The 45929-nt window shown below is 74.0% G+C and carries 43 protein-coding genes and 1 pseudogene; 15 read left to right on the forward strand and 29 right to left on the reverse strand.

Going from position 1 to position 45929, the window contains the following annotated elements:
* Window positions 1–14: 14 nt before the first annotated feature.
* From dxs to B5D80_RS25140, 4 genes are all read right to left on the reverse strand, one after another.
* Window positions 15–1970 (reverse strand): 1-deoxy-D-xylulose-5-phosphate synthase, encoded by a 1956-nt coding sequence (dxs, locus tag B5D80_RS25125; protein WP_088646416.1) that lies wholly within the window; start codon window positions 1968–1970, stop codon window positions 15–17.
* A 122-nt stretch (window positions 1971–2092) separates the two neighbouring features.
* The gene (locus B5D80_RS25130; protein WP_088646417.1) at window positions 2093–3283 is read right to left on the reverse strand and encodes an anhydro-N-acetylmuramic acid kinase; all 1191 of its coding nucleotides are present in this window, start codon (window positions 3281–3283) and stop codon (window positions 2093–2095) included.
* A 13-nt stretch (window positions 3284–3296) separates the two neighbouring features.
* Window positions 3297–4568 carry a class I SAM-dependent RNA methyltransferase gene (locus B5D80_RS25135; protein WP_088646447.1) on the reverse strand — a complete coding sequence of 424 codons (1272 nt, stop codon included), beginning with the start codon at window positions 4566–4568 and terminating at the stop codon, window positions 3297–3299.
* Window positions 4569–4687: 119 nt separating this feature from the next.
* A complete protein-coding gene (locus B5D80_RS25140) occupies window positions 4688–6757 on the reverse strand; it encodes an APC family permease (protein ID WP_088646418.1) in 2070 nt (689 codons plus the stop codon).
* Between the two features lie 161 nt (window positions 6758–6918).
* Between B5D80_RS25140 and B5D80_RS25145 the strand changes: the two genes are divergently transcribed.
* Window positions 6919–7584: a potassium channel family protein gene (locus B5D80_RS25145; RefSeq protein WP_088646419.1), complete on the forward strand. Its 666-nt coding sequence runs from the start codon at window positions 6919–6921 to the stop codon at window positions 7582–7584.
* A gap of 3 nt (window positions 7585–7587) precedes the next feature.
* Entirely contained in the window at window positions 7588–8277 is a 690-nt protein-coding gene (locus B5D80_RS25150; RefSeq protein WP_088646420.1) for a potassium channel family protein, read from the forward strand.
* A gap of 71 nt (window positions 8278–8348) precedes the next feature.
* Here B5D80_RS25150 and B5D80_RS25155 read toward each other — a convergent pair whose 3' ends face one another.
* The 4 genes from B5D80_RS25155 to dut all read right to left on the reverse strand — a co-directional run bounded on the left by B5D80_RS25155 (window position 8349) and on the right by dut (window position 10916).
* Window positions 8349–9032, reverse strand: a complete 684-nt coding sequence (locus tag B5D80_RS25155; protein ID WP_088646421.1) for a DUF3159 domain-containing protein — start codon at window positions 9030–9032, stop codon at window positions 8349–8351.
* Window positions 9029–9409: an OB-fold nucleic acid binding domain-containing protein gene (locus B5D80_RS25160; RefSeq protein ID WP_088646422.1), complete on the reverse strand. Its 381-nt coding sequence runs from the start codon at window positions 9407–9409 to the stop codon at window positions 9029–9031. The genes B5D80_RS25155 and B5D80_RS25160 overlap by 4 nt, the downstream gene beginning before the upstream one ends.
* Before the next feature lie 255 nt (window positions 9410–9664).
* Window positions 9665–10318, reverse strand: a complete 654-nt coding sequence (locus B5D80_RS25165; protein WP_088646423.1) for a DUF3710 domain-containing protein — start codon at window positions 10316–10318, stop codon at window positions 9665–9667.
* 25 nt (window positions 10319–10343) lie between these two features.
* Window positions 10344–10916: a dUTP diphosphatase gene (gene dut / locus B5D80_RS25170; protein ID WP_245854972.1), complete on the reverse strand. Its 573-nt coding sequence runs from the start codon at window positions 10914–10916 to the stop codon at window positions 10344–10346.
* A gap of 42 nt (window positions 10917–10958) precedes the next feature.
* Here dut and B5D80_RS25175 point away from each other — a divergent pair, with 42 nt between their 5' ends.
* Window positions 10959–11450 carry a DUF3093 domain-containing protein gene (locus B5D80_RS25175; RefSeq protein ID WP_425437255.1) on the forward strand — a complete coding sequence of 164 codons (492 nt, stop codon included), beginning with the start codon at window positions 10959–10961 and terminating at the stop codon, window positions 11448–11450.
* Between the two features lie 63 nt (window positions 11451–11513).
* Here the strand turns inward: B5D80_RS25175 and B5D80_RS25180 are convergent, their stop codons facing one another.
* Together B5D80_RS25180 and B5D80_RS25185 are read right to left on the reverse strand one after the other, a co-directional pair.
* Window positions 11514–12419, reverse strand: coding sequence for a hypothetical protein (locus B5D80_RS25180; protein WP_245854973.1), 906 nt, complete (start codon window positions 12417–12419; stop codon window positions 11514–11516).
* Window positions 12420–12554: 135 nt separating this feature from the next.
* Window positions 12555–12851: a DUF4193 domain-containing protein gene (locus B5D80_RS25185; protein ID WP_067315205.1), complete on the reverse strand. Its 297-nt coding sequence runs from the start codon at window positions 12849–12851 to the stop codon at window positions 12555–12557.
* 433 nt (window positions 12852–13284) lie between these two features.
* On the opposite strand from B5D80_RS25185, the gene B5D80_RS25190 reads away from it, so the two are divergent.
* Window positions 13285–13800, forward strand: a complete 516-nt coding sequence (locus B5D80_RS25190) for a LytR C-terminal domain-containing protein (protein ID WP_194821898.1) — start codon at window positions 13285–13287, stop codon at window positions 13798–13800.
* Window positions 13801–13921: 121 nt separating this feature from the next.
* Here B5D80_RS25190 and B5D80_RS25195 read toward each other — a convergent pair whose 3' ends face one another.
* A complete protein-coding gene (locus B5D80_RS25195) occupies window positions 13922–14734 on the reverse strand; it encodes an inositol monophosphatase family protein (RefSeq protein ID WP_088646425.1) in 813 nt (270 codons plus the stop codon).
* 437 nt (window positions 14735–15171) lie between these two features.
* Between B5D80_RS25195 and B5D80_RS25200 the strand changes: the two genes are divergently transcribed.
* The gene (locus B5D80_RS25200; RefSeq protein WP_088646426.1) at window positions 15172–16779 is read left to right on the forward strand and encodes an RNA polymerase sigma factor; all 1608 of its coding nucleotides are present in this window, start codon (window positions 15172–15174) and stop codon (window positions 16777–16779) included.
* A 248-nt stretch (window positions 16780–17027) separates the two neighbouring features.
* Window positions 17028–17261 (forward strand): DUF7455 domain-containing protein, encoded by a 234-nt coding sequence (locus tag B5D80_RS25205; RefSeq protein ID WP_088646450.1) that lies wholly within the window; start codon window positions 17028–17030, stop codon window positions 17259–17261.
* A 234-nt stretch (window positions 17262–17495) separates the two neighbouring features.
* Here the strand turns inward: B5D80_RS25205 and B5D80_RS25210 are convergent, their stop codons facing one another.
* The 3 genes from B5D80_RS25210 to B5D80_RS25220 all read right to left on the reverse strand — a co-directional run bounded on the left by B5D80_RS25210 (window position 17496) and on the right by B5D80_RS25220 (window position 20310).
* Window positions 17496–19229 (reverse strand): DEAD/DEAH box helicase, encoded by a 1734-nt coding sequence (locus B5D80_RS25210; protein ID WP_088646427.1) that lies wholly within the window; start codon window positions 19227–19229, stop codon window positions 17496–17498.
* Between the two features lie 164 nt (window positions 19230–19393).
* The gene (locus tag B5D80_RS25215; RefSeq protein WP_088646451.1) at window positions 19394–20044 is read right to left on the reverse strand and encodes a trimeric intracellular cation channel family protein; all 651 of its coding nucleotides are present in this window, start codon (window positions 20042–20044) and stop codon (window positions 19394–19396) included.
* 41 nt (window positions 20045–20085) lie between these two features.
* The gene (locus B5D80_RS25220; RefSeq protein ID WP_194821886.1) at window positions 20086–20310 is read right to left on the reverse strand and encodes a DUF3039 domain-containing protein; all 225 of its coding nucleotides are present in this window, start codon (window positions 20308–20310) and stop codon (window positions 20086–20088) included.
* A gap of 84 nt (window positions 20311–20394) precedes the next feature.
* Between B5D80_RS25220 and B5D80_RS25225 the strand changes: the two genes are divergently transcribed.
* Both B5D80_RS25225 and B5D80_RS25230 read left to right on the forward strand, forming a co-directional pair.
* The gene (locus tag B5D80_RS25225) at window positions 20395–21321 is read left to right on the forward strand and encodes a pseudouridine-5'-phosphate glycosidase (RefSeq protein ID WP_088646429.1); all 927 of its coding nucleotides are present in this window, start codon (window positions 20395–20397) and stop codon (window positions 21319–21321) included.
* Entirely contained in the window at window positions 21318–22226 is a 909-nt protein-coding gene (locus tag B5D80_RS25230) for a carbohydrate kinase family protein (protein ID WP_088646430.1), read from the forward strand. Before B5D80_RS25225 ends, B5D80_RS25230 begins: the two co-directional genes overlap by 4 nt.
* 33 nt (window positions 22227–22259) lie before the next feature.
* On the opposite strand, the gene B5D80_RS25235 is transcribed toward B5D80_RS25230, so the two are convergent.
* The gene (locus B5D80_RS25235) at window positions 22260–22619 is read right to left on the reverse strand and encodes a DUF3099 domain-containing protein (RefSeq protein ID WP_194821888.1); all 360 of its coding nucleotides are present in this window, start codon (window positions 22617–22619) and stop codon (window positions 22260–22262) included.
* Between the two features lie 103 nt (window positions 22620–22722).
* On the opposite strand from B5D80_RS25235, the gene B5D80_RS25240 reads away from it, so the two are divergent.
* Together B5D80_RS25240 and B5D80_RS25245 are read left to right on the forward strand one after the other, a co-directional pair.
* Window positions 22723–23010, forward strand: coding sequence for a hypothetical protein (locus tag B5D80_RS25240; protein ID WP_245854974.1), 288 nt, complete (start codon window positions 22723–22725; stop codon window positions 23008–23010).
* A gap of 14 nt (window positions 23011–23024) precedes the next feature.
* On the forward strand, window positions 23025–23336 hold the full coding sequence (locus tag B5D80_RS25245; RefSeq protein WP_088646432.1) for a hypothetical protein: 312 nt from the start codon (window positions 23025–23027) through the stop codon (window positions 23334–23336).
* Window positions 23337–23347: 11 nt separating this feature from the next.
* Here B5D80_RS25245 and B5D80_RS25250 read toward each other — a convergent pair whose 3' ends face one another.
* The 3 genes from B5D80_RS25250 to B5D80_RS25260 form a co-directional block, all read right to left on the reverse strand.
* Complete coding sequence (locus B5D80_RS25250; protein ID WP_088646433.1) at window positions 23348–24547, reverse strand: low temperature requirement protein A; 1200 nt, start codon at window positions 24545–24547, stop codon at window positions 23348–23350.
* Window positions 24548–24603: 56 nt separating this feature from the next.
* Window positions 24604–25179 carry an HhH-GPD-type base excision DNA repair protein gene (locus B5D80_RS25255; RefSeq protein WP_088646434.1) on the reverse strand — a complete coding sequence of 192 codons (576 nt, stop codon included), beginning with the start codon at window positions 25177–25179 and terminating at the stop codon, window positions 24604–24606.
* 156 nt (window positions 25180–25335) lie between these two features.
* Window positions 25336–26559 carry a S8 family peptidase gene (locus B5D80_RS25260; protein ID WP_088646435.1) on the reverse strand — a complete coding sequence of 408 codons (1224 nt, stop codon included), beginning with the start codon at window positions 26557–26559 and terminating at the stop codon, window positions 25336–25338.
* Between the two features lie 191 nt (window positions 26560–26750).
* Between B5D80_RS25260 and B5D80_RS25265 the strand changes: the two genes are divergently transcribed.
* Complete coding sequence (locus B5D80_RS25265) at window positions 26751–28235, forward strand: DUF7782 domain-containing protein (protein WP_211291644.1); 1485 nt, start codon at window positions 26751–26753, stop codon at window positions 28233–28235.
* The gene (dtd, locus tag B5D80_RS25270; RefSeq protein WP_088646436.1) at window positions 28235–28657 is read left to right on the forward strand and encodes a D-aminoacyl-tRNA deacylase; all 423 of its coding nucleotides are present in this window, start codon (window positions 28235–28237) and stop codon (window positions 28655–28657) included. The genes B5D80_RS25265 and dtd overlap by 1 nt, the downstream gene beginning before the upstream one ends.
* Window positions 28658–28834: 177 nt before the next feature.
* On the opposite strand, the gene B5D80_RS25275 is transcribed toward dtd, so the two are convergent.
* Window positions 28835–29623, reverse strand: a complete 789-nt coding sequence (locus tag B5D80_RS25275) for a sporulation protein (RefSeq protein ID WP_088646454.1) — start codon at window positions 29621–29623, stop codon at window positions 28835–28837.
* A gap of 222 nt (window positions 29624–29845) precedes the next feature.
* On the opposite strand from B5D80_RS25275, the gene sigB reads away from it, so the two are divergent.
* Window positions 29846–30862 (forward strand): RNA polymerase sigma factor SigB, encoded by a 1017-nt coding sequence (gene sigB / locus B5D80_RS25280; RefSeq protein ID WP_372444556.1) that lies wholly within the window; start codon window positions 29846–29848, stop codon window positions 30860–30862.
* 95 nt (window positions 30863–30957) lie between these two features.
* Here the strand turns inward: sigB and B5D80_RS25285 are convergent, their stop codons facing one another.
* The 3 genes from B5D80_RS25285 to B5D80_RS25295 are packed head-to-tail and all read right to left on the reverse strand — an operon-like array spanning window position 30958 to window position 35612.
* Window positions 30958–33501 (reverse strand): bifunctional acetate--CoA ligase family protein/GNAT family N-acetyltransferase, encoded by a 2544-nt coding sequence (locus B5D80_RS25285; protein WP_088646437.1) that lies wholly within the window; start codon window positions 33499–33501, stop codon window positions 30958–30960.
* Between the two features lie 23 nt (window positions 33502–33524).
* Window positions 33525–34706 (reverse strand): acetoin utilization protein AcuC, encoded by a 1182-nt coding sequence (locus B5D80_RS25290; protein WP_088646438.1) that lies wholly within the window; start codon window positions 34704–34706, stop codon window positions 33525–33527.
* Window positions 34707–34754: 48 nt separating this feature from the next.
* On the reverse strand, window positions 34755–35612 hold the full coding sequence (locus B5D80_RS25295; RefSeq protein ID WP_088646439.1) for a sulfurtransferase: 858 nt from the start codon (window positions 35610–35612) through the stop codon (window positions 34755–34757).
* Window positions 35613–35709: 97 nt separating this feature from the next.
* On the opposite strand from B5D80_RS25295, the gene B5D80_RS25300 reads away from it, so the two are divergent.
* A complete protein-coding gene (locus tag B5D80_RS25300) occupies window positions 35710–36396 on the forward strand; it encodes an iron-dependent transcriptional repressor DtxR (protein WP_088646456.1) in 687 nt (228 codons plus the stop codon).
* 38 nt (window positions 36397–36434) lie between these two features.
* Here the strand turns inward: B5D80_RS25300 and B5D80_RS25305 are convergent, their stop codons facing one another.
* The 6 genes from B5D80_RS25305 to nrdR form a co-directional block, all read right to left on the reverse strand.
* Window positions 36435–36986 carry a hypothetical protein gene (locus tag B5D80_RS25305; RefSeq protein ID WP_088646457.1) on the reverse strand — a complete coding sequence of 184 codons (552 nt, stop codon included), beginning with the start codon at window positions 36984–36986 and terminating at the stop codon, window positions 36435–36437.
* Window positions 36987–37132: 146 nt separating this feature from the next.
* Entirely contained in the window at window positions 37133–37375 is a 243-nt protein-coding gene (locus B5D80_RS25310) for a DUF5522 domain-containing protein (protein WP_088646440.1), read from the reverse strand.
* A gap of 71 nt (window positions 37376–37446) precedes the next feature.
* On the reverse strand, window positions 37447–38940 hold the full coding sequence (locus tag B5D80_RS25315) for an alpha/beta fold hydrolase (RefSeq protein ID WP_088646441.1): 1494 nt from the start codon (window positions 38938–38940) through the stop codon (window positions 37447–37449).
* Between the two features lie 142 nt (window positions 38941–39082).
* Complete coding sequence (locus B5D80_RS25320; protein ID WP_088646442.1) at window positions 39083–40018, reverse strand: DUF2332 domain-containing protein; 936 nt, start codon at window positions 40016–40018, stop codon at window positions 39083–39085.
* Between the two features lie 196 nt (window positions 40019–40214).
* Complete coding sequence (locus B5D80_RS25325; protein ID WP_088646443.1) at window positions 40215–43103, reverse strand: vitamin B12-dependent ribonucleotide reductase; 2889 nt, start codon at window positions 43101–43103, stop codon at window positions 40215–40217.
* A gap of 80 nt (window positions 43104–43183) precedes the next feature.
* Window positions 43184–43672, reverse strand: a complete 489-nt coding sequence (gene nrdR / locus B5D80_RS25330; RefSeq protein ID WP_088646444.1) for a transcriptional regulator NrdR — start codon at window positions 43670–43672, stop codon at window positions 43184–43186.
* A 582-nt stretch (window positions 43673–44254) separates the two neighbouring features.
* Between nrdR and lexA the strand changes: the two genes are divergently transcribed.
* Window positions 44255–45040, forward strand: a complete 786-nt coding sequence (lexA, locus tag B5D80_RS25335; protein WP_088646445.1) for a transcriptional repressor LexA — start codon at window positions 44255–44257, stop codon at window positions 45038–45040.
* Window positions 45041–45069: 29 nt separating this feature from the next.
* On the opposite strand, the pseudogene B5D80_RS25340 reads toward lexA, so the two are convergent.
* A pseudogene (locus tag B5D80_RS25340) lies at window positions 45070–45929 on the reverse strand (hypothetical protein); the annotation flags it as partial.

Raw genomic sequence — 45929 nt, forward strand, 5'->3', positions numbered from 1 at the left:
GGGGCCGGAGTGGATCAGTTGGGGGTGGTGTCGGGGGCCGGGAGGCGGACCGTCTCCACCGAGGGAGCGTCGCCGTCCAGGCCGGAGATCCAGCCGGTGACGTCCCGGGCCACGTCCTGCGCGGTCAGCCGCAGGTCGGCCAGGATCTGCGCCCGGGTGCCGTGCGGGTGCCAGTCGGCCGGTACGCCCAGGTCGCGCAGCGGCACCCGGACGTCGGCGTCGCGCATCGCCTGACCCAGCGCGTCACCGACACCGCCGGTGCGGACGCCGTCCTCGACGGTGACGACCAGGCGGTGCCCGGCGGCCAGCTCGACCAGTTCGGCCGGCACCGGACGCACCCAACGCGGGTCGACCACGGTGACGCCGTAGCCCTGCTCGGCCAGCCGGGACGCCACCTCCATCCCGAGCAGGCCGAAGGAGCCCACCGCCACCAGCAGCACGTCGGTACGGGCCGACTCGGCCAGCACGTCGACCGGGCCGACCCGGCGGATGGCCGGCAGATCGGCGGCGACGGTGCCGGTGGGGAACCGCACGATGGTGGGACCGTCGTCGACGGCGATCGCCTCGCGCAGCTCCTCCCGGAGGCTGGCGGAGTCGCGGGGAGCGGCGATCCGCAGCCCCGGCACCACCCCGAAGACCGACATGTCCCAGATGCCGTAGTGGCTCGGCCCGTCCGGCCCGGTGATGCCGGCCCGGTCCAGCACGAACGTCACCGGCAGCCGGTGCATCGCCACGTCCAGCAGGACCTGGTCGAAGGCGCGGTTGAGGAAGGTCGCGTAGACGGCCACCACCGGGTGCAGGCCGCCCATCGCCAGGCCGGCCGCGGAGGTGGCCGCGTGCTGCTCGGCGATGCCCACGTCGTACACCCGGTGGGGGTGCTTGCGGGCCAGGGTGGCGATGCCCGTGGGTTCGGCCATCGCAGCGGTGATGCCGACCACGTCGGGCCGCTCGTCGGCGATGGCGACCAGCTCGTCGGCGAAGACCTGGGTCCACTTCACCGACGGGGCGGCGAGCAGCTTGCCGGTCTCGACGTCGAACGCGCCCGGACCGTGCAGGCAGTCCGCCTCGTCCTCCTCGGCCGGGCGGTAGCCGTAGCCCTTGCGGGTCACCGCGTGCACGATCACCGGGCCGCCGAAGTTCTTGGCCGCGCGCAACGCCGACTCGACGGCGGCGACGTCGTGCCCGTCGACCGGGCCGACGTACTTGATGCCGAGGTCCTCGAACATGGCCTGCGGGGCGACCGCGTCCTTGATGCCCTTCTTGACCGCGTGCAGCACCTCGTACATCGGCTTGCCGACGAACGGGGTGTTGCCCAGGGCGTCCTTGACCGTGTCGAGGACCTTTTCGTAGCCGGGGTTGAGCCGCAGCGACGACAGGTGGTCGGCCAGACCGCCGATGGTGGGCGAGTAGGAGCGGCCGTTGTCGTTGACCACGATCACCAGCCGGTTGCCGGCGGTGGCGATGTTGTTCAGCGCCTCCCAGCACATGCCGCCGGTGAGCGCCCCGTCGCCGACCACGGCGACCACGCTGCGCTGCTCGCCGCGCAGGGCGTACGCCTTGGCCAGCCCGTCGGCGTAGGACAGGGCGGTGGAGGCGTGCGAGTTCTCGATCAGGTCGTGCTCGCTCTCGCCCTGGCTGGGGTAGCCGGAGAGGCCACCGCGCTGGCGGAGCTTGTCGAAGCCGTCCTGCCGGCCCGTGATGATCTTGTGTACGTACGACTGGTGGCCGGTGTCGAACAGGAGCCGGTCGCGCGGCGAGTCGAAGACCCGGTGCATGGCCAGGGTCAGCTCCACCACGCCCAGGTTGGGGCCGACGTGTCCACCGGTGCGGGACACCTTGGCGATCAGGAAGTCACGGATCTCGGCGGCGAGGATGTCCAGCTGTTCGCCGGTCATCCGCTTCACGTCCTGCGGACCACGGACGGTGCCCAGTAGCCGACCGTGGTTGGCCGTGTCCTCGTCAACACTCATGACGTGAGAGTCTATCGGCCGCCGCACACTCCGCAGCCCTGCCGTGGATCACCGCAGGTGGGGGCCCTGATCGGCGGCGCGAAGGCCGCCGCTGCCGGTGCGACGGCCGGGGACGGCCCGGGTCAGCGGAGCACGACCAGCCGGCGGGGCGGACGCGACGGGGCCACCCCGTACGGCGGCCCGGACGGCGTCCACGAACCCAGCACGGCGGCCCGCCGTGCGCCGGTCACCGACGGCAGCGCGCCCGGCAGTCCGTGCCAGGACAGCCACCCGAGCAGGGCGAACGCGTACGCCTCCCGGGCCTGGGCGGGCACCCCCAGCTCGTCGGTGGTGCGCAGCGTCCACCGGTCGCCGCCGAGGGCGGCCAGCCGACCCCACAGGGTCGGGTTGCGGACCCCGCCACCGGCGGCCACCAGCTCGGTGACCAGGTGCCGGGCGCAGGCGTCGGCGACCGTCCGGGCGGTCAGCTCGGTCAGCGTGGCGAACACGTCGTCGCGGGCGACCGGTTCCCCGAGCGCCGCCAGCCGGTCGTCGAGGTAGCCGGCGTGGAACAGCTCCTTGCCGGTGGACTTGGGCGGCGCCGCCGCGTAGTAGGGCTCGGCGAGCAGCAGCGCCAGCAGCCCGGGGTGCACCCGGCCGGCCGCCGCGCGTGCCCCGTCGACGTCGCAGGGCCGGTCGAGGAACCGGCGGGCCGCCGCGTCGAGCAGGGCGTTGGCCGGGCCCACGTCGTAGCCGAGCACGGGGGCGTCCGGCGCGACCACGGTGAGGTTGGCGATGCCGCCCAGGTTGAGCGCCGCCCGCACCCCGCCGCCGGGCCGCCCGCCCGGGTCGGCGTCGGCGGCCGGGGCGAGCAGCAGGGCGTCGAAGGCGGGGACCAGCGGCGCGCCCTGCCCGCCGGCGGCGACGTCCGCCGACCGCAGGTCCGACAGCACGGGTACGCCCACCCGGGCGGCGACCCGGGCCGGCGCACCGAGCTGGAGGGTGCCGTGCACGGTGCCGCCGTCGACCCAGTGGAAGACGGTCTGCCCGGGTGAGACGACCAGGTCGGCCCGCCCGCCGGCCAGCTCGACGCCGAGCGCGGCGGCGTCGGCGAACACCGCGCCGAGGGCGTTGTCGAGCCGGCAGACCGCCTCGACCGTGGTCGGCCGTGGCGGCAGCACCGCGCCGATCCGCTCCCGCAGCTCCGCGTCGTAGCCGCACTCCCGGTGCCCGAGCGGGCGCATCCGCAGGGTGTCCCCGGCGGTGCCGAACTCGGCGGCGACCACGTCCACCCCGTCGTACGAGGTGCCCGACATCAGCCCGACGATCTTCATCGGGCCAGGCTAGTCAGCGGGCCGGGGGCAGGAACAGGCCGACGAGTTCGACGTGCTGGGTCATCGGGAACAGGTCGTAGCCGCGCAGGGTGGCGAGCCGCCAGCCGGCCCGGCCGAAGGTGCGCACGTCCCGGGCGAAGGCGGCCGGGTCGCAGGCCACGTAGGCGATCGCCCGGGGGGTGGCGGCGATCATGTCCCGCACCACGGCCGCGCCGGCACCGGTGCGCGGCGGGTCGAGCACCACCAGGTCGACCGGGCCGGTGATCCGGCGGCGGGCCAGGGCGGTCTCCACCCGGGCGGCGACCACCTCGACCCGGGACAGGTCGGCGAGGTTGCGCCGGGCGGCGGCCACCCCCTCGGCGGCGGACTCGACCACGGTGACCCGGGCGTCCGGGCCGACCCGGGCGGCGAGCGCAGCGGCGAACAGACCGGCCCCGCCGTACAGGTCCCAGACGGATTCGCCGGGCCGCGGGTCGAGCAGATCGAGGACCGCGTCGACCAGGGTGTCGGCGGCGGCCGGGTGCACCTGCCAGAACCCGCCGGCCGGCAGCGTCCAGTTCCGACCGGCGGCGACCTCCCGTACCGTCGCCGGGGTGTCGCCGGCCGCCGGCCCGCCCGGGGCCCCGGAAAGGTCGGCCGTCGCCGGCCCGCCGGGGAGGTCGACCGGGGTGGGCGTCCCGTCGGCGAGGGCGGTGACCACGACGTCGCCGCCGGTGGAGGCGACAGTCGCCACCGCGTCGGCCGCCGGCCAGTTCCGCCCGAGCACCGGCAGCGCCTGGATCGCCGGGTGGGCGATCAGGCAGCGGTCGATCGGCACCACCTCGTGCGAGCGGTGCTTGAGCAGCCCGGCCCGGCCGGTGGCGTCGACCGCGTAGCGGACCCGGGACCGCCAGCCCAGCGGGCCGCCGGGCAGCGGCGCGACGGTGACCCGCAGCGCGTCGATCTCGGCGTCGGTGAGCCCGCCGAGCCGGCTGAGCTGCTCGCGGACCACGGCCGTCTTCCAGTCGAGCTGGGCGGCCGGGGCCACGTGTTGCAGGTCGCAGCCGCCGCAGCCGCCCGGCCGGGCGTACGGGCAGGGCGGGGCGACCCGGTCCGGCGACGCCTCGACGATCTCGACGGCGTCGGCGCGGGCGAACCCCCGGTGCAGCTCGGTCACCTCGGCGACCACCCGTTCGCCGGGCAGCGCGTGCCGGACGAAGACCACCTGGCCGTCGACCCGGGCCACGCAGTGCCCGCCGGGGGCGACCGCGTCGACGGTCAACTCGACCCGCTCGGCCTCCTCCAACCCGGACCGCTGGTCCTCACCGGGCCGCCGGTCCTCGCCGCCCGACCGGTCCGGCCGGGCGGTGCCGGCCGGCGCGGTGCGGTCGGTGGTCACGGAACGGGCGGGGCCGGGGTGGGCGGTCACTGGCGGTCTCCGGTCGACGGGCCGGGCTCGCCGGGCGGGGCGGTCACCGGCGGTACGGGCGGCGGCAGGGTGCTGCGCGGCGCGACCCGGGGCCCCCGGGCGGGGGTACGGCTCAGCGTCTCGTCCAGCCGGTCGAGGTTCTTGGTCGCGGTGGACGCCAACTGCCACGGCACACTGGTCACCATCACGCCCGGCTCGAAGAGCAGCCGCCCCTTGAGCCGCAGCGCGCTCTGGTTGTGCAGCAGGTTCTCCCACCAGTGGCCCACCACGTACTCGGGGATGAAGACGGTGACCACGTCGCGGGGCGACTCCCGGCGGGTGTTCGCCACGAAGTTCAGGATCGGCCTGGTGATCTCCCGGTACGGCGAGTCGACCACGGTCAGCGGCACCGGCAGTTCCCGCCGCTCCCACTCCTGCTGGAGCTGCCGGGTGTCCTTCTCGTCCACGTTGACGGTGACCGCGGTCAGCGTGTCCGGCCGGGTGGCGCGGGCGTAGGCGATGGCCCGCAGGGTGGGCTGGTGCAGCTTGCTGACCAGCACGATGGCGTGGTTGCGGGCGGGCAGCACGCCGCGTACCTCGGTCGGTTCCAGCTCGGCGGCGATCCGGTCGTAGTGCCGGCGGATGGCCAGCATCAGCACGTAGATCACCGCCATCGCGGCGATGGCGATCCACGCGCCGAGCAGGAACTTGGTGATCAGCACGATGACCAGGACGGTGCCGGTCATCGCCATGCCGAACGCGTTGATCGCGCGGGAGCGGAAGATCCGGCGGCGGGCCTCCGGGTCCCGTTCGTGGCGCAGGTGCCGGTTCCAGTGCCGGATCATGCCGGCCTGGGAGAGCGTGAACGAGACGAAGACGCCGACGATGTAGAGCTGGATCAGCCGGGTCACCTCGGCCTGGAAGCCGACGATCAGCACGATCGCGAAGACGGCGAGGAAGACGATGCCGTTGGAGAACGCCAGCCGGTCGCCCCGGGTGTGCAGTTGCCGGGGCAGGTAGCGGTCCTGGGCGAGGATCGAACCGAGCACCGGGAAGCCGTTGAACGCGGTGTTCGCGGCCAGGAAGAGGATCAGCGCGGTCATCCCGGCGACCACGTAGAGCAGCACCGACCCGCCGCCGAAGACGGTCTCGCCGAGCTGGGTGGTGACGGTCTTCTGCACGTACCCGTCGGGGCCGGAGAGGATCTGGGTGTTCGGGTCCTCGACGAACTGCAGGCCAGTCAGCCGGGCCAGCCAGATGATGCCGACCAGCATGGCCACCGAGATCGTGCCGAGCAGCAGCAGGGTGGTGGCCGCGTTGCGGCTCTTCGGGGCCTTGAACGCCGGCACCCCGTTGGAGATCGCCTCGACCCCGGTCAACGCGGCGCAGCCGGAGGAGAACGTCCGCAGCAGCAGGAACACCAGCGCGAAGCCGGTGACGCTGTGCTCGGCCTGGATCTCCAGCCCGGCGCTGGGGGCGCGCAGGTCGTCACCGAGGACGAAGTACCGGACCAGGCCGGTGAGGATCATCCCGCCGATGACGATCACGAAGCCGTAGGTGGGGATGGCGAACGCGGTGCCGGACTCGCGCAGCCCGCGCAGGTTCATCGCGGTCAGCACCACCACCGCGCTCACCGCGATCAGCACCTTGTGGGTGGCCACGAAGGGCACCACCGACCCGAGGTTGGCCACCCCGGAGGAGACCGACACGGCGACGGTCAGCACGTAGTCGACAAGCAGCGCGCTGGCCACCCCCAGCCCCGCCCGGGGACCGAGGTTGACGGTGGCCACCTCGTAGTCGCCGCCGCCGGAGGGGTACGCGTGCACGTTCTGCCGGTAGCTGGCCACCACGGTCAGCATGACCACGACCACCGCGAGGGCGATCCAGGGGGAGAACAGGAACGCCGACGCCCCGGCGATGGAGAGGGTCAGCAGGATCTCGTCCGGGGCGTACGCGACGCTGGACAGCGCGTCGGAGGCGAAGACCGGTAGGGCGATGCGCTTGGGGAGGAGGGTGTGCTGGAGCCGGTCCGACCGGAACGGTCGACCGACGAGGAGTCGCTTCAGCAGCGAGGTGGGACTGGCCACAAGCGCTAAGGGTACGACCACCGCATCGTGGTCGCCGGGGGGTGCCTGATCCCCTTCCCGGGCCCCGGCGCGGTACCGTTCGGTCCCCCGTGGTCGGGGTGGACGTGGCAGGCTCGCAGACGACAGTCGCCGGGAGGCGGGCACACCTTGGGAGGGACACCGTGCACGTCGTGATCATGGGCTGTGGGCGGGTCGGATCGACGCTGGCCCAGAGCCTGGAGTCCCGGGGGCACTCGGTGGCCGTGATCGACCAGGACGCCGACGCGTTCCGCCGCCTGGGCCCCGACTTCGCCGGGATCACCGTCACCGGTGCCGGCTTCGACGGCGAGGTGCTGCGCCAGGCGGGCATCGAGCGGGCGGACGCCTTCGCCGCCGTCTCCAGCGGCGACAACTCCAACATCATCTCGGCCCGGTTGGCCCGCGAGACGTTCGGCGTCTCCCGGGTCGCCGCCCGGATCTACGACCAGCGCCGGGCGCAGGTCTACGAGCGGCTCGGCATCCCCACCGTCGCCACCGTCCGCTGGACGGCCGACCGGATGCTGCGCCACCTGGTCCCCGAGGGCAACGTGGAGATCTTCCGGGACCCGACCAGCACCGTGTCGATCATCGAGGTACCGGTGCACAAGGACTGGATCGGCCGGCCGCTGCGCCAGTTGGAGGAGGCGGCCGGGACCCGGGTGGCGTACCTGACCCGCTTCGGCATCGGCATGCTGCCCACCGCGTCCAGCGTCGTACAGGAGGGTGACCAGCTCTACCTGCTGGTCACCGACGACATCGCCGCCCAGGTCACCGCGGTGGCCGCCACGCCGCCCGAAGGAGGGCACTGAGCCATGCGGATCGCCATCGCGGGCGCCGGCAACGTGGGCCGGTCGATCGCCCAGGAGCTGATCGACAACGGCCACCAGGTGATGCTGATCGAGCGGCAGCCCCGGATGCTGCGCCCGGACCGGGTGCCGACCGCCGACTGGGTGCTGGCCGACGCCTGCGAGCTGGCCAGCCTGGAGGAGGCGAACGTCGCGGGCTGCGACGTGGTGGTCGCCGCCACCGGCGACGACAAGGTCAACCTGGTGGTGTCCCTGCTGGCCAAGACCGAGTTCGCGGTGCCCCGGGTGGTGGCCCGGGTCAACCGGGCCGAGAACGAGTGGCTGTTCACCGAGCAGTGGGGCGTCGACGTGGCGGTCAGCAAGCCCCGGGTGATGGCCGCCCTGGTCGAGGAGGCCGTCACCGTCGGCGACCTGGTCCGGCTGATGACGTTCCGGCAGGGCGAGGCGAACCTGGTGGAGATCACCCTGCCGCCGACCGCGCCCTACGTCGGCCAGCCGATCCACGCCGTGCCGATCCCCCGGGACGCCGCGCTGGTGGCGATCCTGCGCGGCAAGCGGGTGCTGGTGCCCAGCCCCGACGACCCGATCGAGGCCGGCGACGAGCTGATCTTCGTGTGCACCGCCCAGGTGGAGGACGAGGTGCGCGGGGTGATCCTCGGCCCGGACAGTGTGGAACGGACGCGCGGCGCGGGCTGACCGTCCCGCCCCGACGGGTGCCGGACGGTCGCGTACCGGCCGTCCAGGCCCGGGTGCCGGCCCTGGAGAGGTCAGCCGCCGGGCAGCGGCTGCGGGGCGGACTCCCGGGTCACCCGGCGTACCACCCACACCGTGATCAGCAGCAGCAGCGCGTACGGCGGGTAGCCGAGGGCGAGCCGGGCCACCCCCAGCGCGGTGTCCTGGTGGGCCAGGTAGAGCCCGGCCTGCACCCCGACCTTGGCCAGCCACACCACCCCCCAGAGCACGGTGAGCTGGGTGAAGGTACGCACCAGCCGGGGGTCGTCGCGCCACTCGGAGCGCCCCTTGGCCACCAGCACCGACCAGATCCACCCGACCAGGGGCTGCCGGATCGCCGCGGAGAGCAGCAGGGCGATGCCATAGCCGATGCCGTAGAGGATGCCCGGGAGGTAGAAGTCCCGCTCGTCCCCGGTACGCCAGGCGATGGCCGCGCCGACCGCGATGCCGAACAGCCCGTTGACGGCGTGCCGGACCGGACGGCGCTGGATCAGCCGGACGACCGCGATCAGCACCGCCACCCCGACCGAGGCGATCACCGCCGGCCGCAGCTCGCCGACCACGTTGGCCAGCACGAAGACCACCACGGGGATGCTGGACTCGACCAGCCCGCGCCAGCCGCCGAGCTGGTCGGCCATCTGCTCGGCGAGGCTGGGCAGCGGCTCGTCGTCCGGCGGGGTGGTCTGCGGCTCGGTGGCCGGGGGCTGTCCCGTCGTCACTTCGGCGACTCCAGCTCGTAGTACGGGTTGTAGATGACCTTGCGGTCGTCCCGGACGGCGACCCGGCCCCGGGCGGTGAGGTGCCGGCCCGGCTCGATCCCGGCGATGTGCCGTCGACCCAGCCAGACCAGGGTGACCACGTCACTGCCGTCGTAGAGGTCCGCCTCCAGGGTGGGCAGGTTGGTCCGGGGCGTGTAGACCACCGTGCGCAGCCGCCCGGCGACCGAGACCACCTGCCCCCGCATGCACTGCCGGGCCAGCACGCCACCGGACTCGGCGCTCTCCCGGCGCAGCTCCTGCGCCTCGATCTCGGCCTCGCTGGCGGTGAACCGGCGCAGGATGCCCCGTAGCGACATCCGGCTCTCGTCGGTCGACATGACCTCCGCGTCACCCTCTCCACGCTGACCGGTCGGCGCCGGCGTCACCCCGGCCCCGGGTGGGACCGTGCCGCCAGCGTACGCCGATCCGGCCCCGAGGCGGTCGTCCGGTGCGTCCGCACCCGGTCGGCACCCCCCACCGGAACGCCACCGGCGGCTCGCGGCCGGGACGCGCCGCCGGCCTCGGCCGGGCGGACAGCGGTCCGGGCCGGACCCGGCCACCTCAGGCGGCGGGGCCCGGCCCGGACGGGTCGGTCACACCTCGCGCGGGGCGGGCGTCGCGGCGTCGCCGCCCTCGGCCTGGTCGGCCATCTCCCGGGGCAGCCGCAGCGGCAGCGGCTCGCGCACCGGCTTCGCCTCCTGCCCCCGGTCGACCACCAGGCCGTCCAGGCAGGTGGCGAGCGGGCCGGCCGCGGCCGGGTCGGTGGCGGCGGCACCCTGGTAGACGCCCCGGACCATCCAGCGCGGACCGTCGATGCCGACGAACCGCAGGTCGGTCGGGCCGTCCGGGGTACGCACCCGGGCGTGCAGCTCGACGCCGTACTCGCCCCGGGCCTCCTGGGCGGTGGCGCCGTCGGCGATCAGCGACTGCCGGATCTCGTCGCGCACCTCGTCCCAGATGCCCTCGGAGCGGGGGGCGGCGAAGACACCGAGCTGGAGGGCGTTGTCCCCGTGGACGAGCACCACCTGCTGGATGACGCCCTGCGGGTCGGCCTGCACCCGCACCTCGACCCCGGGCACCGCCGGGATGTGCAGGCTGCCCAGGTCGAGCCGCTGCACGTCGTCCGGCGCCTCGGCGACGTCGTACGGGCCGCGGGCCGGGCCCGCCGTCTCGTACGCGTCGGGGCCGTCGGCCCGCTCGTCACGGGCGTGCCGCCCGTTGTCGGCCCGCTTTCGGGAGAAGATCACTGCGCCCACCCTCCGCTGTTCGCACTCACCCTGCCACCTCTTCCGTCCGTTCGCCGACCCGGTCGGTGTCCGCCGCCCGGGTCGGGCCACCGGGCGGGGGCACGAGCCCGGCGTGGCCACCTGTCGACCCGTGTCCGCCAATCCCCCGTCGGGACCCGGGCAGCACCGCCACCGGCTGGAAATCGGCCCGCTCCACCCGCTGGACAACGAGTTGCGCGATGCGATCGCCACGGGAGATCTTCGCCGGTGCGTCCCGATCGTGGTTGATCAGGTTGACCAGGATCTCACCCCGGTAGCCGGCGTCGACCGTACCGGGCGCGTTGAGCACCGTCACGCCGAGCCTGGCGGCCAACCCGGAGCGTGGGTGGACCAGGCCGACGTAGCCCTCCGGCAGGGCCAGCGCCAGGCCGGTGGGGACCAGGGCCCGGCCGCCGGGGGGCAGCTCGACGTCCGCGGCGGCCACCAGGTCGGCACCGGCGTCGCCCGGGTGGGCGTACGCGGGCAGCGGCAGCTCCGGATCGAGCTGCCGGACGGGCACGGGTACGACGTGGGTCACGGGTATGCCTCTTCCGTCGGCGTTCACGGGGTGCCCTGCCATCCTGCCGGGTCGACCGCCCGTCGTGTTCCGTACCCTCGAGGTGTGAGCCTGTCGCCTTCCCCGTCGTCGCACGTCACGGCCGCCCCGGCGTACTCCGAGCGGCTGGGCCTGCCGTGGTGGTGCTGGGCGGCCGGGCTGGCCCTGGCCGGGTTGGCCGCCGTCGAGCTGTGGATGGGCGCCGGCGGGGTACGCGCCTGGCTGCCCTTCGTGCTGCTGCTGCCGGCCACCCTGGCCGGGTTGTGGTGGCTGGGCCGGGTCCGGGTCGCGGTCGCCGACGGTGAGCTGTGGGTCGACGACGCCCACCTGCCCGTCCGGTACGTCGCCGACGCGGTCCCGCTCGACGCCGGGGGCCGGCGCGAGGTGCTCGGGGTGGGCGCGGACCCGCTGGCCTTCGTGGTGCAGCGGCCCTGGATCGGCGGTGCGGTGCAGGTGGTGCTCGACGATCCGGACGACCCCACCCCGTTCTGGGTGGTGAGTTCCCGCCGGCCGACCGAGCTGGCCGCCGCCCTGCTGGCCGCCCGCGACGCGGCCTGAGCGGGGCGGGCGGGGTACGGCCCGACGCGCCTCCCGGGCCGGGCGGCCGGGGTCGGTTCGTGGTCAGGGCTGGCCGGGGGCCGGCAGGGCGGGTGGCCCGCCGGGCAGCTCCCGGCGCTGTTTGCGCAGGTCGCGGCGGAGCTGGTCGGCCAGGGAGCGGGTGGCCCGGCGGTTGAGGTAGCTGGCCACGGCCGCCCCGGTGAGGAACGGGCCCAGCGTGGTCAGGTTGCGGCCGAACCGCTTGAGCAGGGTGTCCCGCAGTTCCTTGCGGGCGGCGGTGCCGAGCACCGCGCTCACTCCGACGCCCGGCATCATCGGGTTGATCCCCCGCTGGCTGGCCCAGGACTGGACCAGGGCGATGGTCCGGGGGGTGCCGCCGGCGGGCAGCGGCGCGCCGTAGATCTCGTGCAGCTCGCCGATCAGCTTGAGTTCGATCGACACCACGGCCACCGTCTCGGCGGCGAGCAGCACCGGCGCGGACAGCAGGGTCGGGGCGACCGTCCACTCCACCGCGGCGACGCCGCCACCGGCCGCGCCCACCCCGGCGGTGGCCCGGGTGGCGTTGCGGACCAGCCGGTCGGCCAGCGCCTCGTCGTCCAGGCCGGGGAAGTGCCGCCGCAGCGTCGCCAGGTCCCGGACCGGGATGTGCGGCGCGACGTCGGCGACCGTGTCGGTCATCCAGCGCAGCGCCGCCCTCGGCTTGAACAGGTCGGCGATGCCCCGACCGCGGGCCTGCCCGACGAGCCGGGCGAGCAGTTGCCGACGCCGGGCGGGCGCGATGTCGTCGGCGGTCAGCGCCGCCACCGTGGCACCCAGCTCGTCCCCGGGCGGCGCGGCCGGACCGCTGCCGGCCGGACTGCTGCCGGGCGGCACGGCCGGATTGCCGGTGGACCGGTCCCCGGGAACGACGACGGGCGGGCCGGCGTCGGACTTCGGACCGTCCGGATCGGACCCGCCGTGCTCGTTCATCCGTCTGCCCCTCCCGTGATGTCCACCGCTCCGGTGGACGCGCCTACCACGAGTCAAGCAGCAACCCGCCGTACCCGCACGGCGGCTCGGGCAGCGGCGGCCCCGCGAGGAGGCCGCCGCTGGTGTGGTGGGTGCTCAGACGCACTCGCGGCAGATCAGGTCGCCGTTGCGCTCGACCGCCAACTGGCTGCGGTGGTGCACCAGGAAGCAGCGTCCGCACCGGAACTCGTCCTGCTGCATCGGGAGGACCTTCACGGTCAGCTCCTCGTCGGCCAGGTCGGCGCCGGGCAGCTCGAAGCTCTCGGCCACCTCGGCCTCGTCGACGTCCACGGCGCCCGACTGTGAGTCGACCCGCCGGGCCTTGAGCTCTTCCAGGCTGTCCTCGCCGAGGTCGACCTCGTCGCGACGCGGGGCGTCGTAGTCGGTGGCCATCGGTTTCACTCTCCCATATCGATGTTGTCGCTTCCGGTTGTAACGCCGGGCGACGCTGTTTCGGTTCCCACTGGCCGGCCACCAATGTGTGTCGGTCGCCCGACCCGACGGCCTCTGGATCAAGGTCGCCGGGGGCAGGACCCGACGAGCGCGGTACCTTACCCCCTACCGGGCGAGGCATGTATACCGCCCTCGCGGCAGACATGTACGCCCCAGCGGCCCAAGATGTTCCCAATGTGACTCAGGCGACACGAAGATAGGGGTAGTAGTACCCCGTTCCCGGTTGGCGCGCCGGCATGTCGGACTGTTTCCACGCGTCCGCCGGACAACCGTTAACCTCAGCGGCGTACTCGACGGCCGACGGCGCTGCCCGCCGCCGACGTCCGCCGCCACCACCCACTGTCCGGGGAGCACCCAGATGAGCTTTGCGCGAGTGCGAGCACTCGTTGTCGTCGGCCTGCTGGCGGTCGTCGCCCTGGTCATCGTCATCGTCGCCGTGGTCCGCGACACCCAGGGCAGCGGGGCCAACGCCAGGGGCTGCCCCGAGGGCTGGCCGCTGGCCGACCTGTCCCTGCGCACGTACAAGGATGTCAAGATCAACATCCTGAACGGCACCAACGAGCCGGGCCTGGCCAGCAGCGTGGGCGACGACTTCCGCAACCGGAAGTTCCAGGTCAAGAAGGAGGGCAACGCCGCGCACTTCGACGGCGTCGCGCTGCTGCGGTTCGGCCCCAAGGGGGTCGGCTCGGCACACCTGCTGCGCGCTTTCTTCCTCAACAACGCCGAACGCGACTACGACCCCAAGCGCCAGGACGACACGGTCGACGTGGTGCTGGGCGACAGCTTCCAGCAGCTCGCCACCACCACCGAGGTCAACCAGTCCCTCGGCGACCTGGGCGCGCCGGTCGCCCCGGAGGGCTCCTGCCCGATGCCGGTGGAGGACAAGTAACCGACCGCGTTCGCCGCCGTCCGGTCACCGGCACCCGACCGGCCCGCCGCCGGCCCTGGCCCCCGGTCCTGCCGGCTGCCGGACCCCGGTCCGGCAGCCGGATGGCGGCGGGCGGGGGTGTTCAGGGGCCGCCGGAGGCGTCCAGCGCGGCCAGCCGGGTGTGCAACGACGCGAAGAGCGCCGGTGGGGCCGCGATCACCAGGTCGGGGCCGGCCGGGCGACCGTCCAGCCCGGTGACCCGCAGCCCGGCCTCCGCGGCGACCAGCCCGCCCGCGGCCAGGTCCCAGGCGGCCAGCCCCTTCTCGTAGTAGGCATCCACCCGCCCCTCGGCGGCCAGGCAGAGGTCCAGCGCCGCCGCCCCCATCCGCCGGATGTCCCGCACGTCCCCGATCAGCTCGGCGACCACCCGGGCCTGGTGCCGGCGGCGGCCGGCGTCGTAGCCGAACCCGGTGGCGACCAACGCCTGCCCCAGCTCGGTCTCGGTGGAGCAGCGCAGCCGCCGGCCGTCGCGCCAGGCGCCGCCACCGGCGGTGGCGGTCCACTCCTCGCCGGTCGAGACGTTGCGCACCACCCCGGCGACCACCCGGCCGTCCACCTCGGCGGCGAGCGAGACCGCGCAGTACGGCAGCCCGTAGAGGTAGTTCACCGTGCCGTCGATCGGGTCGACGACCCAGCGCACGCCGCCCGTGCCGGCCTCGGCCCCGCCGTACTCCTCGCCGAGCACCACGTCGTCCGGCCGGACCGCGCGCAGGGCGGCGAGGACCTGCCGCTCCACCGCCCGGTCGGCGGCGGTGACCACGTCGGTGGCGGTGCTCTTGGTCGCCGCGACCGAGACCCCCTCGGCCCGCATCCGGGCCGCCGTGCCGGCCGCCTCCCGGGCCACCGCGACGGCGATCCCGAGCAGTTCCCGTGCGGTAGGCGTCGAACCGGTCATCGAACCCTGCCCCCTTCGCGGCCGCCGTGGGCACCGGTCGGGAGCCGCTGGCGTGCCGCCCCGCCGTCCGGCGCGGCGCGTGCCCCGCCGCGCGTCGTCGATCTCGTCCGGACAGCATAGGCAGGCGCCGTTGCGGCCGGGCGCACCCGGTGCGACGGGCGGTTTCCGGGTCGACCGACCGACCGTCCGGGCGGGTCGACAGGGTGGCCGCAAAGTCGACATCCGTGCCGAACCGGCGGTACAGACGGCCGGTTGCCGTGCGCCGCAGGATGATCGCGCCAACCGGGGTTACAATTCACCCTGCCCACGCGCCACGGACCACCGCCGCACAGCCGGCCCGGGACACGGGGGCCACTCAACGACGTCGACGGCACGGCACGCCACGCTGCGCCGGACGACTCCGGCCGTGCTCGCTCTTCGCCTCCGGAAGGTCATTCGTGACAGAACCCCGCCAGCCCGGCGCCGACGTTCGCTCGCTCACCGACACCCTGATCGCCCACGCCCAGAGCGCCGGTGGTCAGTTGACGTCGGCCCAGCTCGCGCGCACCGTCGAGTCCGCCGAGGTGACCCCGGCCCAGGCCAAGAAGATCCTGCGGGCGCTCTCCGAGGCGGGCGTGACCGTGGTGGTCGACGGCTCCGCCAGCACCCGTCCCCGCCGGGTGGCCGCCGCCCGGTCGGCCACACCGGCCTCGCGGGCCACCACCGCCAAGACCACCAAGAAGGCCGCCGCGCCGGCTCCGAAGCAGGCGCCCGCCGCCGAGGAGGCCACCGCGCCCGCTCCGCGCAAGGCGGCCCCGCGCAAGGCGACCACCACCGCGGGGGTGGCCGCGAAGGCCGCCACGCCGGCCGCCAAGGCGACGAAGTCCACCCGTGCCACCAAGGCGACGGTGGCCGCCGCCGGGGCCGGCAAGGCCGCCGCGAAGGCCAAGGGCGAGGGCGCCGAGGGCGAGATCGATCCCGAGCAGCTGGCCGCGGAGATCGAGGACGTGGTGGTGGAGGAGCCGGCCGAGCTGGCCCGGGCCGCCGAGACCGACGCCGCCGCCTCCGCGACCGACAACGACTTCGAGTGGGACGACGAGGAGTCCGAGGCGCTCAAGCAGGCCCGCCGGGACGCCGAGCTCACCGCCTCCGCCGACTCCGTCCGGGCGTACCTCAAGCAGATCGGCAAGGTTCCGCTGCTCAACGCCGAGCAGGAGGTCGAGCTGGCCAAGCGGATCGAGGCCGGGCTCTACGCCGCCGAGCGGCTGCGTGCCGCCGACGACGGCGAGGAGAAGCTGACCCGCGACATGCAGCGCGACCTGCTCTGGATCTCCCGGGACGGTGAGCGCGCCAAGAACCACCTGCTGGAGGCGAACCTCCGGCTGGTCGTCTCGCTGGCCAAGCGGTACACCGGGCGCGGGATGGCCTTCCTCGACCTCATCCAGGAGGGCAACCTCGGCCTGATCCGCGCGGTCGAGAAGTTCGACTACACCAAGGGCTACAAGTTCTCCACGTACGCCACCTGGTGGATCCGGCAGGCGATCACCCGGGCGATGGCCGACCAGGCCCGCACCATCCGCATCCCGGTGCACATGGTCGAGGTGATCAACAAGCTCGGTCGCATCCAACGCGAGCTGCTCCAGGACCTGGGCCGTGAGCCCACCCCGGAGGAGCTGGCCAAGGAGATGGACATCACACCCGAGAAGGTGCTGGAGATCCAGCAGTACGCCCGGGAGCCCATCTCGCTCGACCAGACCATCGGCGACGAGGGCGACAGCCAGCTCGGTGACTTCATCGAGGACTCGGAGGCCGTGGTCGCGGTCGACGCCGTCTCGTTCTCCCTGCTGCAGGACCAGCTCCAGCAGGTCCTGCAGACGCTCTCCGAGCGGGAGGCGGGGGTGGTCCGGTTGCGCTTCGGCCTGACCGACGGCCAGCCGCGCACCCTCGACGAGATCGGCCAGGTCTACGGGGTGACCCGGGAGCGGATCCGGCAGATCGAGTCCAAGACGATGTCCAAGCTCCGGCACCCGTCGCGCTCCCAGGTACTCCGGGACTACCTGGACTGAGCCGGTTACGTCAACCCGTCGTGTCGGTTTGATCACCAGGCGTAGAACATGCGATGGTGACCGGTCCAATACGTGTTTGTGATCGTTGACGTGGCACCCTGGGTGCACGGCACACTGTCCTTCCCGCCAGGTGTGACCTCGGTCCCCCGCGGGCACACTGGGAAGGCGGGGCCCGGTAAGGGTGTTGCACGATGAGTGAGCAACGACCGAAGAGAGTGTTCATCGGTGACGACCAGAGGAGGAAGGCGATGACCCCGACCCTCACGCCGCCGCCCGAAACGGTGGCTCCCCCAGCCGCCGATGAACGGTGCGACCGCTGCAATGCTGCCGGCAAGCTCCGTATCACTCTGGCGGGTGGGAGCGAGTTGGTGTTCTGTGGGCACCACGCGAACAAGTACGCCGAGGATCTCGTGAAGATCACGGTGAAGTTCGCGACGGACCCGGAGTTCAGCTGGCGAGGCGCCGATCTGATGGCGAACTGACCCGAAACCCCTACGACGACGCAGCCGGGCGGAGGCACCCTGTGGGTGCCTCCGCCCGGCTGTTCCCGGCTGGGCCCACTCCCCCACCCTCTCCGCCCCCGGGCTCCCCGTCACCGGCCCGGTGATCAAGAGGTTCGCGTCACCATCCCACCGATTTCTGACGCCAACCTCTTGATCACCGACGACGGCCGGGGCAGGGACGGGGCCGGACAGAACGGGAGAAAGCGGGGGCCGTCAGAGGGTCTGGACGGTGGCTATGCGTTCTTCGAGCTGTTCGATGGTGGCCTGGGCGCTGGGCGGGCCGCCGCAGAGCCGGCGCAGCTCCGCGTGGATCTTGCCGTGGGGCAGGCCGGTGCGGTGGTGCCGGGCGGCCACCAGAGCGTTCAGCTGACGCCGGAGCGCCACCCGACGCTGGGCGGCACTCAGAGGTACGGCGGGCGCGGCCGGGGCCGCAGCGGCCGGCTCAGCGGCCTGGACGGCCGTCCGACGCCGCTGCGCGGCGAGCTGGTCGGCCTGCCGCTTGGTCAACAGCAGCGACACCTGGTCGGCGGTGAGCAGACCGGGCAGCCCCAGGTACTCCTCCTCCTCCGGGGTGCCGGCCTGGGCGGCGGTGCCGAACGACGCCCCGTCGAAGATCACCTGGTCCAGTTCGGCGGTCGCGGACAACGCGGTGAACCGCTTCTCCAGCTCGCCGCTTGCCTGCTCGTCGCGTTGGGCCCGCTCCAGCAGGTCGTCGTCGAAACCCTCGCGGTCCTTGGGCTTGCCGAGCACGTGGTCCCGCTCGGCCTCCATCTCGCTGGCGAGGCCGAGCAGGTGCGGCACGCTCGGCACGAACACCGAGGCGGTCTCGCCGGGGCGGCGGGCCCGGACGAACCGGCCGATGGCCTGCGCGAAGTACAGCGGGGTGCTGGCGCTGGTGGCGTACACCCCGACCGCCAGCCGGGGGATGTCGACGCCCTCGGAGACCATCCGGACCGCCACCAGCCACCGCTGCTCGGACGCCGCGAACGTCGCGATCCGGGCGGACGCGCCCTGGTCGTCGGAGAGGACCACGGTGGCCTTCTCCCCGGTCACCTGTTCGATCAGCTTCGCGTACGAGCGGGCGTTCTGCTGGTCGCTGGCGATGATCAGGCCACCGGCGTCGGCCATCCCGGCGTTGCGCAGCACGGTCAGCCGGGCGTCGGCCGCCCGCAGCACCTGCGGCATCCAGTCCCCGGCCGGGTCCAGCGCGGTCCGCCAGGCCTGGGCGATCAGGTCCTGGGTCATCGGCTCGCCGAGCCGCGCCGCCAGCTCGTCCCCGGCGTTGGTGCGCCAGCGGGTCTCCCCCGAGTACGCCAGGAACAGCACCGGGCGTACGACGCCGTCGCGCAGCGCGTCGGAGTAGCCGTAGACCGAGTCGGCGCGGGAACGCAGCAGTCCGTCGCCGCCACGCTCGTAGGTGACAAACGGGATCGGGTTGTCGTCGGAGCGGAACGGCGTACCGGTGAGCATCAGCCGGCGTACCGCGGGTTCGAAGGCGTTCTTGACCCCGTCGCCCCAGGAACGGGAGTCCCCGGCGTGGTGGATCTCGTCGAGGATGACCAGGGTGCGGCGGGTCATGGTGCGCCGCCGGTGCACCTGCGGGGCCATCCCCACCTGGGCGTAGGTGACGACCGCGCCGTGGAAGTCGGCGGCGGAGTGCAGGTCGGCGTTGCGGAACGCGGAGTCGAGCTGGATGCCGACCCGGGCGGCGGCCTGCGCCCACTGGGTCTTCAGGTGCTCGGTCGGGGCGACCACGGTGACCGCCTCGACGGTGCCGTCCACCAGCAGCTCGGCGGCGATCCGCAGGGCGAAGGTGGTCTTGCCAGCGCCGGGGGTGGCGACCGCGGTGAAGTCTTCGGTACGACGGCGCAGGTACTCCACCATCGCCTTGCGCTGCCAGGCGCGCAGGGGCGGGAACGTCTCCAACGCCGGCAACCGGGGTGCCACCCGAGGCTCCTCTCCGACCGCACGAGGCGGATCCGGGCCGAGGGCCACGGTACCGCCGCCCATGAAAACGCCTCCGCGCAGAGCATGCCGCGAAGGCCGGCCCAGCATAACCAGCCGGGCCGGGCAACCCCAGCCGACACCACGCCGACCGGTCCCGCCGCCGGTCAGCCGGGTGGACGGCCGAGGCCGGTCTCCGGCGGACGCATCGTCGCCACGGGTGCCGACCAGCGTCGCCGCAGCGCCACCAGGCGCAGCACGAAGACCAGCAGCGCCGCCGCGGTCAGCCCGCCCGCCCCGGCGTACCCCAGCGCCGACAGCAGCACCACCATGATCGAGCCGGCGAGCGCGGCGACGGCGTAGATCTCGCGGCGCAGCACCACCGGGATCTCGGCGGTGAGCAGATCCCGGCCCAGCCCGCCGCCGATCGCGGTGAGCATGCCGATCACCACCGCGCCGACCGCCGGCACCCGCGCGTCGAGCGCCTTGAGCGTGCCGGTGACGGTGAACAGGCCGAGGCCGGCGGCGTCGAGCACCAGCACGGTGGTGCGCAGCCGGGCGAGCTGCGGGTGCAGCCAGAACACGGCGGTGGCGGTGACCGCGGCGGTGGCGGCGTAGCGCCAGTCGGCGAAGGCGAGCGGCGGGACCTCGTCGATGACCAGGTCCCGGAAGATCCCACCGCCCAGCGCGGCGACGAACCCGACGAAGACGACGCCGAACAGGTCGAGCCGCTTCGCCACCGCCGCCGAGGCGCCGGAGGCGGCGAAGACGGCCACCCCGGTCAGGTCGGCCAGGAGCAGGGCGGTGGAGGTGGTCACACCGCCGAAGGTTACGGGGGCGGTCCGGCGGACCGCCCGGATCACTCGCGGTACGAGTCGTAGATCTCCTTGCACTTCGGGCAGACCGGCGAGCCGGGCTTGGCGGCCTTGGTCACCGGGAACGTCTCGCCGCAGAGCGCCACCACGAGGGTGCCCATCACGGCACTCTCGGCGATCTTCTCTTTGCGTACGTAATGGAACATCTCGGGACCCGTGTCGGCGTCCTTCAACTCCGGACGCTCAAGAACCTCGGTACTCACAGTCACACCTCCAACTGCACAAGTTTGGCAGGTCGGCCGGGTCCGGTCCACCGCAGCCCACCCCGACGGCGGCCAGTTACGGTAGCTGACGTGACCACCTTTCACATCCGGCCCGGTACCGAGGTCGCCGAAGCCCTGCGTGACGGCCGTCCCGTCGTCGCCCTGGAGAGCACGATCGTCTCGCACGGTCTGCCCCGACCGGACAACCTGCGGGTCGCCCGGCAGATCGAGCAGACGGTACGCGACGCCGGGGCCGTCCCGGCCACCATCGGCATGGTCGGCGGCGAACTCGTCGTCGGCCTCGACGACGCCGAACTGACCAGGCTCGCCACCGTCGACCCGGTGGCGAAGCTCTCCGTCCGCGACCTCGCGGTGGCCGCCGCCACCGGCGCCGACGGGGCCACCACCGTGGCCGCCACCAGCGCGGTGGCCGCCGCCGTGGGAATCGGCGTCTTCGCCACCGGCGGCCTGGGCGGGGTGCACCGGGAGGCGGCGCAGACCTTCGACGAGTCGGCCGACCTGGTCACCCTGGCCCGTACCCCGATCACGGTGGTCTGCGCCGGGGTCAAGTCGATCCTCGACGTCGGGGCGACCCTGGAGCGGCTGGAGACCCTCGGCGTCGGGGTGGTCGGCTACCGCACCAGGCGTTTCCCCGGCTTCTACCTGACCGACTCCGGGTTCGACCTGGACTGGTCGGTGGACTCCCCCGAGCAGGTCGCCGCGGTGCTCGCCGCCCGCGAGCAGCACGGGGTGCACGGCGGCGGCCTGATCGTGGCCAACCCGCTCCCGGTCGACGAGCAGCTCGACCCGGCGCTGCACGACCGCACCCTCGCCGAGGGCCTGGCCCGGCTGGGCCGCGAGGGCGTCACCGGCAAGGCGGTCACCCCGTTCCTGCTGGCCCACTTCCACTCGGCCACCGAGGGCGCCAGCCTGGCGGTCAACGTCCAGATCATCCTGCGCAACGCCGACCTGGCCGCCCGGATCGCGGTCGCGGCCGCCCCGCGCGCCGCCGCATGACCGCTCCCGGTCGGATCGTGGTGGTCGGCGACCTGATCACCGACGTGGTCGCCGTGCTCGAAGGCGCGCTGGCCACCGGCTCGGACACCCCGGCGGCCATCAAGGTCACCGGCGGCGGGCAGGCCGCCAACACCGCCGCCTGGATCGCCGCCCAGCACGCGCCGGTGACGCTGGTCGGGGCGGTCGGCGACGACAGCGCCGGCCGGGACCGGGTGGCCGAGCTGGAACGGGCGGGGGTGGACTGCGCGGTCGAGGTGCACCCGCAGGCCACCACGGGGACGGTGATCGTGCTGGCCACCGCCGACGAGCGGACCATGGTCACCGAGCGGGGGGCGAACCTGCGGCTGACCGCCGACCACGTGGACCGGGCCCTGGCGGCGACGCCCGACGCCACCCACCTGCACCTGTCCGCGTACTGCCTGCTGGACGCCGGGTCGCGACCGGCCGGGCTGCGCGCGTTGGCCGCCGCCCGCGAGCGCGGGCTGACCACCAGCGTCGACGCCGCCTCCGCCGCGCCGCTGCGGCGCATCGGCGCGGCGGCCTTCCTGTCCTGGGTACGCGACGTCGACCTGCTGCTGGTCAACGCGGACGAGGCGGGGGTGCTGGCCGGCGGGCTGGACCCGGCGGCCCAGGCGCGGGCGTTGTCGGCGGCGGCCCGACGGGTGGTGGTCAAGCGCGGCGGCGCGGGTGCGATCTGGGTGGACCGGCGGGCCACCGTCGGGGTGACACCGTCGTTGCGGGTCGCCGTGGTGGACGTCACCGGGGCCGGTGACGCCTTCGCGGCCGGCCTGCTCACCGCCTGGACGACCGGCGCGACCCCGAGGGCCGCGCTGACCCGGGCCGCCGACCTGGGCGCCCTGGCGGTCTCGATGGTGGGTGCCCGGCCGGAGGCGACCGGCGGGTAGCGGTGCCGGCTACGCCCGCACCGGCCGGCCCCGTCAGGGTTCGGCGTCGATGATCCGGTGCGGGCGTTCCTCGGCGGTGAGGCTCATCGGCGGGGTCTCGTCGCGGTGCCGGGGCTGGAACCTGGTGGCCAGCCGGTGCTCCTCCTTGGGCGGCCGGTCGTTGGCGAGCAGCACCGCCAGCCAGGGGATGAGGATCATGCCCAGCGCCACCAGGGGCAGCCAGAGCCAGAGCAGCGGGGCCTTCGTGCCGACCAGGACCGCTCCGGCGATCACGCAGGCCACCCGGATGCCCATCATCAGCACGTACCGCTTCTGTCTGCTGGTGAGCTGGTCGTCCTGGCTGCGCGAGGCGTCGGTGATCAGAATCGGCTGGTACGCCTGACGCTTCACCATGGACCTCCTGAGGGGATTACCCACCATCCTGTCACCGCACCACCTTGATCAGCGAAAATCGACGCATACCGGCATCGTGTTACGTACGTGGTACGCTCCGCCGGTGGGCAGCCGGTTCAGCTTCACCGAGGAGGGGTTGGCCAACCTACGGGTCTACGCCGTCACCCCCGGGGAAGTCTGGGAGGCGCTGCACAGCACCCGCCGGGTGATCCGGCACCTCGGCGAGGACCTGACTGTCGTCTACGCGGCGAGCGGGCGCGGCCGGCGGTTGGCCGTCCTGCTCGCCGAGGCCGACGGCACCGACCACGACTGGGACGTCCTCTCCGCCCGCGACCTGAGCGACGTCGAGGCCAAGCGCTACGACGAGACCGTGCGGAGAACGCGCCGATAGAGGAGGCGACGGCGATGAACCGTGACGAGGCCATCAAACGATTCCACGGCGGCGACGACACGTTCGCCGAGCTGATCGACGACAGTCGGCCGGTGGAACTACCCGCCCCCGACACCGACGTGCCGATGGTCAGCCGTTCGGTGCGCCTGCCGGTGGACACCTACGAGCGGGTCCGGGCGGCAGCCGAGGCGCGGGGCATCGGCGTCACCACCCTGATGCGCCAGTGGATCGAGGCCGGCCTGGCCGACCTGGACGACTCGGCCACCGTCTCGCTCGCCGACGTACGCCGGGCGCTCGCCTCGCTGTCCCGCCCCACCGCCGCCTGACCACCCCCGGCTCACAGGGCCGGGTGGGGTCGCTCCGGCGGCCGCCCGTACGCCCGGCGGTAGTCGGTGACCGTGATCGCCGCCAGCACGGTGGCGGCCGCGGCGAGCGCCACCACGCTGACCGTCAGGGTCGCCAGGGGCGTCAGCACGGCCAGGGCGAGCACCCCGACGAGTCGGGACCGGGACACCCGCCCGAACACCTCGTGCTCGAACCGGGCGCGGGCGAGCAGGAAGACCGCCGGACCACCCGTCAGGAAGACCGCCCAGGCCAGCCGGGTGCGCTCGTACGGGTGCACGATCGCCAGCTCGTAGCCGACCGCCGTGGTCAGCACCCCGGCGACGATCACCAGGTGGGTCCAGCTCATCGACTCCCCCAGCCGGCCCGGCGAACGGGCCACCCGGATCGCCTCGGTGAGCAGGTGACCCGCCCGGTGGAAGTAGATCCGCCAGAGCAGCACGGTGGTGACGAAGGAGAGCAGGAACGCCCCGGAACTGGCCGCCGAGAAGCTGCGCCCGCTGAACGCCAACCCGATGACGAGGATGTTCTCGCCGAGGGCGATCAGGAAGAACTGCTGGTGCCGCTCGGCCAGGTGCTCCCCCAGCACCGCCCAGGTGGACGTGCGGGTCGCCCCGAGGCGGGGCACCGGCCAGCCGAACATCAGCCCGGCGTAGTCGACGACGACGGCCACCGACCAGCAGGCCAGCCGCCACGTCCCGGGCAGCACCGCCCCGAGCACCCAGGGCACGGCGCTGGCCACCGCCCAGGACGCGACCCGCACCGTGACCAGCCGGCGTGGGTGGCCGCGCAGCGCCAGGGTGAGGAAGATCGGCCGGCCCACCTGCACCGCCACGAACGCGAGGGCGAAGGCCACCGCGCGGGTGTCGAAGGCGCGCGGGGTGGCGACCGCCATCACCATGCAGCCCAGCATCGCGTAGACCACCACGAACTGGATCTGCGGCTGCTCCGGCTCGTACCGGCTGGTGACCCAGGCGGTGAAGGTCCAGACCGCCCAGAACGCCAGGAAGATCACCAGGGTCTGGGCGATCTCCACGGGCAGGTCCTCCCGGGCGGTGCCCAGGTCGTCGAGGATCCGCTGGGAGACCCGGGTCAGGGCGAAGACGAAGACCAGGTCGAAGAAGAGTTCGAGGAAGGTGGCCCGGGGGGAACTCACCCCGCCGCGCAGCAGCGCCGCCCCCCGCTCGTCCGCCATCGTCCACCCGTCGCCGCTGTCGCGGATCTCAACGAGCCGACCCGGCTCCGGTTGCGTCAGCCCCTGTCCGCCTTCGCCGCCGCCTTCGCCTGCTGCTTGTACTCGCGTACCCGGCGCAGCGACTCCGCGTCGGTGACGTCGGCGACCGACCGGTAGGTGTCCGGGTCGCCGTACCCGCCGGCGGCCTCCCGCCAGCCGTCGGGGCGCACGTCGTACCGCTTGCCGAGCAGGGCGACGAAGATCTGCGCCTTCTGCGTGCCGAAGCCGGGCAGGTCGGCGATCCGGCGCAGCAGTTCCCGCCCGTCGGTGACGTCCGCCCAGAGCCGCCCGGCGTCGCCGGCGTACCGGTCGACCAGGACCCGGCACAGCTCCTGCACCCGGCCGGCCATCGCCTTCGGGAACCGGTGCAGCGCGGGCGGCCGGGCGAAGACCTCGACCAGCTCCTGCGGGTCGTAGCCGGCCAACTCCCTGGCGTCCGGGTCGTGGCCCAGCCGCTGGGCCAGCACGTACGGCGAGGAGAACGCCTTCTCCATCGGCACCTGCTGGTCGAGGAGCATCCCGGTCAGCAGGGCCAGCGGGCTGCGCTCCAGCAGCCGGTTGGCCTCACCGTCGATGGGCAGCGAGAGCGTCATGCCCCCATCCTGCCCGCCCCGGCCGCCCGACCGGCCGACATCCCGTCCGGTCCGCCGCGCCGTGGTCGTCCGGACGCCCGGACGCGGAGCGCCCGGTGGACACAGCGCGGCCCGGTGGACACGGGGGTCCACCGGGCCGTTCGGTGCCGTGGGGCGTCAGTTCACGACGTAGAGCAGCCGGTTCGGCGAGCCCGAGCCGGGGCTGGTCACCACGCCGGTGGTGGCGCTGCCGGTCAGCGAGCTGGCGACCTGCGCCGGGGTGTACGAGGGGTTGGCCGACAGGACCAGGGCGGCGGCGCCGGCGACGTGCGGGGACGCCATCGAGGTGCCGCTGATCGTGTTGGTGGCGCTGTCGTTGGTGTTCCACGACGAGGTGATGTTCGTGCCCGGCGCGAACAGGTCGACGCAGGAGCCGTAGTTGGAGTAGGAGGCCCGCGCGTCGGTGTTGGTGGTGGCGCCGACCGTGATCGCCGAGGCGACCCGCGCCGGCGAGGAGTTGCAGGCGTTCGCGCTGGAGTTGCCGGCCGCCAGCGCGTACGTGACGCCGGAGCTGATCGAGTTGGCCACCGCGTTGTCGAGGGCGGTGCTGGCCCCGCCGCCGAGGCTCATGTTGGCCACCGCCGGCTTGACCGCGTTGGCGGTCACCCAGTTGACGCCGTTGACCACGCCGGTGGTGCTGCCGCTGCCCCGGCAGTTGAGCACCTTCACCGCGATCAGCCGTACGCCCTTGGCCACGCCGTACGACGTGCCGCCGACGGTACCGGCGACGTGCGTGCCGTGGCCGTTGCAGTCGGTGTTGTTGGAGTCGACCGTGTTGGTGCCCCAGGTGGCCCGGCCGCCGAAGTCGGCGTGGGTGGTCCGGATGCCGGTGTCGATGATGTACGCCCGCACGTTGGTGGCCGTGTTCGGGTAGGTGTAGCTGGAGTTCAGCGGCAGGTTGCGCTGGTCGATCCGGTCCAGGCCCCAGGAGGGCGGGTTGGTCTGGGTCGCCTGGACGGTCATCACCCGGTCCTGCTCGACGTAGGCCACCGACGGGTCGGCGGCGAGCCGGCGGGCCTGGCTGGCGCTCATCTTCGCGCTGAACCCGGTGAGCGCGGCGCTGTAGACGTCGGCGACGTTGCCGCCGTACCGCTTGGTGAGGCTGGCGGCCCGGTCCGGCACGGCGGTCCGGGCGGCGCGGCTGTTGGCGGCGCCGACGGCTTCACCCTTCAGCACGACCAGGTAGCTGCCGCTGATCGCGTCCGGGGAGGAGGCGTAGCGGATCTGGCCGGTGGGGGCGGCGAGGGCGGGTGCGCCCGCGGCGACGGAGAGGGCGGCAGCGGCGGCCGCGACGGCGACCGCGCGGATCGCGCGACGCCGGGGGACGGACACGTCGGACATCGTCTGAACTCCCAACCGGGTACGACCGGACAGACGGGGGCCGTCCGAACGTCCCATCGACGGATGTTGGAGGGAATGTTAACGAGACATCGACGTACGTAACAGAGATAACGGCCGGGGGATTGAGCTGGTGTTATGGAAGTCGACGGGTGCCCACCACCCCCCGCCCCCGGGGCAGGCAGGATGGCGAGGTGGACCGTTACGACATGCTGCTCTCCCCCGCCGGCGTCGACGCGCTGCGCACCGCGCTCACCGACGCCGACTTCACCGCCAACGGCATCGCCGGCCGGCTCGGGCCGCAGGCCACCGGCGGAGTGGCCCGCAACGACTTCCGGGCCGCGCTGCGCGCCACCGAGGAGCGGGACCCGCTGGCCACCCTGATCCGGGTGTTCGTCTGCGACCAGACCGAGCCCGAGTCGGCGGTCGCCGCCGCGCTCGCCCCCCTCGACCTCGCCGAGGCCGTCGCCGCCGGCCTGGTCGAGCCGTACGGCGACGGCCTGCGCGCCGGGGTCGACCTGGAGCCGTACGGGGACGCCTGGTGGGTGCTCGCCGACGTGCCGGCCAGCGCCCGCCCGGGTCGGCCACTGCCCAGCGAACACGTGCTCGGCATCGGTGGGGCCACCCAGACCCTGATCGGGGCGACCGTCCGCCGCCCGGTGGACACCGCGCTGGACCTCGGCACCGGCTCCGGTGTGCAGGCCCTGCACCTGGCGACCCGGGCCCGGCGGGTCACCGCCACCGACGTGTCGGAGCGGGCGCTGCGCTTCGCCGCCACCACCGCCGCCCTCAACGGGCAGGACTGGGAACTGCTCCGCGGCGACCTGGTCGCCCCGGTGGCCGGACGCCGGTTCGACCTGGTGGTCAGCAACCCGCCGTTCGTGGTCGGGCCGGGCACCACCACCCACGTCTACCGGGACTCCGGCCGGGTCGGCGACGCGATCGGCGCGGAACTGGCCGCCGCCGCGCCGGGCCTGCTCACCGAGGGCGGCACCATGCAGTACCTGGCCAACTGGGTGCACGTCGCCGGGGAGGACTGGGCCGAGCGGGTGACCGGCTGGTTCGCCGGCACCGGCCTGGACGCCTGGGTGATCCAACGCGAGGTCGCCGACCCGATGGCGTACGTCAACCTGTGGCTGGCCGACGTCGGCGAGGCTGTCGACCCGCAGCGGGCGGCTGCCTGGCTGGACTGGTTCGACGCGTACAAGATCGAGGCGGTCGGGTTCGGCATCGTCTCGCTGCGCCGGGGCGGGCACGCCGACCCGGTGCTCCGGGTGGAGGACCTGCGCCAGCGGGTCGAGGCCCCCCTGGGCGACCAGGTCGCCGCCTGGTTCGACAGGCAGGACTTCCTGCGTGCCCGGGGCGCGGAGGGGGTGCTCGCCGCCCGTTACCGGGCCGCCCCGGGGCTGCAACTGCGGCAGGAGGCGACCATCGGCGACGAGGGCTGGGCGGTGGACCGGCAGGTCCTGACGATGCCGCACGGGCTGCGCTGGAGCGAGGAGATCGACCCGCTGGTGCTGGCCCTGGTCGGCGGCTGCGACGGGCGGTTGCCGCTGCGTGACCAGCTCGCCCTGCTCGCCGCCGCGCACGACGTCACCACCGACGAGCTGGCCGAGGCGGCCGGTCCGATCGTGGCGCGCCTGGTCGAACGGGGCATCGTCGAGCCGGTGACCGACTGATGCGGGCGGTGGTGCAGACCGTCGGCCGGGCCAGCGTCACCGTCGACGGCGAGGTGGTCGGCGCGATCACCGACGGCCTGCTGGTGCTGCTCGGGGTCACCCACACCGACACCCCCGAGCTGGCCGCGACGATGGCCCGCAAGGTGCACGAGCTGCGCATCCTCGACGACGAACGCAGCGCCGCCGACACCGGCGCCCCGATCCTGCTGGTCAGCCAGTTCACCCTCTACGGCGACACCCGCAAGGGCCGCCGGCCGAGCTGGACCGCCGCCGCCCCCGCCGAGGTGGCCGAACCGCTGGTCACCGCCGTGGTCGAGGCGCTGCGCGCCCGGGGCGCGACGGCCGAGACCGGCCGCTTCCGCGCCCACATGCTCGTCGAGAGCGTCAACACCGGCCCCCGCACCCTCCTCCTGGACCTCTGACCCACCCCCACCCGCCCCGCTCGCCACCGTCCCCGTCCCCGCCCCGCCCAGCGTCAGCCCCGGTGATCAAGAGGTTGGCGTCATTCTGAAGATCAAAGTTGACGCAAACCTCTTGATCACCGGCGCGGGGCGGGGCGAGGTGAGGCGGGAGGGGGTGGGCGGGGTGGGGTGGGTCGGTCAGAAGAAGAGGCCGCGGCGTTGGAGGGACTGGCGGAGCCAGCCGTCGAGCTGGGCGGCCCAGTCGGTGCGGTCGGCGTTGGCGTGGTCGACGGTGAACCGGCCGAAGGTGTCCCGGCCCTCGGTGAACAGGCCGCCGCGCTTGTCCAGCTCCAGCACCACCTGCATCTGGTGCGGGTCGGTGACGAAGGTGACCTCGAGCTGGTTGATCGCCCCGGCGTACTGCGGCGCGGGGTAGAACTCGATCTCCTGGTAGAACGGCAGGCTCTGCCGTACGCCGTAGATGTGGCCCCGCTCGACGTCGGCGCGGGCGAACCGGAAGCCCAGCCGCAGCAGCGCCTCCAGCAGCCGCTCCTGGGCCGGCAGCGGATGCACCGACACCGCGTCCAGGTCACCCTTGTCGACCGCGCGGGCCACCTCCAGCTCGGTACGCAGCCCCATCGTCATCCCGTGCAGCCGGTGGCCGTACAGGTCGGTAAGCGGGGTCTCCCACGGCACAGCGAACCGGAACGGGATGTCGTACCGCTGGCCCGCCTCGAGCCGGAACGGGCCGGTGACCTGCTGCCGGGCGAACTCCTGGGTGGTCTCGTACTCGGAGTCCGCGCCCTCCACCTCGACCCGGGTGACCAGACCGAGCGCCACGTACTCGATGTCGGTGGCGTGGTCGCCGCCGGCCACGTGCACCCGCCCCTCCAGCACCCCGCCCGGACGGCAGTTCGGGTTGGCGAGCACGGTCTCCACCGACGGACCGCCCACCCCCATCGACTGCATGAGCCGCTTGAAGACCACCACGTCCTCCATTGCCTGTTCGCATGCCGGCCACCATGGTCGACCGCTGGCACGGTAACCGGACCCGGCAAGACCCGCGACCGCCCACCCCGCACCCGACCGGATTGGTGTCGGTTCCCCGATCGCCTCACCCCCGTTTCACGTCCCGGTTGGAAAGCTGTTCGTCACCGGGGCCGATGGCGCCGGTACGCGACACGAAAGCGGACACGGGGAGACACAGAGATGGCCCTGCAGATGATCGATAACAAGACGCGCCCGGCCACCACCATCGACGCCGAGCACGGCACCGAAGCCCTCACCGACCTCGACGCCACCGACGAGCGCGGGGTCTCCACCGACCTGGTCCGGGCCTACCTCAACGGCATCGGCCGGACCAAGCTGCTCACCGCGGCCCAGGAGGTGGAGCTGGCCAAGCGGATCGAGGCCGGGCTGTTCGCCGAGGAGAAGCTGTCGACGTGCACCCCCGTCTCCGGCGACCTGCACGCCGACCTCGCGCTGATCGCCCGGGAGGGACGCGCCGCCAAGGACCACCTGCTGGAGGCGAACCTGCGGCTGGTGGTCAGCATCGCCAAGCGCTACACCGGGCGGGGGATGGCCTTCCTCGACCTCATCCAGGAGGGCAACCTCGGCCTGATCCGCGCGGTCGAGAAGTTCGACTACGCGAAGGGTTACAAGTTCTCCACGTACGCCACCTGGTGGATCCGGCAGGCGATCACCCGGGCGATGGCCGACCAGGCCCGCACCATCCGCATCCCGGTGCACATGGTCGAGCAGGTCAACCGGATGGTCCGGGTCCGCCGGGAGCTGTCGGTCACGCTGGGCCGCGAGCCGATCGTGTCCGAGGTGGCGCGGGCGATGGAGATCCCCGAGTTCCAGGTCATCGAGCTGATCTCGTACGACCGGGAGCCGGTCAGCCTCGACCAGGCCGTCGGCGAGGACGGCGAGAGCGCCCTCGGTGACTTCGTCGCCTCGGTGGACCCGCGCACCGAGCCGGGTGACGCCGCCGCCAACGGCGAACTGCGCAACGAGGTACGCATCGTGCTCGCCACCCTCTCCCAGCGGGAGCAGGCGGTGATCCGGCTCCGGTTCGGTCTCGACGACGGTCGGCAGCGCACCCTCGACGAGGTGGGCAAGGAGTTCGGCCTGTCCCGGGAGCGCATCCGGCAGATCGAGAAGGTCACCCTGCTCAAGCTGCGCGACCCGGAGCGGGCGCAGCGGCTGGAGGCGTACGCCTGCTGAGCGGGACGGTTCGCGGTCAGGCCCCCGGCGGTTCGCCGGGGGCCTGCCTGCTTCCGCGGTGACCGCCCGCGGGGTGCCCGGCCGGCGGCACCCGGTCAGAGCCGGCGTGGGCCGGTGTCGGGGCGGGCCCCGGCCGTGCCGACGCCCACCGCCGCGTGCAGCACCGCGATGCCGTCCGGGCGGGCCAGCACCGGGTTGAGGGTGAGTGACCGCACCCGGGGCTGCTCGTCGGCGAGCCGCCCCACCCGTAGCAGCAGGTCGACCAGGGCCGCCCGGTCCACCGGGGCGGCACCCCGGTGCCCGCGCAGCAGCGGCGCCGCCCGGGGCTCGTCGACCAGTTCGGCGGCGTCCCGGTCGGTCAACGGCACCGCCCGCCAGGCCCGGTCGCCGAGCAGTTCGGTGGCGACGCCCCCCAGCCCGAAACCGACCACCGGCCCGAACGCCGGGTCCTCCCGCAGCTCCACCACGCAGGCCACGCCGGGCGGCACCATCGGCTGGACCAGCACCTGCGCGCCGAACCCGGCCGCCAGGTCCGCGTACGCCCGGCGCAGGGCGACCGGGTCGGCCAGGTCGAGGCGGACGGCACCCAGGTCGAGGCGGTGCCGCAGGCCGGGCGCGGCGGCCTTCAACGCCACCGGCCACCCGCAGCGGTCGGCGGCGGCGAGCGCCTCGTCGACGCTGCCGGCGGGCACCGACCCGACCACCTCGACGCCGTACGCGGCGAGCAGCGCCACCGGGTCGGCGGCGTCACCGCGCAACGCGGCCCGCCCGGCGTCCCGGTCCACTCCGGTCAGCTCCGGCACCGTGCCCGGGTCCCGCCGCAGCCACCCGGCGTACCGGCCGACCCGGCCCAGCGCCCGCACCGCCTCCTCCACGCTCGGGTACGCGGGCAGCCCCGCCGGCACGCGCCCGGCGAGGAACGTCACCACGGTCGGCTTGCCGGCGGCCAGGGTCGCCGGCAGGGCGGCGGTGACGTCCGCCTCCTCGACGGTGAGCTGCCCCGGCAGCGGCGGGGCGAAGACCGCGACCAGCGCGTCCACCCCGTCGTCGGCGGCGGCCCCGGCCAGCGCGGCGGTGAACTCGGCGACGCCTGCGTGCGGGCCGACGTCGCGCGGGTAGCCGTCGGCGACGGTGAGGCCCTGCCCGACGCAGGCGGCGGCGGCCAGCCCGGTCAGCGCCGACGAGTTGCCCACCACCGCGACCCGGTCACCGGCGGGCAGCGGCTGGTGGGCCAGCAGCACCCCGACGTCGAGCAGTTCGGCGACGGTGTCCACCCGGATCACCCCGGACTGGGCGAACAGCGCGCTGACGGCGGCCTCGTCCAGCGCCGGGCCGGCCGGACGGGCCAGCGACGCCAGCGCCACCACCGGCTTGTCCCGGCCGATCCGGCGGGCCAGCCGGGCGAACTTGCGCGGATTGCCGAAGGTCTCCAGGTAGAGCAGGATCACGTCGGTGCCCGGGTCGTCCTGCCAGTACTGGAGCAGGTCGTTGCCGGACACGTCGGCCCGGTTGCCGGCCGACACGAAACTCGACAGGCCCAGCCCGCGACGCTGCGCCTGCGCCAGCAGCGCCACCCCGAACGCGCCGGACTGGCTGAAGAAACCCACCCGGCCGGGGGCCGGCAGCACCGGGGCCAGGGTGGCGTTGAGGCGTACCCGCTCGTCGGTGTTCGCCACCCCCAGGCAGTTCGGGCCGACGACCCGCATGCCTGCGGCGTGCGCCGCCCGGACCAGGGACCGCTGGGCGGCCGCGCCGGCCGGGCCGGCCTCGGCGAAGCCGGCGGAGATGACCACCAGGCCGTGCGCGCCGGCCGCGGCGGCGTCGGCCACCACCCCGGCCGCCGCGTCGGGGGGCACCGCGACGACCGCGAGGTCCACCGCCACCCCCGCGTCGGCCGCCGACGGGTACGCGGGCAGCCCCGCCACCGTCCGCGCGCCCGGATGCACCGGCACGATGGCCCCCGGGTAGCCGCCGTCACGCAGGTGCCCGAGCAGCGCCGCACCGACGCCCTGACCGGTGGCGCTGGCCCCGTAGACGGCCACCCCGCGCGGGGCGAGCAGCCGGGCGATGGACCGGGCCTCGGTGCGGTGTTCCCGGCCGCGCTGCACCGCCAGGGTCGCCTCGGTCGGCGCGATCGGGAAGGTCAGGTGCACCACCCCGTCGGCGAACTGGCGTTGCACCTGGTAGCCGAAGTCGGCGAAGACCCGCAGCATCGCCCCGTTGGTGGGCAGCACCTCGGCGACGAAGTGCCCGATGCCGGCCCGGCGGGCCGCGTCGGCCAGGTGTTCCAGCAGCACCGAGCCGATCCCCCGGCCCTGGTAGGCGTCCTCCACCACGAACGCCACCTCGGCCTCCGGGGCCGCCGGCCCCAGCCGCTCGTACCGGCCGACGGCGACGATCCGGTCACCGGCCAGCACCACGAACGCCTCCCGGTCGCGGTGGTCGACGGTGACGAACCGGTGCAGGTCCCGTTCCGGGATGCGCGGGTACGGCGAGAAGTAGCGCAGGTAGCGGGTGCGTTCCGAGAACCGCCCGTGCATGGCGACGATCTCCGGGGCGTCCTGCGGCCGGATCGGTCGCAGTCCGACGGTGCTGCCGTCGCTGAGCAGCACGTCCACCGGTTGGTCGACAGTGGTCACCGGTCCCTCCCCAGGTTCCCGGCTCAGTCGCGCGGGTCGTACGGGTCCAGCCCGAGCAGCGGGAACACCGCCTTGCGGGTGGCCGCCACGGCCCGGTCCACCGAGTTCGGTTCCCCGGTCGGCTGCCACGGCTGGTGTTCCGGGTCGATGTCGTCGGTCATCCGCAGCGGGACGTCCCGGCCGGGCCGCCGGTGGCCGGCCAGGGTGCGCCAGCCGGGCGGGGTGGGCGTGGCCGGGTCGAGCGGGTCGCCGGTGGCCACCGCCAGCAGATGGGTCCAGGCCCGGGGCACCACCTCCACCAGGGCGTACCCGCCGCCGCCGGTGGCCACCCAGCGGCCGTCGCACAACTCGTCGGCGAGGGCCCGCAACGCCAGGTAGGTGGCGCGCTGCCCGTCCACCGACAGGTGCAGGTCGGCCAGCGGGTCCATCCGGTGCCCGTCGGCGCCGCACTGGGTGAGCAGGATCTGCGGCCGGAACGCGCGCAGCACCGACGGCACGACCGCGTGGAAGGCGCGCTGCCACCCGGCGTCGTCGGTGCCCGGCGGCAGCGGCACGTTGACCGCGCTGCCCTGCGCCCCCGGCCCACCGGTCTCGTCGGGGAACCCGGTGCCGGGGAAGAGCGCGAGCGGGGTCTCGTGCAGGCTCACCGTGAGCACCCGGGGGTCGTGGTAGAAGACCTCCTGCACGCCGTCGCCGTGGTGCACGTCCACGTCGACGTAGGCGACCCGCTCGGCACCGAGGTCGAGCAGGCGGGCGATGGCCACCGCCGGGTCGTTGTAGACGCAGAACCCGGCGGCCCGGTCGGGCATCGCGTGGTGCAGCCCACCGGCCACGTTGACCGCGCGGCGGGCCTCGCCCCGCCAGACCGCCTCGGCGGCGGCCACGCTCGCCCCCGCGATCAGCGCGCTGGACTCGTGCATCCCGTCGAAGACCGGATTGTCCGAGGTGCCCAGTCCGTACCCGGCGAAGAGCGGATCGCGCGGCGCGGCCCGGACCGCGTCCAGGTAGTCGGGCCGGTGCACCCGGGTCAGCGTCGCGTCGTCGGCCGGCTCGGGCTCGACCAACCGCACCCCGGGCCGGTCCAGCACGCCCAATTCCCGGGCCAGCGCCACGGTCAGCTCGACCCGGACCGGGTCCAGCGGGTGCTCCCCCATGTCGTAGTCGAGCAGGGACTCGTCCCACACCACCAGCGTGTCGTCCGACATGGGGCCATCGTCGCACGACGGTCACCGCCCGCCCACCACACGTGCAGGTCAGCCGCCGGGTGTCGGGCCGGTCGCCACCGGGCGGGACCCGTCGGCGACCCATCCGCTCCACGATCCGACGTAGAGCGCGGCGTCCGGCCGACCCGCCAGGTGCAACGCCAGCACCGCCTGCGCGGCGGTCACCCCCGACCCGCAGTACGCCCCCACCGGCCCGTCGGCGCGTACCCCCACCGCGGCGAACCGGTCCCGCAGCACGTCGGCCGCCGGGTAGCGCCCCTCGGTGACGTACCCGGGGGCGGGCAGGTTCACCGCGCCCGGCACGTGCCCGGCGACCGGGTCGATCGGCTCGGTCTCGCCCCGGTAGCGGGGCGCGGCCCGCACGTCGATCAGCACCCCGTCGTCGGCCGCCGCAAGGGCCGCCGCGTCGTCGGCGTCCAGCACCGGCAGCGCGCCCGGCCGGACGGTCACGTCACCGGGCGTGACGGTGGGCACCTCGACGGTCTGCGGCAGCCCGGCGGCACACCAGGCCGGCCAGCCACCCGCCAGCACCCGGACCGGCCGGTGCCCGGCCCAGCGCAGCGTCCACCAGGCGCGGGCGGCGGCCAGGCCGTCGCCGCCGTCGTACACCACCACGGGGTGACCGGTGCGCACGCCGGCGGCCCGCAGCGCGGCCTGGAGGACCGCCGGGTCGGGCAGCGGGTGCCGGCCCGCCGCGCCGGGCGGACCGCACAGGTCGGTGTCCAGGTCGACGAAGACCGCGCCGGGCAGGTGCCCGGCGACGTAGTCCCCGCGGCCCGGCGGGCCGGCCAGCCGCCAGCGGACGTCCAGCAGGGTCGGTGCGTCGGGCCGGGCCAGCTCGGCGGCGAGCCGGTCCGGCTCGATCAGGGGGTCATCGGTACCGGACATGCGGTCCAGTCAACACCATCGGGGCACCGACCTCGCGTTTCGGCGCAGGTCGATCTTCGTGCGCCGGGGTAGCATCGACCACCGGGAGGCCGCTGACGTGAAGCATGACCTGGTCGACACGACCGAGATGTACCTGCGCACCATCCTCGAACTCGAAGAGGAGGGGGTGCCGCCGCTGCGTGCCCGGATCGCCGAGCGGTTACGGCAGAGCGGGCCGACCGTCAGCCAGACCGTGGCCCGGATGGAACGTGACGGGCTGCTCACCGTCGAGGGCGACCGGCACCTGGCGCTCACCGAGCTGGGCCGGGGCAGCGCCGTGTCGGTGATGCGCAAGCACCGGCTCGCCGAACTGCTGCTGGTCAACGTGATCGGAATGCCCTACGAGGAGGCCCACGAGGAGGCCTGCCGGTGGGAGCACGTGATGAGCGACGCGGTGGAGAAGCGGGTGTACGACCTGCTCAACCGCCCCACCCGCTCGCCGTACGGCAACCCGATCCCGGGGCTGGAGGAGCTGGGTCCGCCGCAGGCCGGGGCCAGTGAGCCGGTCGAGGGTGAACGCAACCTCGCCTTCCCCGGGCTGACCGGGCAGGTGGTGGTCCGGCGGATCTGCGAGAGCGTGCAGACCGACGCCGACGTGCTGCGGCAACTGCACGCCGCCGGGGTGGACCCGGGCGCCACGGTCACCGTCGCCCAGGAACGCGACGGGGTGTTCATCGACCGCTCCGGCGAACGGGTCCGGCTGCCCCGCGAGGTCGCCTCCCGGGTCTTCGTCGCCGCCCACTGACCGCCCGACCACGAACCGGCCGGCACCGCGACCGGTCGTCACAACGACCGGGTGTCGAGCGTCCTGGCCAGGTCGGCGAGGTGGTCGGCCACCTCGCCGGCGGTCGCCCGGTCGTCGTCCGGCCGGCAGGTCCAGCGGAGCGTGGCCAGCCGGTCCTCGGTGGCGAGCCAGCCCACCTCGGCCGTCGGGCCGCGCTTCGCGGTCTTCGCGACGGTCCGGCCGTAGGCGGCCTGGCCCAGCTTCGACACCTTCTTCGCCCCGGCGGGCAGCACGTCGGCGGTGAAGGTCGGGACGTCGATCGAGGTGTCGGTGACCGTCAGGGTCAGCTCCGGCCAGGTGGCGTCGGTGGCCCGCACCACGCAGGTCCGGGTGTCACCGCGCTCGCTGGCGGCGGCCACGTCGAAGCGGACCCCGGTGTGTTCCTCGATCACCGCGAAGTCGAGCAGCCGGCACGCTCCACCGGACGAGGCGGCACCCACCTGCACGGTGGCCGGTTCCCCGGCCGGCAGCCGCACCGGCTCGACCTCCGACGCGCCACAGCCCGTGGTCAGCAGCACGCCCACGCCGGCCAGCCAGATCCGCCCGTGCACGGGCACACCTCCGTGATCGTCGACGGGGAACCCGCCGGTGTCCGTCGGAAACCGTACGGGTTGGCGTTGCCGGACGGAAGACCCGCCCCTCCTGTCCGGACCGGGTCAGGTCGCGCAGGGTCCGCAGTGGAGCCGACGGCGGTGCGCTAGTCGTCGACGTACGGGCAGTGCCGGCAGCCACGCCCGCAGCAGGTGCCGCGCCGGGCCAGGAAACCTGCGGTGAGGACGAACAACCCGGTGGCCGGGTCGGGATAGCCGGCCTCCCCGGCGGCGAGCGCGGCGGCGTGCGCGGCCAGGATCAGCGCCCGGTCGGGGTGCTCCGGCGGCAGCCGGGACGGGTGCGGCTCGGTCAGCGGCCGGCCCGCCAGCGGACGTCGTTCGCCACTCACCGCGGCGAGTCTACTGACCGGGGGGCAGTGCCGACCCGGACCGGTGGGGCGACCCGACCGGAGCGGTGGGCTCAGCGCGCCGCGTCGGCGGTCTCGGCGCGGACCCGGGTCAGCAGGTCGACGAAGGGGCCGGGCCGTTGGTAAAGCGAGCGGTGGCCGGCGGCGTCCAACACCAGGTGCTCCTTGTGCGGGGCGTCGAGTTGGGCGTACCACTGGGCGGTCAGGGCCAGGCGGCCCGGCACCTCGTGCGCGCCGTCGACCAGGTAGACGGGCACCGCGAGCTGCCGCACCCGGGCACGCAGGTCGACCTGCTGGACCTTCGGGTAGAGCACGTCCCAGCCGTCCAGGCCGCCGCCGAGCACGTGCGCCTTCTCCAGCAGGGTGTACTCGGCGACGCCCAGGTTCTCCCCCGTCCCGCCCCGGCCCTCGTGGTTGCCGGTGCGGTCGAAGTCGAAGGCGGCGGCCTCGTTGGCCAGCAGCGGCTCGTAGTGGTACATGTCGGGATACGGCGGCGGCCCCAGCTCGGTCAGCTGCCGCACTAGATCGGTCCGTCCGGTACGGCCTGCCCAGGCGAGGGTGTCGGTGTACTGACTGCGGTCGGCCTCCCGCAGGTCGACCACCTGGCCGACCCCGACGTACGCCCGGAACAGCTCCGGCCGGCGCTGCACGGCGACGGCGGCGACCAGCGTCCCCCCGGAGTGCGCCACCAGGTAGACGTCCGGCCGGCCGAAGCGCTGCCGCAGCCGGTCGGCGACGGCGAGCAGGTCGGCGACCTCGCTGTCGAGGGTCAACGACGAGGAGGGCGGGAACGCCGCCCACGACCGTGCCGCGCCCCGCCGGTCCACGGTGGCCACCACGAACTGCCGTTCCAGCCCGGCGAGGTGCCGCCGGACCGCCCCCACCTCGGAGCTGCCCGGCCCACCGGGCAGGAAGAGCAGCACCGGGGCCTGCCGGTCGGCTCCCCGCAGCAGCACCCCCAGCTCCCGGTCACCGCCGCCGCGCACCGTCGTCAGCTCGGCGACCCCACCCGGAACGGCGGCGGTGGTGGCCGGCAGCGCCACTGCGACCGTCACCAGGGCGACCAGCGCGGTGAGCAGGCCGACCCCGGCCCGCCCCAGCCAGGTCCACACCGGGCGGCGGCCCGCCGCCGGGGCGGCCCGTCGCGCCAGGCCCGCGCCGTACGCCGCGCCGACCAGCAACGGCAGCACGGACAGCAGTCCGTGGACGCCCCGCCCCAGCAGCAGCGCGCCGACACCGAAACCGCTCAGGTGCGGGGCGTCCACGGTCGGCCCCCGCAGCGGCCAGCGGACCAGCTCGACGGCGAACGCGAAGAGCACCGGAGCCGCGACCATCGCCCCACGGGACCGGCCCGCCCAGCCGGCGAACCCGCCGACCGCGAGACTGACCAGGATCGACGTCACGGCCTCGGCGTTGGTGCCGGGACCACGCGGTGTCCACCAGCCGACCAGCAGACCCCAGCCGAGCGGGGCGACGCCGGCGGCGATCCACCGGACCGGTTCGGCACGGCGGGACAGGGCGGGACGGGGCAGCGACGGCTTCGCCATGACACCTCACCGGAGTCGTCGGCACCCCAGCCTAGTGAGGATAGATCTCATCCGCTGTCCCGTGACGCTCACGGACCGTCATGGCCTGGGTCACGTCCCCACCGGACCGGGCCGGTCGCCCGGCTGCCCGGTCACCCCAGGTTCAGCCGAACCAGTGCGCCGACTGGCCGTGCGAGCGCATCCAGGCCAGCGGCGTCCCGTCGAGGGCGAGCACGTTGTGCAGCGCCCCGTCCGGCGGGGACGGCAGCGCGGGGTGCGCCAGCACGTCGGCCGCCTCGGCGGACACCCAGTGGCCGGGCAGGGCGCGGGCCAGCGCGACGAAGGCCGCCCGGCGTGCCGGCGGCACCTGGTAGAGCACGGAGGTGTGCAGGACCACCAGCGTCGCGCCGGCCGGTGCCCGCGCGGCCAACGCCGGCAGGTCGTCCACCAGGTCACCGCGGACCAGCTCCGGCGGGTCGGCGGCGGCCACCGCGGCTGCCGCCCGCAACCGGGCCCGGCGGTGGGTGTGCTCCGGCCAGATCAACGCGTCGAGCCAGCCCACGTCGGCCGGGTCGGTGACGTCGAGCGGGTTCAGGTCCAGACCGGCCCGCCACACCACCTCGGGGCGGGTGGTCGGCGGCCCGGTCCCGGTCAGCGCGCAGTCGAGGACCGGCTCCCCCGCCCCGAGCAGGTGGTCGCCGTAGCGGTAGGCGTACCGGTCGGGATAGAGGCAGAGGCCGGCGGACGCGCCGACCTCCAGCAGCGCCAGCGGCTGCGGCAGCGCGGCCAGCACCGGCAGCAGCGCCGCGCAGCGGCCGGCCTCGTTGGTCTGCACCGCCCGGGTGAGCATCGCGGCCCGCACGGCGGGCCAGTGCGCCAGGGTGTGGGTGCGGAAGGCGACCGGGTCGTCGACCGGGCCACCGAGCCAGCGGACCACGCCGAGCAGCAGTTGCGGCTGCCGCCTGGCCGGCGGCAGGTCGTCCAGCAGGGCGAGCAGGTCGTCGTCCCGGGCGACCGCGTGGGCCAGCCGTTCGTACGCCGGGGAGACGCCGTGCGCCTCCCGGCTGGCGAACTCGACGTACCGGTCGGCGGTGGTCATGCCCCGATCATTCCCGCCGCGCCCGCCCGGCGGGGTCCCCGGTGCGCCGCCGTCGGCGTGATCTGAGCGACGGGCGCGAGGGGCGGTGTCCGGGTGGGACGGATACCGCTACCTCGCCCCACCGGGGTCGACCATGCGGACGGGACGCGGGAGGGCCGGCACCCGTCGGGTGCCGGCCCTCCGTGCGACGCGTACGTCAGCTGCAACCGCTGGTGGAGCCGCAGCCCTCGCAGACGTAGCAGCTACCGGCCGGGCGCATCTTCGTACCGCAGGTGAAGCAGAGCGGCGCGTCGGCGGCCTTGCCGATCACGGCCTCCAGCAGCTCGGTGGAGGAACCCACGGCGGGTGCCGGCTTGACGGCGGCCACCTCGGCCAACTCCTGGGCCGGCTGGGCCACCGGGCCGGTCTTCGGCTCGGTCGTCTCGACCGGGGCGGAGGACGCCATCGCCGTCAGGTCCGCGCCGGCGGCCTCCGCGTCGGCCTCGGCCCGCAACTGCGCGGCCCGCTCCTTGGCGGTGAAGATGCCCAGCTCGGCACGGCGCTCGTAGGGCAGGAAGTCCAGCGCCAGGCGACGGAAGATGTAGTCCATCACCGAGGCGGCCATCCGCACGTCCGGGTCGTCGGTCATGCCCGCCGGCTCGAAGCGCATGTTGGTGAACTTGCTGACGTACGTCTCCAGCGGGACGCCGTACTGCAGGCCGATGGAGATCGCCACCGAGAAGGCGTCCATCACCCCGGCCAGGGTGGAGCCCTGCTTGGACATCTTGAGGAAGACCTCGCCGAGGCCGTCGTCCGGGTAGGACGAGGCGGTGAGGTAACCCTCCGCGCCGCCGACCGAGAAGGAGACCGTCTGCGAGGGGCGCTTCTTCGGCAGCCGCTTGCGCACCGGGCGGTACTCGACGACCTTCTCCACCGCCCTCTCGACCTCGGCGGCCGGGGCAACGGTCTCGGCGGTGGCCTTGTTGGGCTTGGCCACCGACAGCGGCTGGCCCACCTTGCAGTTGTCCCGGTAGATCGCCAGCGCCTTGAGGCCGAGCTTCCAGCCCTCGAAGTAGATCTTCTCGACGTCGGCGACGGTGGCCTGCTCCGGCATGTTGACCGTCTTGGAGATGGCCCCGGAGATGAACGGCTGGACGGCCGCCATCATCCGCACGTGCCCCATCGGGGCGATCGACCGCTCGCCCATCGCGCAGTCGAAGACCGGGTAGTGCTCCGGCTTGAGGCCGGGGGCGTCCACCACGTGCCCGTGGTCGGCGATGTGCTCGACGATCGCCTCGACCTGCTCCTCCGGGTAGCCGAGGCTGCGCAGGGCACGCGGCACGGTCTGGTTGACGATCTGCATCGAGCCGCCGCCGACCAGCTTCTTGAACTTCACCAGCGCCAGGTCGGGCTCGACGCCAGTGGTGTCGCAGTCCATCATCAGGCCGATGGTTCCGGTCGGGGCGAGCACGCTGGCCTGCGAGTTGCGCCAGCCGTTGCGGTCGCCGACCTTGTTGCCCTCGGTCCACTGCCGGGTGGCCTCGCGCTGGATCGCGGTGGCGACGGTGCCGGCCGGCTTGATGGCGTCGTTGGCGGCGGCGTGCTTGCGCATCACCCGCTTGTGCGGCTCGGCGTTACGGGCGTAGCCGTCGTACGCGCCGACGATGCCGGCCAGCTCGGCCGAACGGCGGTACGCGGTGCCGGTCATCAGCGAGGTGATCGCCGCGGCCACCGACCGGCCCTGCTCCGAGTCGTACGGCAGGCCGGAGGCCATCAGCAGCGCGCCGAGGTTGGCGTAGCCGATGCCGAGCTGCCGGTAGGCGCGGGTGGTCTCGCCGATCTTCTCGGTCGGGAAGTCGGCGAAGCAGATCGAGATGTCCATCGCGGTGATGACGAACTCGACCGACCTGACGAACTTCTCCACCTCGAAGCCGCCGTCGGCGCGGAGGAACTTCATCAGGTTGAGCGAGGCCAGGTTGCACGAGGAGTTGTCCAGGTGCAGGTACTCCGAGCACGGGTTCGACGCGGTGATCCGGCCGGTCTCCGGGCAGGTGTGCCAGTCGTTGATGGTGTCGTCGTACTGCAGGCCGGGGTCGGCGCACTCCCAGGCGGCCTGGGAGATGGTGCGGAACAGCTTCTTGGCGTCGATCGTCTCGATGGTCTGCCCGTCGAGCCGGCCGCGCAGGTCGAAGCCGCCGTTGTTCTCCACCGCCGTCATGAACTCGTCGGAGACCCGGACGGAGTTGTTGGCGTTCTGGTACTGGACGCTGACGATGTCGGCACCGCCCAGGTCCATGTCGAAGCCGGCGTCCCGCAGCGCGCGGATCTTGTCTTCCTCCCGCGCCTTGGTCGCCACGAACTCCTCGATGTCCGGGTGGTCGACGTCGAGGATGACCATCTTGGCCGCGCGCCGGGTGGCGCCGCCGGACTTGATGGTGCCGGCGGAGGCGTCCGCGCCGCGCATGAAGCTGACCGGGCCGGAGGCGGTGCCGCCGGAGGAGAGCAGTTCCTTCGAGGACCGGATGCGGGAGAGGTTCACCCCGGCGCCGGAGCCGCCCTGGAAGATCCGCCCCTCCTCCTTGTACCAGTCCAGGATGGAGTCCATCGAGTCGTCGACCGAGAGGATGAAGCAGGCGCTGACCTGCTGCGGCGACGGGGTGCCGACGTTGAACCAGACCGGCGAGTTGAAGCTGAACACCTGGTGCAGCAGCATCCAGGTCAGCTCGTGCGCGAAGACCTCGGCGTCGCCGGGAGCGGCGAAGTAGCCGTTCTGCTCACCGGCGGCCCGGTAGGTGCTGACCACCCGGTCGATGAGCTGCTTGAGCGACCACTCGCGCTGCGGGGTTCCCACCGCGCCCCGGAAGTACTTGGTGGTCACGATGTTGGCCGCGTTGACGCTCCAGGACTCGGGGAACTCCACCCCGCGCTGCTCGAAGTTGATCGAGCCGTCCCGCCAGTTGGTCATGACGACGTCGCGGCGCTCCCACGTCACCTCGTCGTACGGGTGCACGCCCTCGGTCGTCCAGACCCGCTGCACCTTGAGCCCCGTCACCGCGCCGTTCTTCGCCGCCCGCGACCGGCTTGTTGTCACGCCGTCCCCCGCCATCTCATCGGCCCCCTCGTCTGCGCGGCCACCCGCCACGCGTCGTCACTGTCAGAATCCACGTCGTTGCTGTCGGAAAAGACTCAGTCGGTACGGTCGGCGACGCCGGCCCCGTCGGCGCGGGCCTGTGCGGCGGCCCGCAGCGTCTCGATCTCCCGCTCGAAGTCGGCGAGCGAGTCGAACGAGCGGTAGACGCTGGCGAAGCGCAGGTAGGCCACCTCGTCCAGGTCGCGCAGCGGGCCCAGGATCGCCAGTCCCACGTCGTGGCTCGGCAGTTCGGCCGCGCCCTTGGCCCGGACGGTCTCCTCGACCTTCTGGGCCAGCAGGGCGATGGAGTCCTCGTCGACCGGCCGCCCCTGGCACGCCTTGCGCACCCCACCGATGATCTTGGTCCGGCTGAACGGCTCGGTCACGCCGCTGCGCTTGACCACCGCGAGCACGGCCTCCTCGACCGTGGTGAACCGCTTCCCGCACTCCGGGCAGGAACGCCGACGCCGGATCAGCTGACCGTCGTCGGCCTCGCGCGAGTCGACCACCCGGGAGTCGGCATGCCGGCAGTACGGGCACCGCATCGCCTGACCTCCTTGATCGACCGGGGCCCGACCGCCCGCCTCCGGGCACGCGTCGGCCCGGCGGAGCCGGCTCCGCCGGCCGTCGCCGTGGTCGACGATACGGGAGTGCGGTGGGTAGTCGAACCCAACCTGTGGGCAACTTACGCCCGTGTGACTACTACATCTAGGGGTCGACCGTAGGCCGCCGACCGGGTCGGGTCAAGTTGCCGGCGTGTCCGGCGCGTCACCTCCGGCCACCGGCGGCGACCCGTCGCCCCGGGAGCACGCTGAGTGCAACCGACCGGGCCGACGGGAGGTTACCGGCCGTCCGGACAGACCCCCCGGACGGAGGACCGGGCCCGACCGGCGGCCCGCCGGACACCGGCCCGACGGGGACGTACCATCTACCAGAACAGGCGTACGAAAGGCCAGGATTTCCACCCGACACGCCGAGTTGCGTCGTACAGATGTTTGAAAATGACCGATCTCACCTATACGGTCATGAACGACCGGGCACGGCGCACCACGTCGGTCCGGCACCGCGACACCCCCGCACGCACCACGAGCCGCCAAGGCACCCAGCGCCGACCAGGGAGGACGGACGTGACCGAGGACCGGGCCAGCCGGCAGAAGAACCCGCAGCCGATCGCCGAGGCGGGTTCCCCGGCCAGTCGGCGTCCCCGCGCCGCCCGCAGCCGGACCGGCCAACCGGCCGTCCGCCCGGTCACGCCGGTGGTCAGCGGCTTCCCCGACCCCACCGCCGTCGACCTGACCGCCCGGCAGCGCCGCATCCTGGAGTTCATCCGCAGCTGGGTGGAGCGGCACGGCTACCCGCCGAGCGTCCGCGAGATCGGTGAGGCCGTCGGCCTGGTCTCCCCGTCGAGCGTCGCCTACCAGCTCAAGGAGCTGGAGAAGAAGGGCTTCCTGCGGCGCGACCCCAACCGGCCCCGCGCGGTGGACGTGCGCGCCCCCGGCGGTGACGCCGACGACGAGCTGAGCCGCGCCCAGCGCCCCACCCCGGCGTACGTGCCGATGCTGGGCCGGATCGCCGCCGGTGGGCCGATCCTCGCCGAGCAGGCGGTGGAGGACGTCTTCCCGCTCCCCCGCGAGCTGGTGGGTGAGGGCGAGGTCTTCATGCTCCAGGTCAAGGGCGACTCGATGCTCGACGCGGCGATCTGCGACGGGGACTGGGTGGTCGTCCGGCAGCAGCCGATCGCCGAGGCCGGCGACATCGTGGCCGCCATGCTCGACGGCGAAGCGACCGTCAAGACCTACCGGCGGCGCGACGGCCACGTGTGGCTGATGCCGCAGAACCCGGCCTTCGATCCGATCCCCGGTGACGACGCCACCATCATGGGCCGGGTCGTCGCCGTACTCCGCCGGATCTGACCCGTGGGCTCCCTGATCTGACCCGTGCCCTACCGGATCCGGCCCTCTGCCGGCTCCGACCCGCACCTTGGCCGGCCGTCCTTCCCCCGGGGGAAGGACGGCTGATCAGGTGTCGACGGGAGGTTCGCCGCCGCAGCGTCAGTAGCGTTCGCCGCTGCGGCCGGGCGGCGGGCCGTACTGGCCGCCGCGCCGGTCGTCCTGGCCGTCCCGGCGTGGGCCGGAGCGGGGCTCGCGGGGGCCGGCCTCCCGGCGCGGCGGCTCCGCCCGCCCACCGCCGTAGACACCGCCACGACCACCCGGGGACGCGCCACCACGGCCACCGGCCGGGGCACCACCACGCCCACCGGCCGGCTCGGCACCACGGCCACCAGCCGGAGCGCCACCACGGCCACCGGCGGGCGGACCGCCACGGCCAGCCGGGGGCGGACCACCCCGGCCATCGGCCGGCGCACCACCGCGACCACCGGCCGGGACACCACCGCGGCCGTCCGGCGGCGTGCCACCACGGCCGGGCGGCGTGCCGCGGCCGGCCGCCGGGGCACCGCCCCGGGCCCCCGGAGGAACACCACGGCCGCCGGCGGGAGCACCGCCGCGACCACCTGCCGGGACACCCCCGCGACCACCGGCGGGAGCACCGCCACGCGGGTCCACGGCGGGCGGGCCACCGGCTGGTGCACCGCCGCGCGGACCCGCGCCCTTGCCCGCCGGACCGCCCGCCGGGGCGGCACCGTAGACCCCACCACCGGCGGGACGACCACCGCCGTACACACCGCCACCCGCCGGGCGACCGCCGGAGGGCGGAGGACCACCGCCCGGCCGACCGGCGGGAGCGGCAGCGGCCCCGGCCGGGGGCCGGCCACCGCCGTAGACCGCGCCGCCGGCCGGCCGG

Origin of the sequence: Micromonospora wenchangensis, from assembly GCF_002210435.1 — a bacterium.
Lineage (GTDB): Bacteria > Actinomycetota > Actinomycetes > Mycobacteriales > Micromonosporaceae > Micromonospora > Micromonospora wenchangensis.

Excerpts from the sequence above, each read along its gene's own strand:
- dxs (WP_088646416.1), bottom strand. The coding sequence starts at position 1,970 with ATGAGTGTTGACGAGGACACGGCCAACCACGGTCGGCTACTGGGCACC.
- B5D80_RS25235 (WP_194821888.1), bottom strand. The coding sequence starts at position 22,619 with ATGGTGAAGCGTCAGGCGTACCAGCCGATTCTGATCACCGACGCCTCG.
- B5D80_RS25315 (WP_088646441.1), bottom strand. The coding sequence starts at position 38,940 with ATGGCGAAGCCGTCGCTGCCCCGTCCCGCCCTGTCCCGCCGTGCCGAA.
- B5D80_RS25160 (WP_088646422.1), bottom strand. The coding sequence starts at position 9,409 with ATGTCGACCGACGAGAGCCGGATGTCGCTACGGGGCATCCTGCGCCGG.
- B5D80_RS25320 (WP_088646442.1), bottom strand. The coding sequence starts at position 40,018 with ATGACCACCGCCGACCGGTACGTCGAGTTCGCCAGCCGGGAGGCGCAC.
- B5D80_RS25185 (WP_067315205.1), bottom strand. The coding sequence starts at position 12,851 with ATGGCCACCGACTACGACGCCCCGCGTCGCGACGAGGTCGACCTCGGC.
- B5D80_RS25195 (WP_088646425.1), bottom strand. The coding sequence starts at position 14,734 with ATGACCGGTTCGACGCCTACCGCACGGGAACTGCTCGGGATCGCCGTC.
- B5D80_RS25260 (WP_088646435.1), bottom strand. The coding sequence starts at position 26,559 with ATGTCCGACGTGTCCGTCCCCCGGCGTCGCGCGATCCGCGCGGTCGCC.
- dtd (WP_088646436.1), top strand. The coding sequence starts at position 28,235 with ATGCGGGCGGTGGTGCAGACCGTCGGCCGGGCCAGCGTCACCGTCGAC.
- B5D80_RS25230 (WP_088646430.1), top strand. The coding sequence starts at position 21,318 with ATGACCGCTCCCGGTCGGATCGTGGTGGTCGGCGACCTGATCACCGAC.
- B5D80_RS25150 (WP_088646420.1), top strand. The coding sequence starts at position 7,588 with ATGCGGATCGCCATCGCGGGCGCCGGCAACGTGGGCCGGTCGATCGCC.
- sigB (WP_372444556.1), top strand. The coding sequence starts at position 29,846 with ATGGCCCTGCAGATGATCGATAACAAGACGCGCCCGGCCACCACCATC.
- B5D80_RS25205 (WP_088646450.1), top strand. The coding sequence starts at position 17,028 with ATGACCCCGACCCTCACGCCGCCGCCCGAAACGGTGGCTCCCCCAGCC.
- B5D80_RS25295 (WP_088646439.1), bottom strand. The coding sequence starts at position 35,612 with ATGTCCGGTACCGATGACCCCCTGATCGAGCCGGACCGGCTCGCCGCC.
- B5D80_RS25180 (WP_245854973.1), bottom strand. The coding sequence starts at position 12,419 with ATGAACGAGCACGGCGGGTCCGATCCGGACGGTCCGAAGTCCGACGCC.
- B5D80_RS25325 (WP_088646443.1), bottom strand. The coding sequence starts at position 43,103 with ATGGCGGGGGACGGCGTGACAACAAGCCGGTCGCGGGCGGCGAAGAAC.
- B5D80_RS25250 (WP_088646433.1), bottom strand. The coding sequence starts at position 24,547 with ATGGCGGACGAGCGGGGGGCGGCGCTGCTGCGCGGCGGGGTGAGTTCC.
- B5D80_RS25245 (WP_088646432.1), top strand. The coding sequence starts at position 23,025 with ATGAACCGTGACGAGGCCATCAAACGATTCCACGGCGGCGACGACACG.
- nrdR (WP_088646444.1), bottom strand. The coding sequence starts at position 43,672 with ATGCGGTGCCCGTACTGCCGGCATGCCGACTCCCGGGTGGTCGACTCG.
- dut (WP_245854972.1), bottom strand. The coding sequence starts at position 10,916 with ATGGCAGGGCACCCCGTGAACGCCGACGGAAGAGGCATACCCGTGACC.
- B5D80_RS25130 (WP_088646417.1), bottom strand. The coding sequence starts at position 3,283 with ATGAAGATCGTCGGGCTGATGTCGGGCACCTCGTACGACGGGGTGGAC.
- B5D80_RS25290 (WP_088646438.1), bottom strand. The coding sequence starts at position 34,706 with ATGTCGGACGACACGCTGGTGGTGTGGGACGAGTCCCTGCTCGACTAC.
- B5D80_RS25255 (WP_088646434.1), bottom strand. The coding sequence starts at position 25,179 with ATGACGCTCTCGCTGCCCATCGACGGTGAGGCCAACCGGCTGCTGGAG.